This is a genomic window from Streptomyces albicerus (genome assembly GCF_008905045.1).
GTDB classification, from domain to species: Bacteria; Actinomycetota; Actinomycetes; order Streptomycetales; family Streptomycetaceae; genus Streptomyces; species Streptomyces albicerus.
This window is the reverse complement of the sequence record NZ_VWMY01000072.1, coordinates 1-48,898: the sequence shown is the minus strand read 5'-3', so window position 1 is coordinate 48,898 and position 48,898 is coordinate 1. Positions and strand designations below refer to the sequence as shown.

The following is a 48,898-nucleotide window of genomic DNA, read 5'->3' as shown; positions in this document are numbered from 1 at the left end:
CCCCGCGCCCCTTCTAGGGGCGCGGGGAACTGCGCGATCAGCCCCCACCGGCCCGCAGCCGACAAGGCATGCGAAAGGGCCCCCTCCCATAAGAGGGGGCCCTTCGTGAGGCGTGAGGCTCAGCGCCAGCTGTGCGGGGCGCGGAAGCCCGGCTCGCGCTCGAGGCGGCGCCAGCCGGCCTTCGCGCGGCCTCGGTGGGTCGGGGTGGCCGCCGGTGCGGAGGCGGCGCGAGCCAGGAGGATTGCCGTGATGGCGGCTACTTCCTCGGGCTCGGCGTGGCCCTTCTCGACGCGAATATCAGGAATGTCCATAGGTGTCAGTCTCCGTGAGAGAGAGGTCCGCGGGGTTGCCGCGATGGGTCCGCCGAGTTACTACTGGGGCGGGTTTCCGTGCTTGCGGGAAGGCAGGTCCGCGTGCTTCGTGCGCAGCATCGCGAGCGAGCGGATGAGGACCTCGCGGGTCTCCGCGGGGTCGATCACGTCGTCCACCAGGCCGCGTTCGGCCGCGTAGTAGGGGTGCATCAACTCGGCCTTGTACTCCTTGACCATGCGCACCCGCATCGCCTCGGGGTCCTCGGCCTCGGCGATCTGCCGGCGGAAGATGACGTTCGCCGCGCCCTCCGCGCCCATCACCGCGATCTCGTTCGTCGGCCACGCGTACGTGAGGTCCGCGCCGATCGACTGGGAGTCCATGACGATGTAGGCACCTCCGTACGCCTTGCGCAGGATCAGGGAGATCCGCGGCACGGTCGCGTTGCAGTACGCGTACAGCAGCTTCGCCCCGTGGCGGATGATTCCACCGTGCTCCTGGTCGACGCCCGGCAGGAATCCGGGTACGTCCAGAAGAGTGATGATCGGGATGTTGAAAGCATCGCACATCTGGACAAAGCGCGCAGCTTTCTCCGATGCCTCGATGTCCAGGACCCCGGCCAGGCTCTGCGGTTGGTTGGCGACGATGCCGACCACCTGGCCGTCGAGCCGGGCCAGCGCGCAGATGATGTTGCGGGCCCAGCGCTCGTGGACCTCCAGGTAGTCGCCGTCGTCGACGAGTTCCTCGATGACCTTGGCCATGTCGTACGGCCGGTTGCCGTCCGCCGGGACCAGGTCCAGCAGGACGTCCGAGCGGCGGTCCGCCGCGTCCTCGGAGTGGACGACCGGAGGGTTCTCGCGGTTGTTCTGCGGCAGCATCGACAGGAGGTAGCGGACCTCCGCGATGCAGGTCTCCTCGTCGTCGTACGCGAAGTGCGCCACGCCGCTGGTCTCGGCGTGCACGTCGGCGCCGCCCAGGCCGTTCTGGGTGATCTCCTCGCCGGTCACCGCCTTGACCACGTCCGGTCCGGTGATGAACATCTGCGATGTCTCACGGACCATGAACACGAAGTCCGTCAGCGCCGGGCTGTAGGCCGCGCCGCCCGCGCACGGGCCGAGCATCACGCTGATCTGCGGGATGACCCCGGAGGCGCGGGTGTTGCGCTGGAAGATGCCGCCGTACCCGGCCAGCGCGGACACGCCCTCCTGGATCCGGGCGCCCGCCCCGTCGTTGAGTGACACCAGCGGCGCCCCGGCCGCGATGGCCATGTCCATGATCTTGTGGATCTTCGTGGCGTGGGCCTCGCCCAGCGCGCCGCCGAAGATCCGGAAGTCGTGCGCGTACACGAAGACCGTGCGGCCCTCCACCGTGCCCCAGCCGGTGATCACGCCATCGGTGTACGGCTTCTTCGCCTCCAGGCCGAAGCCGGTCGCCCGGTGCCGCCGCAGCTGCTCGACCTCGTTGAACGAACCGGCGTCCACCAGGAGCTCGATCCGCTCCCGCGAGGTCAGCTTGCCCTTGGCGTGCTGCGCCGCGGTCGCCTTGTCGCTGGGTCCGCGAAGAGCCTCCGCACGGATCGAGTGCAGTTCGGCCACACGCCCGCGGGCGTCGGCGGGTTCGCCGGCCGAGGATCCGGTCTCGTCCAAAACGGTCATGTAGCGACCTTACGAAGTCCACCAAGGAAAGCGGGCCGTCGACTCCGTACAGTCTCCGGCCCGTTTTACTGGTACCCCTGAACAGAACCCCGACGGCATGCAGGCGATCTGACTGCTCAGAGGGCGTGTGGCTTGTAGAGGTCAGACAAAGCCGTCAGCTGAGAGCCACCTCACATTCGCGCGTGGCGCATGCCGTCCCCGGAGTGACGCGCAGTCTCAGCCGGCGTCCGGTGGCGAGCACCTCGACGGCCGGATCGGCCCGCACGACCCGGCGTACGGGGTGGTCCCAGACGATCTCCAGGGGCTCCCCGGTACGCGGGGGTTCGCTCACGCAGAGGGTAGCGGTGCGGCCGCGGCGGCGTACGAGCACGCTCGCGGGGGCCGAGGCGGTGAGCGGGCCCGCCGTTCCCGCCTGCCAGAAGTTGGCGGCGGTCAGGCCGAGGGGCGGCACGGACACGGCCTGGCAGGCGGGGTCGTTGGCGAGGACCGACAGCCGGCGGCGGTCGGCGGCGCGGGCGGCGACCGTGCCGCGCGAGGCGCCGGGCAGGACGACGTACGCGTACGAGGCGTCCGCCGGGTCCGTGCCGTGGTCGAGCCAGAGCGTCTGCCAGCGGCGGGTCCGGCGTTCGGTGGTGCTGGTGGTGTTGATGTCGGACCAGGCACCGGTGCGGTCCTCGCGGAGGGTGTGCAGGTCGTGTCGGTCCAGGAGGACCCAGCCGCCGTGGCCTTCGAGGTGGGCCCACCCGGGACCTCGTACGAAGGTCTGGGTGCCGCCCTCCCCCAGGTTGCGGTTGTCCACGATCGTCTCGACGGGGACGCCGTCCGTGGCCGTGATCCCCGCGCCGAGGCAGACGATCGCGTCCGCGAGGCAGAACCACGACTTGCGGACCTCCAGGGTCGACCCGAGCCCCTTCAGGTGCTGCCCGATCGCCGCGAACTCCCCGTCCGTCGTGCCGCCGACCCACCGCACGGCGGGCTTGGGCTCGCCCCATTCGCCGCCTGCTTTGTCGGCAAGTCGCTTGGTGGACACGGTCGTTCCGGGCAGCCGGTACCAGTCGACGGTCGGCCAGAACCAGTCTGTGTACTGGTCGGACCGGTCGGACCGGTCGGACCGCTCAGCCCGCGCGGCCCACCAGTAGAGCATTCCGGCACCCGTGTGCCAGCCGCGCGGGTTCTCGCCGTTGCCGCACTCGTAGTATGCGATCCGGTCGCTTGCCATCGCGATGTTGGCGGTGAAGCCGGGACGGCGGTGGACGGCCCGGTCCATGGCGGCGAAGAGACGGTGGCCGACCGGCTCGGGCGCGGGCGCGACCGGCGAGTCGGCGACCGCGTGCAGCCGGGCCAGATCGGCGACGCCGAACTGACGGCCCGTCAAGATCGGTGTGACCGTGTCCCGTTCGATCCAGCCCTTGATCCGCCCGTACCAGCGTTCGCGCTCCGCCGCGCTCGCGCCCTGGGCGAGGAGGGCGATCGCGGCGATGATCGCCTGGCCGTGGAAGTGGTCGCTGCGCATGACCTGCCGGTCGTCGCTCTTGAGGTAACCCCGGCTGATGGCACGCCCGTTGACGCTGTCCATCATCAGCCCGTCGTGGATCAGGGGCGCGTAGGCACCTTCCACGCTGTCCAGGATGATCCGCTTGTTCGGGTCGGTCACCTCCCAGTCCGACCCGGCCAGCAGCGCGAAGAGGCGGCCGAGTCCGTCGAGCAGGACCTGCCCGTACGTCCCCGAGTACGGGACCCAGGTGTGCTGGACGAACGACCCGTCGGCGTAGAGCCCGTCCCCCTTCGTGACGTACGGGAAGACCGGCGAGAGCGCGTCCCGGGCGAGCGTGAGCTTCTCCGGGGCGCGGCCGAGGATGCCGCGCAGGGCGACGGAGCGGCACAGGTCGACACGGTTGGCGCCGGTCGACGTCCCCGAGTAGTCGCGGAGCATGGCGTCGGGGATGAAGTGGTCGACGGCGGCGCACGCGGCGGCGACCTGGGCGTCCGTGAGCTCGTCGTGGAGGGTGGCCACGATGTCCATGAGGAGCCGGGGGCTGCCGATCTGCCATTCCCACCAGTTGCCGTAGCGGGTGGTGGAGGGGTTGTAGACGGTGGCCGAGAGGTGGTCGAGGCCGCGGAGGATGTCCGCGCGGAGGGTCGCGTCGCCGGTGGAGCCGGTGCCCTCTTGTACGTACGCCTGCGTCATCGTCCACAGCCGGCTGTAGCTCTGGGTGATGCCGGACGGGGGGTCGTACGGGTGGCCCGGCCAGAGCGAGGTGCTGGTCGGGGTCATGGTCTGCCGGAAGCCGCGGGCCAGTTCTCCGGTCTCGGCGAGGCGGGCGGCGTACGGCTCGGCGGCCGGGTCGTAGCCGGTGCCGAGGGCGATGTCGAGCCAGCGACGTCGGAGGAGGTCGTACGCGTCGTCCACGTACCTCTCGACGCCCTCTCTCTCGACGCCTCCCCTCTCTACACCTTCTCTCTCCACGTCTCCCCTTTCCCTCTCCACGTCTTCGTCGGCGGCGGCGTACGCGGAGGAGGTGGGCGTGAGCAGCGGGCTCGCCGTGAGCGCCGCTGCCAGCAGGACCGTACGGCGGGTGGGAGTCATGGCAGGCGATGGTGCCCGAGGAGCCGCGTGCTCACCAGAGGGGCAACGGGTGATCTTAGGTGTAGACCAATGACAACTGGGCGTAACCGACCCAACACGGCACGCCCTTTGTTGAAATCCGTACGGAATAGGTCTACGGTCAATGCCGTTGAAGGTTCAACAGCTTCGGCGCAAGGCCGGGGCTCGTCCCCCAAGGAGCTAGTCATGAGTCTCTTCGGCCGCAAGGACACGACCGACACCACCACCGCGGCGCCCGCCGCCGTGAACCCCGAGCTGGCCGCCCTCACCGGCGAGTACACGATCGACCCGTCCCACTCGACGATCGGCTTCGTCGCCCGGCACGCCATGGTGACGAACGTCAAGGGCGCTTTCCTGGACTTCACCGGCAGCCTGCACCTCGACGGCTCCGACCCGTCTCAGTCGACCGCGTCCATCGACGTCAAGATGGACAGCATCAGCACCGGTTCCGCCGACCGTGACGGTCACCTGAAGAGCGCGGACTTCTTCAAGACGGACGAGTTCCCGACGATGACGTTCCGTTCCACCAAGGCGGAGGCCCTGGGCGGCGACGACTACCGGATCACCGGCGACCTTTCCATCCTCGGCGTCACCAAGCCGCTCTCCATCGAGCTGGAGTTCAACGGCTCCGCGAAGGACCCGTTCGGCAACGAGCGCGTCGGCTTCGAGGGCAAGGCGGAGATCCTGCGCTCCGAGTGGGGTCTGACGTGGAACGCGGCGCTGGAGACGGGCGGGGTGCTCGTCTCCGACAAGATCAAGCTGAACTTCGACATTTCGGCGATCAAGAACGCTGCCTGAGCCCGCGGCTTCCGCAGGCATCCTGAGCGCGCCCGTCGTCCGGCTCCTTGTGAGCGGGGGGCGGGCGCTCGGGTGTACGGGGTCTCCAGCACGTCACCGAGGCCGTCCCACGAGCGGATTACCTCACCCGCGGTCCGCCCCCGACTCCAGCCCGCCGATCGCCTTCTCCAGCCGGGCGGCCCGGACCTCAGGGGTCCTGGCCTTCAGCAGGCCCAGGATGACGAGGTACCGGTCCGTCCGGCCGAGCCCCTCGAAGACGGCCTTCGCGCGGGGGCTGCGGTCCAGTGCGGCGGTCAGGTCGTCCGGGACCGTGGCGTTGCGCTGCGACTCGTACGCGGCGTCCCACCGGCCGTCCGCCTTGGCGGCCTCGACCTCGGCGAGCCCCCGGGGCCGCATCCGGCCGGCTGCGGTGAGGGCCTCGACCTTGCGCACGTTGACCATCGACCAGAGACTGCCCGGCCTGCGCGGGGTGTACTTCTGCAGGTAGTACGACTCGTCGAGGCCCCGACGCTGACCGTCGATCCAGCCGTGGCAGAGGGCCACGTCGAGCGCCTCCGCCACGGTGACGGACGCCTGGCCGGACCCCTTCTTGGCGATCTTCAGCCAGACACCGCTCCGGAGCCCGGAGTGGGCGGACAGCCAGGCCTCCAGCTGCGTCGCGTCTTCGAAGGCCTTGATTCCCACACCATCAAGCGTGTTGTCCATGGGGACACCGTAGAAGGCATATAGGACAGATTTTGACCTACTGAACGGAACGGGCCGGGCTGAAGGCGGATGCGCTGCGGTTCCGGTTCCGGTCAGGCCTGAGTGGTGGCTGATCGTACGACGGTGAGGCCGCACCGGTACGGCTCGTCGAGTTCGCCGTCGGGGAAGAGCCGCGCCAGTGCGGTGTGGTTCGCGTCGAGGAGTTCGGCCCGCTCGACGGGGTCCATGATCACGAAGTGCGAGTGGGTGCCGAGGTTGCGGGTGTGCTCCTCGACGGTGATCCGGCGCGACCACGTGATCTCGCGGGTGGACACCCGAACCGGAAACGGGGCGAACAGCTCGGCCACAGTCGTCGGGAAGCCGCGGGTGAAGGGGGCGAGCCGGTCCTCCTCGGCCGCGACCCACGCGACGCGGACGTCGGCCTGGTTCCACCACAGGGCCAGCACGCCGTGCGGACGCAGCACGCGCAGCGCCTCGGGGACGGAGCGGGCCGGGTCGGTCCAGTGCCAGGCCTGGGCGTAGGTGATCACGTCGAAGCTGCCGGCGGCGAAGGGCAGGCGGTTCCCCTCGCCTCGCACCAGCGGGACCTCCGGCTCGGCCCGGCGCAGCTCTGCGGCCATCCCGGCGCCCGGCTCCAGGGCCACGACGCGGGCGCCGCGCTCGCGCAGCAGCCGGGTGGCGATACCGGTGCCGGCCCCGCAGTCCAGCACGTCGGCGTCGGCCAGCGCTCGGCCGGCGAGCTCCTCCACGGCGTCGAAGAGGGCCGGAGGATAGCCCGGGCGGGCGGCAGCGTACTGCGTGGCAACAGTGTCGAAGGACAGGGCGCGGGGCTGGTTCGCGTGGGATGCCATGCCGGCGATCTTTCCGGGCAGAGGCGGGAGTTGCCAGCGGTGCACGGCGGAATCGGCGTCCAACGCGTGCGATTGCGATTGATCGGGCCCTGGTGTCGACGACGGCGCGCAGTGACTCGCCATGCCAGTGGCGATGACGATGACGATGCCAAGTCGAGGTCGATGAAGCGTCCATCCACGCGCGAAGGGCCTCACGCGGTGGCATGGCTGCCAGGAGATCGGGTCGGCGTCGCCGGCCTGGGGGCGGTTCTGAGAGACCATCAGGCAGCCCTTCCCATCACTCGACTGGCATGCGGTCAGCCGTAGTGGTCGAAGAGCTCCATGAGGTAGTCCTCCAAACGGTGGGTGAGGACGGCGGAGGTCGGGTCGTGCCGTCCGAGTTCCCGCCAGGGCACGGCGACCTTCTCTGCGTCCGGTGCGAAGGCCAGCGCATCCAACAAGCGCCAGTACAGGTGAGTTGTCGGGTCCTGGCTCAGGACGCCCCCGGCTGCGAGATAGTCATCTGCCAGCCGCATCCCGGCGTGAGCACCGTGGAGCAGGGCGAGCGCGGTGGCGCAGTGGGCCACGTCCAGGTCGGGTGGGCCCCAGGAGGTTTCCACCCAGTCCACGACGCCGGTGATCACCAGGTCGGCGCCACGGCCTGTGAAAAGCACATTGCCGGGGTGGAAGTCGCGGTGCAGGAAACAAGGCCGGTACGGCGGGGGCGGGCGGCGGATGACGTCCACGGCGCGTCGCCACAACTCAGGCCGCTGTGTTGTCTCGGGTAACTGGACCCGTTCGGGCGCGGTCCAGGCCTGGTACGTCCGCGGGCGGGCCTGCGCCGGCACGAGCAGCCCGTGAATGCCGACCAGTTGCCGAGCGAGCAACTCGGTCCTCTGCTCGACGTCCTCCTCGCCCAGCCGCACGCTGCCGGGCAACAACGACATCAGCAGTGAGGGGTGGTCGCAGTGCTCCGCCCGCTCATCCACACCATGAAGGCCGGCTGCAGGCACACACGTGTTCGCGAGCAGGCGCAGCACGTCGGCTTCCCGGGTGAGCAACCCCTGCGCGTGCTTCACGAAGAAGGGCTTGACGAAAGACCGCAGGACGAGCGAGTACGGCTCGCCGTTCCCCTCGATATCGAGGCGCCGCATCTGCGATGTCCACCCGCCTCGCAGCGGGACAACGGCACGTATGCGATCTCCCTCGCGCAACCCCTTCTCCACCCACGCGCGGGTGTTGGACCACCTCTGATCGTCGAGGCCGGCACCAGCGACGTCCGCGCTCCCACCCTCAGCCATGGGGGAAGCCTACTGATCACTTGGATTCCGCAGGCGCGACCTTCAAGAACACCCGCTCAACGGCATCTTCCAGGGACTCACCACGCCCGCGCTGCGCGGCATCGTCCCGAATCCGGCGGCGGAACACGGCTTCCTGCAGGCCGGCTCCCGCCTCGGCAACGGCCCCGATGCATGGTCGGCCTTGTTGGCCCGGCAGACGGCGACCACATCGGCTTTCGCGGGACTACGTTCCACAGCTCGGTGACCGGCAAGGAAGAGCATCGCCACTACTTCGGGCCTGCCCGACTGCCACGATGGCGCTGCCCGCCGCTCCATCGAATTCACCGGTCGCGAGATGCACGTGCCGTGAGTGGCGTGAGCCGACGGAGGCAGAGTCGGAGACGGGCCGGCTCGGTGGCTCCGGCATCATGGATCGTATGAGCGGCTACAGCGCGTACGAATGGGTCGTCGTCGCCTCGTACGAGAACGTGTCCGGGCGCCCCAACCCCCTTGCCGCCGTGCGCGGTTGACTGCGCGAACGCGGCATCGACTGGATGCCGTTCGACGTGCCCGGCGAGGTGCGGTGGGATCACTTGTGCGGGCGAGGGGACGACGGGCGCCCGCGCGGATGGATCACGGTGTACGTGGCAGCGGGCGCCCTGCGTCGGCTCGGGCTGCATCCCGGTCAGGCGACCGCCCAGGTCGACGGGGTCTCGCCGCCCGGCTGGTGGCATGCCGCCGGTGAGCGATATGCCTGTGGGAGAGGGGCGGGAGAGGTGCCTTCTCCGACTCCGGGAAGTAGCAGGTACGGCTTCGGGAAGTAGCGGATACCGCTCCGGGAAGGAGCAGGTACGGCTCCCAGGAAGGCGGATATACGGCTCCGGGGGACGCGTCGCGAATAATCCCATGCGGGGCGGCCGACAGGCCGTTAGCCTCCGGCCATGACTTGGCTGCCCGCTGACTTCGTACATCCGCTGCGCGTCGACGTGCCCGGTGGGCATCATCTGCGTCCGATCACCGGGGCGGACGCGCCCATCGACTACCCGGCCGTCATGGGGTCGCGGGAGCGGTTGTGGTCCATTTTCGGGGAGGCCTGGGGATGGCCCGCCGACACGATCACGTACGAGGCGAACCGGGAGGATCTGGAGCGGCACGAGGCTGAGATCGCGGCTCACGAGTCCTTCAACTACGTGTTGTTCGATGAGGCGGAGACGGCCGAGTACGGGTGTGTCTATATCGATCCGCCGGAGAAGGCAGGCGCCGATGCCGAGATCTCCTGGTGGGTGGTGGACGGGAAGGTGGGGAGCACGTTGGAGCGGGACCTTGACGCGCTCGTGCCGCGGTGGATCGGGGAGGCATGGCCCTTCGAGCGGCCGCGGTTCATCGGGCGGGATCTGTCGTGGAAGGAGTGGCTTGCTCTGCCGGATCTGGCGGACTGAACTCCGGTGCCGACCATGCCAGTTACGCGTCACGCACCCTGAGGGCTGTCCGATCCGGAGGTCGCCAGGCGCCTCCATGTGGCCTGACCCGGAGCCGACCGGTCCCGACAGGACCGGCCGGGACCCACCGTGACCCACCGGGACCCGACCGAACCTGACCGGATAGGTGCGGCCGGTTTTCGCCCCTTGTGGCGGCGCTCATGGCGTTCTCATAATCCCTCAACAGAAATTGACCAGCTCATGCCAGCTATCACGCGATCTTTTGCCGCATGATTTGGCATGTTCCTGCCATTTCTGTCGTTCGGTTCGGTTCCACCAGCTCGTATGTCAACCCCCCACGGAAGGCATCACGTTGAAGAACCTCCTCAAGGCGCTCAAGAGATGCGCGGTCGCCGGCGCCGCCGCCCTCGCGGTCATCAGCCTTCAGCCCGTCTCCGCCGCGACGGCCGCCCCCGCGCCCGTCGTCGGCGGAACCCGCGCCGCGCAGGGCGAGTTCCCGTTCATGGTCCGGCTCTCCATGGGCTGTGGCGGCGCGCTCTACACCCAGCAGATCGTGCTCACCGCCGCGCACTGTGTGAGCGGCTCCGGCAACAACACGAGCATCACCGCCACCGCCGGTGTCGTGGACCTGCAGTCCACCAGCGGCCGGGTCCAGGTGCGCTCCACCAAGGTCCTGCAGGCTCCCGGCTACAACGGCACCGGCAAGGACTGGGCGCTCATCAAGCTCGCCCAGCCCATCAACCTGCCGACGCTGAAGATCGCCACCACCTCGCAGTACAACACCGGTGACTTCACGGTCGCCGGCTGGGGTGCGGCCCGCGAGGGCGGTGCTCAGCAGCGCTACATGCTGAAGGCCACCGTGCCGTTCGTCAGCGACGCCGTCTGCCGGTCCTACGACCAGTACGAGGGTCTCGTCTCCAGCGAGGAGATCTGCGCCGGCTTCGAGGAAGGCGGCGTCGACACCTGCCAGGGCGACTCCGGCGGCCCGATGTTCCGCAAGGACAACGCCGGCGCCTGGGTCCAGGTCGGCATCGTCAGCTGGGGCATAGGCTGCGCCCGCCCCGACGCCCCCGGCGTCTACACCGAGGTCTCGACGTTCGCCTCGGCCATCGCCTCGGCCGCGTCGACTCTCTGACGCCTGCCTCGTCTCTCGTACGACGTCCACGGGCCCGGCGCTGCCCAGCGCCGGGCCCGTGCCCGCGTCCGTATCCCCGTCGCAGCCGAACTACCAGTCCCAGTGCGGGACTTCGCGCAACGGATGCAGCTCCTCGTCCGTCTCCGCCAGGGAGTTCCGCTGCGCGACCCCCGCCCCGAACTCGACGTGCGAGCGCACGGCCGCGCGGAACGGCTCGTCGTCCGGCAGTCCCGCCGCGTCGAGGGATTCGAGATAGACCAGTACGAAGCGGTCGCGCTGTTCGTCGGTGATACGGAGCCCGCGGTGCACGTCGATGATGTGCGCGAAGCCGAGTTCGCGGGTGAAGCGGTCCGGGCCGCCGAAGGACTCGGCCGTGAACCAGGTCAGACGGTCGACGTGGTGGGGTTCACGGCGTGGGAAGACCTCGCGCAGTACAGGGTCCGCGAGCGCCTTCGTGTAGAAGATCTCCTCCAGGCGGTGCAGGGCCTCTTCCCCACCCGCGTGTTCGTAGAGACTCGTCACGCCTCACATCCTCGGCCGGTGGCTCCCGTTCCGCCAAGGCCCGGAAGCCGCCTCCCTCAGAAGCCGCCGCCGAAGTCCCCGCCGCCTCCGAAGTCGCCGCCACCGAAGCCGCCGCCGAAGTCACCGGAGTCGAAGTCGGCGCCGGACACGTCGCCGCCCTCGTAGCCTCCGCCGCCGAAGTTCCCGTACCCGGAGCCGTAGTCGGCCGCGTACGACGGGCTGGCCATCATGGAGCCGAGCATCGTGCCGATGAGGAGGCCGGGCAGGATGCCGCCGCCGAAGTAGCCGCCGGCCCAGGGGCCGTAGGCCGGGCCGGCCTCCCAGTAGGGGCGGCGGCCGGTTTCCGTGTCGACCTCGCGGACGGCGGGGTCGTGGCCCTCGGCCAGCCTGACCTGGTCGGCGGCGCAGACCGGCACGTCGCGGGGTGCCCCGCCCCCGGGCGTCCAGGTGGCGTCGGCGACCGAAGGACCGTGGCGCGGATCGAAGAAGCAGGGGGCCCGGCGCTCGGGAACGGGCCGGCCCTCGCGGCGCGCGGCGAGCACGGCGAGCGAGAAGCGCCCGTCCTCCAGGGACTGGGTGACGGCGCGCACCTCCTCGGGGCGTGTGGCCGCCGCCATGAAGGACTTCGCCTTGTCGTACGCGTCGAGGGCACGCTCGTAGTCGGCGCGCATCGCGTCGTCCGCGCCCGCCTCCGCGGGGTGGAAGTCGAGCCGGTCGAGCTCCTCGCCGAAGGCGGTGATGTCCTCGTCCACGACGACGCGGAGCTTCTCCAGCGCCTCCCGCTGCTCCTCCTCGTGCTTGCGGCGGTTGCGGCGGACCAGGGTGTACGCGCCCGCGCCGCCTGCCACGACCGCCGCGCCGACGCCGATCAGCGCACCGGTCGGGACGCTGTCGTCGCCCTCGCTCCAGCCGCTGGGCGCGGAGCCGCCGACGTTGGCGAGAGCCCGGTCGGTGAAGTTGCTGAGCTGGGTCTTCGTGTCCTCGCCCCGGACGCTGGTGACGAGGTTCTTGACGCCGTCCTCCGGCAGGACCGTGGAGTCGGCCTTCGCGTCGAACTCGTCACCGAGCCGGATCGCGTAGAGACCCGTGATGCCGGTCGCGGTGCGGAGGTTCTGGAAGAGGTCCTGCTTCGGGAAGTCCGCCGGCAGCACGGCGACGAAGACGGGCTTGTCCGCCTTCTCGATCTTCTCGGCGAGGGCGTCGGCGTCGGCTTCCGGCAGTTGCCCGGACACGGACGGGTCGACGTACACGGGGCTCTTCTTCAGGGCGTCCGCGACCGTCGAGACGTCCGTGGCCGCGTGCGCGCCGGTGGCCCCGACGGTCAGCACCGCCAGGGCCGCGAACGCGATCAGGAGTACGGAGAGTCCTCGGGTCAGTACGGCCTTCATACCTTCGAAGCTACTCCTGGGCGCCCGAAAACGTACCTCGTGACTGGTGGGCAGCCGTGCCTGGTGCGCGGTCAGGCGGCCCGGTAGGCCGCCGTCAGCTTCGCCACCGCCGCCCCGTACCGTCCGGTGAGCAGCAGATGGTCGGCGTCGGCGAAGGGCTTCGCGACCGCCGCCGTGATCTTCTGCCCCGCCTTCTGCTGGACGATCAGCCGCGCCTTGGTGACGATCACGCGCCCGGCCTCCTCGGATCCGGTCTTCTCGGCCACGGCGGCCGCGGCGGCGAGGGCCTTGAGTGTTGCCTGACCGCCCTCCGGGACCTTGGTCAGCGTCGTCAGCCCCCATCCGTACGGGAACTGCGGATCGTACGAGGAGTCGCCGACGTTGATCGGCAACTGTGCCTCCGACCTCGGCCAGGTGACAGGGAGCTGCCCGCTGAAGGGCCGCTTCCCGTACAGCACGTCCGCGACGCCGTCGCCTTCCGTGCCCGGCAGCCAGGAGGCGACAAGCGCGTCGATGTCGCCGAGCCGGTCGCCGATGAGCTGCGGCCGTCCGGAAACGATCAGCACCGCGCACTTCATGGCACCGCACACCTTGTCCACGGCGGCCTGGTCGGCTGCGGAGAGCACCATGTCGTGGCCGTTGCCGACATCGCCGACGCCCTCGGCGTACGGGGTCTCGCCGACGACCACGACACCCACGTCATGGCCGTCCGTCGGCGCCGACGCGTCCTTGGAGTAGGTGACATCGCCCCCGGCCCCGCGCATCCCCTCCAGGATCGTCGTCCCGTCCGTGATCTCCCCGGACGAGCCCTGCCAGGTGATGGTCCAGCCGCCGGTCTGGTTGCCGATGTCGTCGGCGTTGGACCCGGCGACGTACACCTTCTGCGACTTCCTCAGCGGCAGCACACCGCCCGCGTTCTTCAGCAGCACCTGGGACTCGGCGGCCGCTTCACGGGCCACGGCCCGGTGCCCGGCCGAGCCGATCGCCGACGCACCGCCCCTGTCGGCGTACGGCTTCTCGAAGAGCCCGAGCCTGAATTTCTGGGTGAGGATGCGGGACACGGCGTCGTCGATCCGCGCCTCGCTGACGCGTCCCGCCTCGGCCTCGGCGATCAGGGTCGAGCGGAAGTCGGCGTACGCGTACGGAACCATGATCATGTCGAGGCCCGCGTTGACCGACGTACGGACGTCGCTCGCGTAGTCGCCGGGAATCTGGTCGATGGCCTGCCAGTCGCTGATCACGAAGCCGTCGAAGCCCATGCGGTCCTTGAGGACGCCGTTGATCATGTCGGCGCGGGCGTGCATCTTCACCGCGCCCCGGCCGTCGCCGATGACGTCGAGGGACGAGAAGGACGGCATGACCGAGCCGACGCCCCGGTCGACGGCCTCCTCGTACGGGGAGAGATGGACCGCATCAAGTTCCTTGCGGGTCACGGTCGTCACGCCCTGGTCGATGGTGTACGTGCCGGTGGTCGACGAGCCGTACGCCGTGCCGCCGTCGCCGACGAAGTGCTTGGCGGTGGCGAGTACCTTGTCGCCCCGCTTCAGGTCCTTGCCGCTTCGGGCACCTTGGAGACCCTGGATGATCGTCTCCATCGACCTCACCAGCGCCGGGTCCTCGCCGAACGACTCGTACGCCCTTCCCCAGCGGTCGTCGCGCGTCACGCACACACAGGGGGCGAAGTCCCAGGGGACGCCGGTGGCCCGGGTCTCGGCGGCGGTCACCGCGCCTGTCTTGTGCGCGAGCCCCGGATCTCTCGACGCGCCGAGGCCGATGTTGTGCGGCATGATCGTGGCGCCGACGAGGTTGTTGTGGCCGTGCACCGCATCCACTCCGTAGATGAGCGGGATCTGCAACCTCGTCGACAGAGCGGCCTGTTGGTACCCGTCGATCATGTCGGCCCACGCCTCGGGAGTGTTCGGCGTGGGCGTGGAGCCGCCGCCGGAGAGGACGGAGCCGAGGGCGTACGCCGTGATGTCGCCCTCGGAGGCGAGGGCGCCGCGTTCGGCCTGCGTCATCTGGCCGGCCTTCTCCTCCAGGGTCATACGGGAGAGGAGGTCCGTGACACGCTTCTCGATCGGTAACTTCGGGTCGAGATAAGGCAGTCCGTGGGCGTTCACGACTATCCGGGGATCCGCGGCGGGTGCCTCGGCTCCCTTGACGGTGAGTTTCAGAGGGACCGTCTCCGCTGTCTCCGCGGAGTCGTCCCGGAGTGTCGGCACGGTGACGGTTCGGGTCGCACCGGACGCCGTGCCCGTGGGGAAGGTGATCTCGCCCTTCACCGGGCCGACGTCGTCGCCGGTGGCCGTGTACGCGACCGTCACGGGCTCGGTGAGTGGGGCGCCGCCCGTGCCTGTGGTGACGGACAGGGACACGCGTGCCGGCGTGCCCTCCGCCACGGGGTGCACGGCGCCGGTCGTGAGCCGTACCTTCGCCTCGCCGGCGGCGGCAGGGGGCGAGGCGAGGGCCGGCAGGCCTGACAAGAGCGACACGGAGACGAGCAGGGCGGTTCTGCGCGGGGCCTTCCGCATGACTATCCCTTCGGCCGGACTGAGGACGCTGGGCTGTCAACTCTCGTACTGCTCCGGACATTTGAGTCAGAACGCGAGTCAACTGGCGTCCCAGGGGCCCGTCAAGGGGTCATGTGGGAGGTTTCGCCCCTGCCGAGGGCTGCGCCCCTTTAGGGGCGCGGGGAACTGCGCGACCAGCCACACCCAACCCGCACCCGGCGTCCCACACGCTTGAGCGGGGGTTCGGGGGCCGGCCCCCGACGGGGTCTGGGGCGGAGCCCCAGAAGGATGGGACGGGTAGGGGCGGCGGGGGCGAAAAAGGCCGGCCCAACCGCCCCGGCCGCAGGCGGCTACTGCGCCGGCTCCACCCCGGCCCGCAGCAGCCCGTACGCGTACGCGTCCTCCAGGGCCTGCCAGGAAGCGGCGATCACGTTGTCGGCGACGCCGACCGTGGACCACTCGCCCGTCCCGTCAGAGGTGGAGATCAGGACGCGGGTCGTGGACTGGGTACCGTGCTTGCCCTCCAGGATGCGGACCTTGTAGTCCACCAGCTCCAGCTTGGCGAGCTGGGGGTAGATCTTCTCCAGGGCCACGCGCAGGGCGCGGTCGAGGGCGTTGACCGGGCCGTTGCCCTCGCCCGTGGCGACGATGCGCTCGCCCTTGGCGAAGAGCTTGACCGTGGCCTCGTTGGCGTGGCTGCCGTCGGGGCGGTCCTCGACGATGGCCCGCCAGGACTCCACGTCGAAGTACTTGCGGGCCCTGCCCTCGACCTCTTCGCGCAGCAGGAGTTCGAAGGAGGCGTCGGCGGCCTCGTACGTGTAGCCCTCGAGTTCGCGCTCCTTGACCCGCTCGACGACCCGGCCGACCAGCTCGCGGTCGCCGCCCAGGTCGACGCCGAGCTCCTTGCCCTTGAGCTCGATGGAGGCGCGGCCCGCCATGTCGGAGACCAGCATCCGCATGGTGTTGCCGACCAGCTCCGGGTCGATGTGCTGGTACAGGTCCGGGTCGACCTTGATCGCCGAGGCGTGCAGGCCCGCCTTGTGCGCGAACGCCGAGACACCCACGTACGGCTGGTGCGTGGACGGGGTCAGGTTCACCACCTCGGCGATCGCGTGCGAGATGCGGGTCATCTCGGACAGCGCGCCCTCGGGCAGGACCTTCTTGCCGTACTTGAGCTCCAGGGCGGCGACGACCGGGAACAGGTTGGAGTTGCCGACGCGCTCGCCGTAGCCGTTCGCCGTGCACTGCACGTGGGTCGCGCCCGCGTCCACCGCGGCGAGGGTGTTCGCGACCGCGCAGCCCGTGTCGTCCTGGGCGTGGATGCCCAGGCGCGCGCCGGTGTCGGCGAGGACGGTCGCGACCACGGCCTGGACCTGGGCGGGCAGCATGCCGCCGTTCGTGTCGCACAGGACCACCACGTCGGCGCCGGCCTCCGAGGCGGCCCGGACGACGGCCTTCGCGTACTCGGGGTTCGCGCGGTAGCCGTCGAAGAAGTGCTCGCAGTCGACGAAGACCCGGCGGCCCTGCGCGACCAGGTGGGAGACGGTGTCGCGGACCATCTCCAGGTTCTCGTCGAGGGTCGTGCGCAGCGCCAGCTCCACGTGCCGGTCGTGGGACTTGGCGACCAGCGTGACGACGGGAGCGCCGGAGTCGACGAGCGCCTTGACCTGCGGGTCCTCGCTCGCCTTGCCGCCGGCCCGGCGCGTGGCGCCGAAGGCGACGAGCTGGGCGTGCTTGAAGTCGATCTCCTGCTGCGCGCGGGCGAAGAACTCCGTGTCCCGCGGGTTGGCGCCGGGCCAGCCGCCCTCGATGAAGCCCACGCCGAAGTCGTCCAGGTGCCGCGCGATGGCCAGCTTGTCCGCGACGGTGAGGTTGATCCCCTCACGCTGCGCACCGTCGCGCAGCGTCGTGTCGAAGACGTGGAAATCGTCGTCGACGCGGGAAGGGCCGCGACGGGAGGGGTCGCGATTCTCGTCGGTTGCGTCCGTCATCTCTAGTGGCTCCTGTATCGGATTCGGTCTACCGGAATGACCGGCTCCACCGTCCATGATCCCTCGCGCTCCGGTTCCGGCTGAAGGTGGGCCAGGAAACAGAAAAACCTCTCGCGGGTGCGAGAGGTCTGCGCGCGGGTCGAGGACGACGGTGTCCGCCCGTACGTGGTCGTACGGTGCGGTCACTGCGGACCGGCGCGCCTGCTGCCAATAATCATGGCGAACGAGAGCACGGGGGCAGTCTGGCACAGCACCGCCCCCGTGCTCACGGGTGTCTCAGTATGTGAACGTCGTGTCACTCAGCGCAGGCGACGGACGAAGCCGTCGTAGTGACCGTTGGTGTCGTCCGGGACGAGCTGGGCGGAGTAGCTGCCGAGGCCGATGCGCCGGGCTCCCGCACTCACCGAGTAGACCGCCACGTCGGCGTCCGTGGCGGGCTCGCCCGCGACGGTCTCGCTGACCAGACGGGTGCCGCCGGTGCGCAGGTCGCGGAGGTAGACGTTGGCCGGCCCGAACCGCCCGTCCGCCAGACGCGGTTCCGCCCGATAGGCCACGTACCGGCCGTCCGGGCTGAGCCGAGGTTCACTCACCCGGTTCTCACCGGCGGGACCGGCGTTGACGCGCCGGGTGACGTCCTTGCGCAGATCGCGGACATAGACGGTGGAGGCGGTGCCGGGGGTTTCACCCGGGACCAGCTCCTCGTCACCCCAGTACTCGAAGGCGATGGTCCGGCCGTCCGCGGAGAACGAGGCGGGCATCGCGTACCGCTCCGCCGGGGTGCCGTCCGCCTTGACGTTGACCTGTTCCTCAGTGCCGGTTCGGCGGTCGTGCACCCACGTGCGACCGTTTGAGCTGCGCGGCACCAGTTGCGTGTACGCCACATAGCGGCCGTCGTCGCTCAGGCCCTGCAGGAGCGACGGGTTGTCCGGGCGGTCCCGGTTGCTGATCCGCTCCACGGTGCCGGTGCGGCGATCGAACAGGTACACGATCCCGAAGAGGTCACCCGGGTCGTTCTCCATCCGGTCGGCCTTGGCGTTGAAGGCGATGTAGCGGGCGTTCGGCGACATCGTGGCGTGGGCCGTGAAGGCGGAACCCCCGTCGATGGCGACACTGATCCGCTCCGTGGTGCCGGTGCGGCGGTCGTGCAGGTAGATGTCCTCGGCCGCGCCGTTCGTGGGCGGGTTGTCCCAGTGGACCAGGTTCCTGGCGTTGGAGCTGAACAGGACGTACCGTCCGTCCGCGCTGATGGCCTGCGCGGAGGACTCGCCGCCGTCGGCCTGAGCGCCGTCCGAACTGACGCTGACCCGCTCGACCGTCCCCTTGCGCAGGTCGCGCACGAAGACGTCCGAGTTCCCATTGGTGTCGCCGGCCACCAGATTGGTCGCGCGCGCCGTGAAGACCGCGTAGCGGCCGTCGGCGCTGAACTGCGGTCCGTACGAGTTCCCGTCGCCCTGCTCCCCCGTCGCCGACAGTGTGATCCGCTCGGTCTCCGGCTCGGGCGCCGCGGCCGCCGACGTCGTCACTCCCGCCGCTAACATCGCCCCCGCGATCACCGCGACGGACGCCCCCCGCATGGTCCTGCGCATGCTTCCCCCTGTTTCCCCGTGAGCGCTTGATCCCCGGCCCTTCGCCGAGGGCTCACCCGATGCAAACGCACCACCTGGCACAGGTCAATCGGTCGGATTGCGTACAACCTGGACGGGGTCTCAGACGTCCGAGGGAGTGAGTGACTCGTCGAGGAACTCCCGTACGTGGGACAGGACCTGGTCCCGTGCCGTGCCGCGCAGGCCGATCGCCACGTGGATGGAGAAGCCGTCGAGGAGGGCGCGCAGGCGGGCCGCGAAACGGTCCGGGTCGACCGGGCGGAACTCGCCGTGCGAGATGCCCTCCGCGAGCAGGGCGACGAGGTCGCGGTGCCACGCGCCCTCGATGGCGGCCTGGCGTTCGCGGGCGTCCTCGTCGGCGTTCTGCGAGCGGTTCCAGACCTCCAGCCAGAGCGTCCAGTGCGGGTCGCGGTGGCCGTCGGGAACGTACAGGTCGACGTACGCGTCGAGGCGCTCGCGCGCCGGAGCCGCCCGCATGAGCAGCCTTCCACGCTCGACGCCGAGCCGCCCCTCGCTCCACTCCAGGGTGCGCAGCAGCAGCTCGTCCTTGGAGCGGAAGTAATAGAGGAGGTGGCCGCTGCTCATTCCGACCTCGCGGCCGAGCGCCGCCATGGTGAGTTTCTCCAGACCGCGTTCGGCGATCATGTCCATGGCCGCGGCCAGGACGTCCTCACGGGGCGGGGCGGTGTTGCGCCGACGGGTCGTCACGCGGCTGCCTCCACGCGAACGGCCTCCGGGACGAGCCGGGTCTCGTAGCCGCCCGAGCAGTCACTGGCCTCGATGGCGACTTCGGCGCCGCAGGAGCAGACGCGGTTGACTCCGTTGTAGGGACTCGCGCCGCAGCAGCCGCCCCAGCGGGACGTGTCGGGGTGAAAGTCGAGGTCCACGACGTCGAGCGGGTGCAGGACGTACGTGCCGCGCGGCCCGGTGGAGACGAGTGAGCCCCGCTCGTCGGACATCCACATCCCGCCGGGCACGATCCCGTCGTACGCGTCCTCGTCACCGTCATACGGCTCGAACGGCGCCCCGAAGGGCAGCGGATCGACCACGTACGTGCCGCGCGGGACGCTCGCCGGACCGTGCCGCCGCCCCTCCGCGTCGGGTCTGCCGTCCCAGCCCGGGTACTCGGGCATCTCGTCGAGCTGCCGGACGGGCTCGGTCAGCCGCCGCCCGCAGGCGGCGCAGAGCAGTACGTTCACCCGTACGTTCTACCTGACCTGCGCCGCTCTCAGGCCTTCGGCTGCTGTTGTGTGACGCAGTGGATGCCGCCCCCGCCCGCGAAGATCGCCCTCGCGTCCACCAGCGTCACCGTCCGCTCGGGGAACAGCCGCCGGAAGATCCCGGCCGCGATCTCGTCACGCGGGTCGTCGAATCCGCAGAGCACGACTCCGCCGTTGCAGAGGTAGTGGTTGATGTAGGAGTAGTCGGCCCAGTGGCCGTCGGCTTCCAGGACCGTCGGGGCGGGGATCTCGACGACCTCGAGACGGCGGCCGCGCGCGTCGGTCTGACGCGTGAGCAGCCCGATGACCTCCTCGCTGATCTCGTGGTCGGGGTGGGCCGGGTCCGGCTGGGAGTGGGCGACGACGACTCCGGGGCGGGCGAAGGCGGCGACGATGTCGACATGGCCGAGCGTTCCGAAGCCGTGCGGAGGGTAGTCGCCGGTCAGCCCGCGCGGCAGCCAGATCGCCCTGCGGGTGCCGAGCAGGCCGTGGATCTCGGCCTCGACCTCCTCGCGGGTCCAGTCGGGGTTGCGCTCCGGGCCGAGTTGCACGGTCTCCGTCAGCAGGACGGTGCCCTCGCCGTCGACGTGGATCGCGCCGCCCTCGTTGACGAGTCGCGAGGCGTACGTACGTGCCCCGGCCAGGTCCGACACGTATGCCGCGATCTTGGCGTCGTGCTCCCAGCGGGCCCAGTCCTGGGCACCCCAGCCGTTGAACGTCCAGTCCACGGCGGCCAGTTCACCCTTGCCGTCGGTGAGGAAGGTGGGGCCGATGTCCCGCATCCAGGCGTCGTCGAGCTCGCGTTCGACGGTGTCGATGCCCGAGCCCAGCAGGGTCCGCGCCTGGGCCGACTGACCGGGCCCGCACACGACCGTGACCGGTTCGAAGCGGCGTACGGCACGGGCCACCGACGCCCAGGCCGCACGCGATTCGGCGAGGTCGTCCGGGTCGTCGAAGGTGGCGTTCGGTCCTGGCCACGCCATCCAGGTGCGCTCGTGCGGGGTCCACTCGGCGGGCATGCGGAAGCCGTCGGCGGCAGCAGACATGGGAGATCCTTAGAGGAAGTACAGGCGATTGAGGGTGACGGACTCGGCCGGCTCGGAGCGCAACGGGTCGCCGTCGAGGGTGACAAGCCCAGTGCGCTGATCCACGTCGACCGTCCCCGTACGGGAGTTGAGGCGCAGATCGGCAGGACCGATCCCGCGGGTGCCGCGAACTGCCACGCGACGGCGGCGCGTTGGCATGGTGTCGTTGCCCTGGTCGAGTGCGGCCCGCGCCACGAAGGCGACGGAGAGGTCCGCCGGGGTCGCGCCGTGTGCCCCGAACTGCGGTCCCAGGACGAGGGGTTCGCAGGTGTCGGTCGCCGCGTTCGGGTCGCCCACGACTCCGTACGCCGGGAAGCCGGACTTCAGCACGAGCTGCGGCTTCGCGCCGAAGAACTCGGGACGCCACAGCACGATGTCGGCGAGCTTGCCCACCTCGATGGAGCCGACCTCGTGGGCGAGGCCGTGCGCGATGGCGGGGTTGACGGTCAGCTTCGCCATGTAGCGCAGGACGCGTGTGTTGTCGTCGCCGGATTCGCCGGAGTGGTCCCCTTCCAGCGGCCCCAGCTCGGCCTTCATCTTCCCGGCCGTCGCGAAGGTCCGGCGTACGGTCTCACCCGCGCGGCCCATGCCCTGCGCGTCCGACGAGGTGATGCCGATCGCGCCCAGGTCGTGCAGCAGGTCCTCGGCGCCCATGGTCCCGGCCCGTATCCGGTCGCGGGCCATCGCCGCGTCGCCCGGCAGGTCGGTCTTCAGGTCGTGGACGGAGACGATCATCCCGTAGTGCTCGGCGACCGCGTCCCGGCCGAACGGCAGGGTCGGGTTGGTGGAGGAGCCGATGACGTTCTCGACTCCCGCCATCTTCAGGACGTTCGGCACATGGCCGCCGCCGCAGCCCTCGATGTGGAAGGCGTGGATGGTACGGCCTTCGAGCACGCGCAGGGTGTCCTCGACGGACAGGCACTCGTTCAACCCGTCGCTGTGCAGGGCGACTTGGACGTCGTACTCCTCGGCGACGCGCAGCGCGGTGTCCAGCGCGCGGGTGTGGGCGCCCATGTCCTCGTGGACCTTGAAGCCGGACGCACCGCCCTCCGCGAGCGCCTCGACCAGCGGCGCCTCGTGCGAGGACGAACCCCGGCCCAGGAAGCCGATGTTGACCGGCCAGGCGTCGAACGAGTTGAAAGCGTGCCGCAGCGCCCAGGGCGAGTTGACTCCGACGCCCCACACCGGCCCGAACTCCTGGCCGACGATCGTCGTCACACCGGAGGCGAGCGAGGCCTCCATGACGCGCGGCGACAGCAGATGGACGTGCGTGTCGACGGCTCCCGCGGTGGCGATCAGCCCTTCACCGGACACGATGGACGTGCCCGTGCCGACGACGACGTCGACGCCGTCGAGGGTGTCGGGGTTCCCGGCCCGTCCGATCGCCGCGATCCGCCCTTCACGGATCCCGATCGACACCTTCCGGATGCCCTGCACCGCGTCGATCACGACGACGTTGCTGATCACGACGTCACAGGTGTCACGGACAGCGGCGGCCTTGAGATGCAGACCGTCGCGGGCGGTCTTGCCGAATCCGGCGAGGAACTCGTCCCCGTAGTGCTGGGCGTCCGACTCGACGCGGATGGTCAGCCCCGAGTCGCCGAGGCGGACACGGTCGCCGGCGCGGGGACCGTGAGTGGCGGCGTACGCGTACGGGTCGATGCTCATCGATCGGCTCCTTCGGCGCTCTCGGGTGTGTGAGTGCCGGCTCCCAGATATCCGCAGGCGGCCGCCCGGCGCAGGGCCTCTTCCTTGGCTCCGGGCGTGTCCAACGGGCCGTCCACCAGCCCCGCGAACCCGATCGCGACCCGATCGCCCCCGACGGGCACGAGCCCGACGTCGACACGCTCCCCCGGCCCGAACCGCACCGACGATCCCGCCGGGACGGCGAGCCGCATCCCATAGGCCGCCGCCCGGTCGAAGTCGAGCCGCGGGTTGGCCTCGAAGAAGTGGAAGTGCGAGGTGACGGAGACGGGCACGGTGGCGGTGTTGGTGACCGCGAGCCGTACGACCGCCCCGGGCTCGGCGTGTGCGGGCCCGGGCAGCAGTGCGCCGGGCGCGCCGGCCCCCAACCCGCCGCCTCCGATGGGATCGGCCACGACCGCGAGCCGTGAACCGTCGTCGAACACGGCCTCGACATGCACCTCGGTCACGACATCGGCGACACCCGGCAGCACGTCGTCCGGCCCGAGCACGGCCCTGGCCTCCTCGATGGCCTCGGCGAGCCTTCGCCCGTCACGGGCGGCCTCACAGACGGTGTCCGCGATGAGCGCGGTCGCCTCCGGCACGTTCAGCCTGAGACCGCGGGCCCGGCGGGCGCGGGCCAGCTCGGCGGCGCCGAAGAGCAACAGCCGGTCACGTTCCGTGGGGGTCAGTCTCACGCCGGGCACCTCCTTGCATGGCAATTCTTAGAGCATCACTCTAACTGCAAGTTTCGTTGAAGCGAAGCATTGACGGGTAGGGAGAAGATAGCTCAGATTGAACGCTGCTCTAACAATCAGGCGGCCGATCGAAGGGGACCAGCCATGCCGACAGCGATGGAACAGCGCGGAGTCGACACCATCCCGGAGGAGGAGCGGACGAGCGGTCCGCGCGATCTGGTCTCGATCCTGCTCGGCTCGAACCTCTGCCTCGGGGTGATCGTCTTCGGCTGGCTGCCGCCGTCGTTCGGCCTGGACTGGTGGGAGTCGGTCACCTCGGTCGTCGCCGGCACGCTCGTCGGCACGGCCCTCACGGCCCCGCTCGCGCTGGTGTCCCTGCGCACGGCGACCAACCTCTCGACGTCGTCGGGCGCCCAGTTCGGCGTACGGGGCAGGCTGGTCGGCTCGGTCGTCGGGCTCCTGCTGGCCCTCGGCTACACGGCACTGACCGTGTGGATCGGCGGCGACGTGATGGTGGGCGTGCTGCACCGCCTCTTCGGACTGCCCGCCTCCGACCTCTCGTACGCACTGGTCTACGCCCTGCTCTCGGCGGCGACCGTGGCGGGTGCGGTGTACGGCTACCGGGTGCTGCTGGGGCTGTCCCGGATCCTGGCCGTGGGCATGACGGGTCTGCTGGTCCTCGGCGTGATCGCGTACGCCCCGCACTTCACCACGTCCGCCCTGCCGGAGACCGGCGGCTATCTGCTGGGCGGCTTCTGGCAGACGTGGCTGCTGGCGGCGGTGGCCGCCGGCCTGTCCGGCCCGATCGCGTTCATCACGCTCCTCGGCGACTACACCCGCTACATCTCGCCGTCCCGCCACTCCTCCCGGACGGTCCTGCACGCGACCTGGCTGGGACTGACCGCCGGCCTGCTGATCCCTCAGCTCTTCGGCACCTTCACGGCGTACGCGGCTCGCGCGGCCCTCGACTACGCGGGCCCGCTCGTCTCCGCCGCTCCCACCTGGTATCTGCTCCCGCTCCTGCTCGCCGCCTCCGCCGGATCGGTCGGCAACGCGGGCCTGATGCTCTACTCGATGGGCCTCGACCTGGACGCGATCCTGCCCCGCGCCTCCCGCGCCCGCGCCACGTACGCGGCCGCGGTCGTCGCCACGGCCTGCGTCTTCGTCGGCCACTACACGTCCAGCGCGCAGCACGCGATGACGTCCTTCGTCCTGCTGCTGACCGCGATCGGCACGCCCTGGGCGGTCATCACACTCATCGGCTTCGCCCGCTGTCGGGGGGTGTACGACCCGGACGCACTCCAGGTCTTCAACCGCCGTTCCCGCGGCGGGATCTACTGGTACCGGTCCGGGTGGAACCTCCCGGCGACCGTGTCCTGGGCCCTGGGCGCGGTAGTGGGTGTACTGGCTGTGTCCCTGCCGTCGTACGAGGGGCCGTTGCTGTCGGTGACGGGCGGGGTGGACTGCAGCTTTCTGCTGTCGGGGCTCGTGGGCGGCGCCGCCCACCTGGCGCTGACGGCGCGGAAGGCTCCGGCTCAGGTGCCGGCATCCTCCACGACCGAGCACCAGCGGGCCAACGTGGGGTCGTAGCGGAGGGTGCCGTGTCCGAGCTGCGCGAGGTCGAGTACACGCAACTGCCGGTAGGCCTCGTCGTCCACTTCAGGACCGAGGACGATCCGGATGCCGGTACCGGTGTCTGATCCGGACCCACGGACGGGGCCCGCGCAGCAGAGAAAGGACCGGGGTCCGCGCGGACCCCGGTCTTCCCCGACACGCGTCAGCCGAGCTGGTGCATCCAGCCGTGCTTGTCCTCCGCCGTGCCCCGCTGGATGTTGAGCAGCGCCTCGCGCAGCTTCACGGTGACCTCGCCGGGCTCACCGCCGGAGTGCTGCCACTCGGTGCCGGTGCACTTGACCGTGCCGACGGGGGTGATGACCGCCGCCGTGCCGCAGGCGAAGACCTCGGTCAGGGTGCCGTTCTCGGTGTCGCGCTGCCACTGGTCGATGGAGACGCGGCCCTCCTCGGACTCGTAACCGAGGTCACGGGCGACCGAGAGGAGCGAGTCGCGGGTGACGCCCTCCAGGATGGAGCCGGTGAGTGTGGGGGTGATGATCACGGGCTTTGAATTGGACGCGGCTCCGTACACGAAGTACAGGTTCATGCCGCCCAGTTCCTCGACCCACTTGTGCTCGACGGCGTCGAGGTAGCAGACCTGGTCGCAGCCCTTCGCGGCGGCCTCGGCCTGGGCCAGCAGGGACGCGGCGTAGTTGCCGCCGGTCTTGGCGTCGCCCATGCCGCCGGGGACGGCGCGCACGCGGTCCTCGGAGAGCCAGATCGAGACGGGCTTCACGCCGCCCGGGAAGTAGGCGCCCGCGGGCGACGCGATGACGAGGAAGAGGTACTCGTTCGCGGGCTTCACGCCCAGGCCGACCTCGGTCGCGATCATGAACGGGCGCAGGTAGAGCGACTCCTCGCCACCGTGCGCCGGCACCCACGCCTTGTCCTGCTGGACCAGCGCGTCGCACGCCTCGATGAACGTCTCGACGGGCAGCTCCGGCATGGCGAGGCGGCGGGCGGAGTCCTGGAAGCGCTTGGCGTTCTTGTCCGGGCGGAAGGTGGCGACGGACCCGTCGGGCTGCCGGTAGGCCTTCAGGCCCTCGAAGATCTCCTGCGCGTAGTGCAGGACGTTGGTCGCCGGGTCGAGGGAGAGCGGGCCGTACGGCGTGAGCTGGCCGTCGTGCCAGCCGCGGCCCTCGGTCCACTTGATCGTCACCATGTGGTCGGTGAAGTGGCGGCCGAACCCGGGGTTGGCCAGGATCGCCTCGCGCTCCGCCGCGGAGAGCGGGGACGAGGAGGGCTTGAGCTCGATCGTGGGCGTCGTCATGAGTGGTTGTCCTTCACCGGTTGTGTGTGACGAGCCGCGCTCACGCCTGTACTGCCAGTGGCCAGTGTTAGGACGTCCGAGCATTTCCTCATTCCGCGGCTCCGCGTTCGATTATCGCGTGAGGTGAGCCGAATGGGGTACCACCCGTGCCATCGAGGCCATGGGGGCAGAAACGGTGTGAATGCGGCCCAGGGGTTGATGGTGGCACCCGGCAAGGCATACGAAAAGCCGCCGGGTGCGGAAGCGACCCGGCGGCTTGAGCAGTACCGGCGGGTCAGCCGGATACTCGGGCGGCGAGCGCGTCGCCGATTTCGTCGGTCGTACGGGTCGTGGTGCCGCGCTCCGCGAGGTCGACGGAGACGGCGTCCTCGATGCGGGCGGCCTCGGTCTCGTAGCCGAGGTGACGCAGCAGGAGGGCGACGGACAGAACGGTGGCGGAGGGGTCGGCCTTGCCCTGGCCCGCGATGTCCGGGGCCGAGCCGTGCACCGGCTCGAACATGGACGGGAACTCGCCGGAGGGGTTGATGTTCCCGCTCGCGGCGACGCCGATACCGCCGGAGACGGCCGCGGCGAGGTCGGTGATGATGTCGCCGAAGAGGTTGTCGGTGACGATCACGTCGAAGCGCTCGGGCTGCGTGACGAGGTAGATCGTCGCCGCGTCCACGTGCATGTACTCGGTGGTGACCTCGGGGAACTCCTCGGCCACCTTGTTGAAGACGTTCGTCCACAGGTGACCCGCGAAGGCCAGCACGTTGTTCTTGTGGATCAGCGCGAGCTTCTTGCGCGGGCGGGCCTGTGCGCGGGCGAAGGCGTCGCGGACGACGCGCTCGACACCGAAGGCCGTGTTCACGGAGACCTCGGTGGCGACCTCGTGCGGGGTGCCCTTGCGGATGGTGCCGCCGTTGCCGGTGTACGGGCCCTCGGTGCCCTCGCGGACCACGACGAAGTCGATCTGGGGCTGGCCCGCGAGCGGGGTGGCGACACCCGGAAGGAGCTTCGACGGACGCAGGTTGACGTGGTGGTCGAAGAGGAAGCGGAGCTTCAGCAGGAAGCCGCGCTCCAGGACGCCGGACGGCACGCTCGGGTCACCGATGGCGCCGAGCAGGATCGCGTCGTGCTTCTTGAGCGCGTCGACGTCCGCGTCGGTGAGGGTCTCTCCGGTGGCGTGGTAACGCTTGGCGCCGAAGTCGTACTCCTTGGTCTCCAGCTTCACATCCTGCGGGAGGACGGCCGAGAGGACCTTCAGGCCTTGGGCCACGACTTCCTGACCGATGCCGTCACCGGGGATCACTGCGAGATTGATGCTGCGAGACATGTCGGCACCCTACTCCTCGTCCCACGGGATGACACCGGCTGTCCGCGATACGGACACGATACGGACGCCATCGAGTGGCCGCGCATCAACCTGTCGACTTCCGTTCACCCGTACGTCTGGCGGTTGTTGGCGCGCGCTGGGAAGTTCACCGGCATGGACACTCCCGACGTCGGCATCCCGCCGCAGCTCGCACGCCGGATGAGCATGGCGGAGCAGTACGAGTACCTGCGGACGAAGCTCACCCGCCGCCGGGCGCTGGTGACCGCGGGCGCCGTGGCCGGCGGACTGCTGACCGGCTGCTCCGGCTCGGGCTCCGGTACGGACACGGCGACCGCGAGCCGGTCGGCCACCGCGACCGCGACCGAGCGGGTGCACGGGTCGGTCGTCGCGCCCTTCGGCCGTCATCTCGCCTTCGGCGCGGACCCGAAGACCCAGATGCGGATCTCCTGGCAGGTGCCGCTCGCGGTGCGCAAGCCGTACGTGCGCGTGGGGCTGAAGCCGTGGGAGCTGAGCCGGAAGATCGAGGCCGAGGTCCGCGACCTGCACACACCGGAGCTGGCGGGGCAGCGGCTCGCGGTGGACCAGTACTACCTGCACGCGGCGCTCGACGGCCTGCGCCCCGGCACGACGTACTACTACGGCGTCGGCCACGAGGGTTTCGACCCGGCGTCCAAGGAACGGCACTCCACGGTCGGCTCGTTCCGCACCGCGCCCGCCCGCCCGGAGACGTTCGTGTTCACCGCGTTCGGCGACCAGGGCGTCACCCCCGACGCGCTCGCCACCGACCGCGTGCTCATCGGCCAACGCCCGTCCTTCCACCTGCACGCGGGGGACATCTGCTACGCCGACGACACGGGACACGGCAAGAAGTCGGACTACTACGCCCCCACCGCCTGGGACCTGTTCCTCAAGCAGACCGAGCCGGTGGCCAAGTCCGTTCCGTGGATGGTGACGACCGGCAACCACGACATGGAGGCCTGGTACTCGCCGAACGGGTACGGGGGCCAGTCGGCACGCTGGACGCTCCCGGACAACGGCTTCGACGCGAAGAACGCCCCGGGCGTCTACTCCTTCACATACGGCAACGTCGGGATCGTGGCGCTGGACGCGAACGACGTGTCGTACGAGATTCCCGCCAACAAGGGCTACTCGAACGGCAGGCAGACGGCCTGGCTCGACAAGCGGCTCCGCGAACTGCGCGAGGAGGTCGACTTCATCGTGGTCTTCTTCCACCACTGCGCGTACTCGACGTCGACCCACGCCTCGGACGGCGGCGTACGCGACGCCTGGGTGCCGCTGTTCGCCAAGCACCGGGTGGACCTGGTGATCAACGGCCACAACCACGTGTACGAACGGACCGACGCCATCAAGGGCGGCAAGGTGGGCAGGCCGGTGCCGATCGGCGCGTCGACCGATCCGACGCGGGACGGAATCGTGTACGTCACGGCGGGTGGGGCGGGCAAGAGCCTTTACCACTTCCCCGACGGGGTGAAGGACAGCTACGAGGGGAACGTCGCCGACCGCGAGTCCGTGCGGACCTACCACTGGACGAAGTCGCGGGACGAGAACCCCGACACCGTGGAGTGGTCGAGGGTGCGGTACACCGGCTACTCCTTCCTCTCTGTGGAGGCGGAGACGGGCGCGGCCGCGAAGCTCAAGGTGTCGGCGCTCGCGCAGAACGGCGAGCGCATCGACTACTTCGAGGTGCGGCGAGGGGCGTGAGGCCCCGCGCCGCACCCCGTGCGGGTGCGGCTCCCGGCTTCTGTGGCGCTCAGCTCTCTGTGGCGCTCAACTCTCGGCGGGGCTCAGTGGCCCGTCTCGCCGCCGTTGTCCCTGCGGTCGAGGGCGCGCTGGAGCGCGGCGGCGGCGTTCTTCCGGTCGGACTCGCTCGTACGGGAGGTGTGACGGACTCGGCGGCGGACGGTCGTCTCGGCCATGATGAATCGACTCCTTGCCTCCGGCAGTGACCGCCGGAAGTGCGGTGAGGGACTACGAGACGCCGGATGGGGCGGGGAGCGGTGCCGCAGGGGTTGCCTGCCAAGGGCTCCGGCTCACGACCGCCATTCGCTTGGTCGAGCGAGACGTTCGGCTTCTACAAAGCTAGGCGAGGACCGGGCATCTGTCTCCACAATTAGTCGGACTTCCTACTATCTGAGACGGTGGATTGGGTCACACGGCCCTGACCTGCGGTGATGCCTTCTGCGGCGGCAGCAGTTCCAGCGCGGGCATCGGCCCGACGGCTAGAGAACGTCGCCGTCGCGCCAGTCGAAGACGAGGTCGTGTGCCGGGTCGAGGGGGCCGTCGGCCCCGTACCGGACGAGGACCTCTTCGTCCGGGAGCGGCGCGGGGCCGGCCGGGCCGAGCGTGCTGAGGCGGCCGGGCCAGAGTTGCCAGCCGCGGGAGGTGTACAGACCCTCGCCCTCGTGGGTGGGGGAGAGTGCGCCGAGTGCGTAGGCACGGTCGATCACCCGCTCCAGCGCGGCCATCACCTGCCCGCCGAGGCCCCTGCGTTGGAGGTCCGGGCGGACCGCGACGGCCTCGACGTAACCGGTGCGCAGGGACCGGCCGTGGTGCAGAACGCGGCGCTGGACCACGGAGCCGTGGGCGGCGAGTCCGGTCTCGTCGTGCACGAGGACGTGGATGCCGCCGAGTCCGTGATCCCAGTCCTCGTCGTCGAAGTCCCCTTCGAAGGCGTCGTCCAGGAGGGTGCGGGCGGCGCGGAGTTCGGCGGGGGTGAGGTCCGCTGTGTGGGCGGTACGCAGTCGGTTGGCCATCGCCCCAGTATTTCGTCCTGGTTCCGCTAAGCGGTCTCGGGGAAGTGGGGTGCGTTCCCGCGTCGTCCGGTGCGGTGCATCGGCGTGCTGCCGCATCGCCCTCGTACTGGACGTACTTGGGTGATGCGGCAGTGCGGCGAGGTGCCGTGCCGGGCGGCGTGGGGGCGTGCCTCACTTCCCCGAGACCGCTTAGATGCGCAAGCCCGGTCGCGGGAGCACGATGGAGAGTTGAGCGGTCCGTGAAACCGGCTTCGGGAGGGAGACCCGATGACCACCGCACTTCCACGTACGCGCGTGATCACCCAGCACCGTTTCGGCGGTCCCGAGGTCCTGGAGATCGAGGAGCGGGAGCGGCCCGTGCCCGGACCCGGGGAGATTCTGGTCAGGGTGCGGGCGGCGGGCGTCAACGCCGTTGACCGGCTGGTGCGTTCGGGTGTCGCGCCGCTCTTCGGGGCTCCGCCGTTCACACTCGGCGCCGATGTCTCCGGCGTGGTCGAGGAGGTCGGAGCGGGCGTCAGCCGGTTCCGGCCGGGTGACGAGGTCTTCGGCAAGATCCTGGCGGGCGGTTACGCGGAGCACGTCACGGCCCCCGCCGACGAGTTCGCGGCCAAGCCGTCGTCCCTGGACCACGTCCACGCGGCCGCCGCGCCCACCGCGACCCTCACCGCCTGGCAGGCCCTGATCGACATCGCCCGAGTGGCCCCGGGCACAAGGGTGTTGATCCACGCGGCGGCAGGCGGCGTCGGGCACGCGGCGGTGCAGATCGCCAAGGCGGAGGGCGCCTACGTCGTCGGCACGGCCCGCGCCGACAAGCACGATCTCCTCCGCGAGCTGGGCATCGACGAGCCGGTCGACTACACGGTCACGGACTTCGCCACGGCCGTACGGGACATGGACGTCGCCCTCGATCTGGTCGGCGGCGACTACGGACCGCGCACGCTCAGCACCCTGCGTCCGGGCGGCCTGTTGGTGTCCGCCCTCCCCGGCGACCTGGGCCTGTCCCCCGAGGATGTCGAGGCGCGCGGGATGCGTTTCGCGGTCGTGCAGGTCGAACGGTCCGGCACGCGCCTGGGGAAGATCGCCTCCCTGCTGGCGGGCGGCCGCGTACGCATCCATGTGGACGCGGTCCTGCCGTTCACGGAGGCGGCGAAGGCCCATGAGCTCGGGGAGTCGGGGCACACCAAAGGCAAGATCGTCCTCACGCTCCCGGAGTGATCCTCCTGGGTGGGTACCCGCATCCCTCCCTTACTGAACCGCTCATCAGCAATCCGATGTCTGATGCTGTCGTATTCCTTGACAGCCCACAATAGCCCCTCCACTCTCACATTCATCCACCAGTCATCGGATGACTGCGACAGGAGGGGTTCTACATGGCGGTCCAACCCCGGGCCCGCACCATCGTGTTGACGCTCTGTTACGCACTTCTCGCCACAGCCACGGCGGCGCTTCCGGCCCGTGCCGAAGCCCCCGCGGCCTCCGCGGCTCCCCCGGCTCCCGCGTCCTGGGAGGTGCGCGGCCCCCACGGCTCCCCCACGGCCGTGCTCTCCCTCGACCCGGCCGACGGCCGCCCCACCCTGGCGGTGAGACGCGCCGGCCGTACGGTCATCGAACCGTCCCCCGTCGGCCTCGTCACCGAACAGGCCGACCTCTCCAAGGACTTGACCTTCACCGGCCGCTCCGACCGCACGATCGCGGAGCACTACACCGTCCGGGCGGGCAAGTCGCACAAGCGTGTCGTCCGCATGACCGAGTCCCGCTTCCGCTTCCGCACGGCGGACGGCGCCCGCCTCGACCTGCTGACCCGGGTCGCCCCGGACGGCGTCGCCTACCGCTACGTCCTGCCCGACAACCACGGAAACGTCCTACGAGAGACCTCCGCCTTCACCCTCCCCGCCACGGCGGAAGCCGTGCTCGGCGGCTACCGCGCGGACAACGAACTCCGCTTCTCCCGCTACCCGTCGGCGGCCGCGGCCCCGGCGGGCGCGTACATGATGCAGGCCCTCTTCAAGACGGACGGCGGCTACGCCCTGATCGCCGAGTCGGACCTCTCCGGCAGCTACGCGGGCGCCCACCTCACCCACACCGCCGACTCGTCGACGTACGGCGTGAGTCTGTGGAACGACGAGCCGGTCCAGGTGTCCGGCAGGCTCACCACCCCCTGGCGCGCGGTGATCACCGGTGATCTGGCCACGGTCACCGAGTCGACGTTCACCGACGACCTCGCCCCCAAGTCCCGTGTCCGCGACACTGGTTGGATCAAACCGGGACCCGCTCTCTGGACCTGGCTCGCGGGCGGCAAGGAGGCCGGGCAGAGCCTGGAGGCGCAGAAGAAGTACGTCGACTACGCGGCCGAGCGGAAGTGGCCGTACGAGGTCGTGGACGCGGGCTGGTACTACAAGCCCGGCGAGTGGGATGTCATCGACCCCGACTGGCAGACGAACAGCTGGATGCCCGAGCTGGTGCGCTACGGCAAGGAACGCGGCGTGGACATCCAGGTCTGGCTCCACTACACCCTCCTCATCGACCCCGTCGAAAGGGAGAAGTGGCTGTCCACGCTGGAGCGTTGGGGCGTCAAGGGTGTGAAGATCGACTTCATGGACTCGGAGTCCCAGGAGCGGATGCGCTGGTACGACGAGGCTCTGGAGGACACCGCGAAGCACCATCTGATGGTCAACTTCCATGGCTCGACGATCCCCAAGGGCATCCAGCGCACCTGGCCGCACGTGATGACGCTGGAGGGCGTCGGCGGCGAGGAGAAGCGCAACAACACGCCCGAGCAACTGGCGGCGCTCCCCTTCACCCGTAACGTCATCGGCTCCATGGACTTCACACCGGGCGCCTTCCACCGCCCGTACCGGCCCAACGTCGGCTCCGACGCGGGCGAGTTGGGCCTGACCGTCCTCTACGAGTCCGGCATCCAGAACCTCGCCGGCACCCCGGAGTCGTACGACGGCCGTCCGGAGGCCCGCCGCTACCTGGAGCAACTGCCGAGCGGGTGGGAGGAGACCCGGCTGCTCACCGGCGACCCGGGCCGCTCGGCGGTACTGGCCCGTCGGTCGGCCGACGGCCGCTGGTTCATCGGCGGTACGTTCGCGGGCGCGGCCCAGAGTGTGGACGTACCCATGCGTCTCGGCGCGGGCAAGTGGCTCGTGGAGACCGTGACCGACGGCCCGTCGGGCCTGGTCCGGGAGCCGCACGTCGTCCGCGGCGGCGACACCCTCACCGTCCCGGTCGTGACGGACGGCGGCTTCGCGGCGCTGGCCTGCCGCTGGCACGAGGGCCGTACGAGCTGCGACCGCTGACGCCTGCGCGTACTGTGATCGGCTCCCCCGGGGCCGATCACAGTACCGATGTGACCGCCTCCCGGAAGCCCTTCGGGTCCTCGACCCAGGGCAGGTGCCCGGCCTCCGCGAGGATCGTGCGCCGCACGCGTGGCAGGGCCCGTTCCAGCGAGTCCACCGCCGAGCGCGGCCGGATGTCCCGCGCCCCGTCGACGACGACCACGGGCAGGTCGAGTGTCTGGCAGGCCGCGTACAGCTCCGGAGTGCCCCAGGTGCTCTTCCGCTCGGCGTTGAGGACCTTGTTGCAGTCATCGTTGATCTCGAACCAGGGGTCGGCCATGCGCCCGGCGTGCTCCAGATCCCGCTCGCGGTCCACGAACTCGACCGACCACCGCAGCACGGCCGTCTCCCGTTGCTCGGCCTCGGTCGGGCCCTGACGGCTTGTCAACTCATGGAAGTGGGCCAGCCGTTCGGGCCGCTCGCCGAGCCGCGCGGTGAAGTTGCGCTTGTACGCGTCGTACCACTCGGAGTCCGGCCCGATCCCGATACCGCTCACATAGACCAGGGCGCTGACCTGCTCCGGGTGGGCCAGCGCGTAGCTCAGCGCCAGTTGCGCACCCCAGGAGTGGCCGAGCAGCGCCATCCGCTCCAGCCCGAAGTGCCGGCGCACCGCGTCCAGGTCGGCCACGAACCGCTCGCTCGTCCACGGCCCGTCGCACCGCTCCGACCGTCCGCAGCCGCGCTGGTCCCAGCGGACCACTGTGGCCGTGTCGGTGAACAGCCCCGCCACGTCCTCGAACATGTCCCACAGGCCGGGCCCGCCGTGGCACAGCACCAGCGGCTCGCCCCGGCCGCCGCGTCCGCTCCGGGCCGCCCACAGCCGTAAGCCGTCGTCGGTCGTGACCGTCTCGGTCGCGCTCTTCGTCCACGTCATGATGGAGAGTCTGCCCGGACGGACACGCACGCGGGCCAGGTCACCGCCCTTTGCCGGCGGGTGCCTGGCCCGTGAGTGTGCCCGCAAGTGCGCCTGGGACGTCAGCCCATGTGCGGGTACGGGTAGTCGGTCGGCGGGACCAGGGTCTCCTTGATGGCGCGGGTCAGTGTCCAGCGCATCAGGTTCTGCGGGGCGCCCGCCTTGTCGTTCGTACCCGAGGCGCGGCCGCCGCCGAAGGGCTGCTGGCCGACCACGGCACCGGTGGACTTGTCGTTGACGTAGAAGTTGCCGGCCGCGTAGCGGAGCTTCTCCATCGTGTACGCCGCCGCCGCGCGGTCGTTCGCGATGACCGCGCCGGTGAGCGCGTAGTCCGACACCGACTCCATCTGGGTCAGCATCTCCTCGTACCGGTCGTCCTCGTAGACGTGCACCGCGAGGAACGGGCCGAAGTACTCCGTGGTGAAGACCTCGTTCGCCGGGTCCGAGCACTCGACGACGGTCGGACGGACGAAGTAGCCGACCGAGTCGTCGTACGAGCCGCCCGCGACGACCGTGCAGGACGGGTCGGACTTCGCGCGGTCGATCGCCGCCTTGTTCTTGGCGAAGGAACGCTCGTCGATGACGGCGCCGATGAAGTTCGACAGGTCGGTGACGTCGCCCATCGCGATGCCGTCGACCTCGGCCGCGAACTCCTCCTTGAAGCCGGAGTTCCAGATGGACGCGGGGACGTACGCGCGGGAGGTGGCCGAGCACTTCTGGCCCTGGTACTCGAAGGAACCGCGGGTGAGGGCCGTCTTCAGGACCGCGCGGTCGGCGCTCGGGTGGGCGACGACGAAGTCCTTGCCGCCGGTCTCGCCGACCATCCGCGGGTACGTGCGGTACTTCTCGATGTTGTTGCCGACCGTCTTCCACAGGTACTGGAAGGTCTTGGTCGAGCCGGTGAAGTGGATGCCCGCGAGGTCCCGGTGTTCAAGGGCGACCTTGGAAACCTCGATGCCGTCACCGGTGACGAGGTTGATGACGCCCTTGGGGAGACCGGCCTCCTCCAGCAGCTGCATGAGCAGCACGGCGGCGTGGGTCTGCGTCGGCGACGGCTTCCACACGACGACGTTGCCCATCAGCGCGGGCGCGGTCGGCAGGTTGCCCGCGATCGCCGAGAAGTTGAACGGCGTGATCGCGTAGACGAAGCCTTCGAGCGGGCGGTGGTCGAGGCGGTTCCAGACGCCCGTCGAGTTGGCCGGCGGCTGCTCGGCGAGCAGGTCACGGGCGTACTTGACGTTGAAGCGCCAGAAGTCGATCAGCTCGCAGGGACAGTCGATCTCGGCCTGCTGGGCGGTCTTGGACTGGCCGAGCATGGTGGAGGCGGCCAGCGTCTCGCGCCACGTCGTGGACAGCAGCTCGGCGGCGCGCAGGATGATCGCGGCGCGGTCGTCGAAAGCCATCGCGCGCCAGGCGGGCGCGGCGGCGAGGGCCGCGTCGATCGCGTCCTGGGCGTCCTGCTGCGTGGCGTTCGCGTACGTGCCGAGGCGGGCCTTGTGGTTGTGCGGCTGCACGACGTCGAAGCGGTCGCCGCCGCCCATCCGCTTCTCGCCGCCGATGGTCATCGGCAGGTCGACGGGGTTCTCGGCGAGCTCCTTGAGCTTGGCCTCCAGGCGGGCGCGCTCGGGCGAGCCGGGGGCATAGCCGTGCACCGGCTCGTTGACGGGGGTGGGGACCTGGGTCACAGCGTCCATGGTTTCCGTACTCCTTAGTGAGCGGTGTTTTCGGGGCTCAGGCCCTTGTTCTCAACTCTTGGTCTCAGCTCTTGGGTCTCAGCTCTTGGTCAGCTCTTGATCTCAACTCTTGGTGAGGATCGAGCGGGCGAAGAAGAGGAGGTTCGCCGGCTTCTCCGCGAGGCGGCGCATGAAATAGCCGTACCAGTCGGTGCCGTACGCGGTGTAGACCCGCATGCGGTGGCCTTCGGCGGCGAGCCGCAGGTGCTCGTCGCTCCTGATCCCGTACAGCATCTGGAACTCGTACTCGTCGAGCTTGCGTCCGGCGCGCCGGGCCAGCTCCTGGGCGATGGAGATGAGGCGCGGGTCGTGGGACCCGATCATCGGGTACCCGGCGCCCTCCATCAGGATGCGCAGGATGCGGACGTACGCCTTGTCGGTCTCGGCCTTCTGCTGGTACGCGACCTCGGCGGGCTCCTTGTACGCGCCCTTCACGAGCCGTACGCGGCTGCCGCTCGCGGCGAGACGGCGGGCGTCGGCCTCGGTGCGGAAGAGGTAGGCCTGGATCACGCAGCCGGTCTGCGGGAAGTCCTTCCGCAGCTCCTCGTGGATGGCGAACATCGAGTCGAGGGTGGTGTGGTCCTCGGCGTCCAGCGTGACCGTGGTCCCGATGGCGGCGGCGGCCTCGACGACGGGCCGGACGTTGGCGAGGGCGAGCTCGTGGCCGCCGGGTAGCGCCTGCCCGAACATGGACAGTTTCACCGACATCTCGGCGCGCGCGCCGAGGTCCAGCTCTTTGAGGCGGTCGATGAGCTCCAGGTACGCGTCACGGGCGGCCATGGCCTGTTCGGGGGTGGTGATGTCCTCGCCGACGACGTCCATGGTGACCTCAAGGCCCTTGGCCGTGAGGTCCTGGATGATCGGCACTACGTCGTCGACGGACTCGCCGGGGATGAACCGGTCGACGACCTGCTTGGTCACCGGGGCCGCCGAGACCAGACGACGGATCCGGTCGCTGCGCGACGCGGCGAGAATCACGGGACCCAGCACGGGGCACCTCCACAAGGGCCAGCAGGAGGCCGAATCCCGACCAGTCGGGGACGGCACGGAGAACCACCGTGAAACTTAAGGATCCCTCCGATCGTCGGCCATCGACAGCTGTCACGCATCCGTGCCCTGGATCTCAGACAGATGTATGAAGGCCGCGCGTAAATGGGGCAGAATGCCCGGGTGACGTCGGACGCTGCGCCCTATAAAAACGTGGGTGACTACCAGGAGCTGGTGGACGAGATCTCGGAGCTCCTCGGGGCGCCCGCGACGCTGGAGAACCGCGATTTCGAGCTGATCGCCTTCGGCGCGTACGACAGCGAGGGCGAGCTGGACCCCTCCTCCTTGGACCCCGTACGCGCCCGGTCGATCCTCACGCGCCGCTCCACGGCCGCGGTCCGCACGTGGTTCGAGGGCTTCGGCATCGCCCGGGCCACGGGCCCGGTCCGCATCCCGCCCACCCCGGAGGCGGGCGTCTACCGGGGCCGGGTCTGCCTCCCGGTACGCCATCGGGGGGTCGTCCTCGGCTACGTATGGCTCCTGGCCGACGACCCGGGCCCCACCGACCGGCAACTCTCCGCGGCCATGGAGGTGACCCCCCGCATCGGCGCCCTCCTGGCGGACGAGGCCCAGGCGGGCGCGGACCTGACCCGGGAACTGCGCGCCGTCCTGACCGCCGACAGCGGCTGGCAACGCGACATGGCGGTGGCCGACCTCCGCACGGCGCTCGGCGCCCGCGCGGACGCCCTCCACACGATCATCTGCGTGGCCCCGTGGCCCTCGTCCAACCCCGACGACGCCCCGTCGGTCCGCACCATCCCGGCCGCCACCGCCCTCTGCACCCTCCCCTGGGGCCCCACCGACCAGGGCCTGGCCCTACTCGTCCGCCTCCGCTCACCGGAGGTCCTGACCCCGGCGACGACAGCGGCCGCGCGCCTGCTGGAGAGGGCCGAGGGAGTACGGGGAGCACAGGGAGTACGGGGAGCCGAGCTCGGGCAACCGGCCACCGGCGCCGCGGCATCCACGCGCCGCGAGGGGGCGGACAGCCCCCGGGGCCCGGGGCACGCGCAGCCGCCACACGAGTCCGGCGGTCCGGGAGGAGCCACGCAGACGGCAGACCAACCTCGGGCCGCCGGGCCCAGGCACGCGGCGGAGCCGCGCGGCCCTCGCTCCGGACCGCCCGCGGCCGGAATCGCCGTCCCCCGTACCGGTCTCGCCGACCTCGGCGCCGCCTGGCAGGAGGCGTCGGCCGCGGCGCGCGCCGCGCTGGCGGAACCCCGGCTGGGTCCCGTCGCCCGCTGGGCGTCCATCGGCGCGTTCCGCCTGCTGACGATGCTCCCCGCGGACGCCGCCCACGACCCGGCCGTACGCCCCCTCCTGGCCCCGGCCCACCACGAACTCGCCCGCACCACCGAGGTGTTCCTCGACTGCGCCGGCCAGGCCGGCCGCACGGCCGCCGAACTGGGCATCCACCGCCAGACCCTCTACTACCGCCTGTCCCGCGTCGAACAGCTCACCGGCCTGGACCTGGACGACGGCGAGGACCGACTACTCCTGCACATGGCGCTGAAGGCACGGCGTCTGTGATGCGTCCTGGATCCACGGTTTCGTGAGCAATTCCGCCTGATCATGAGCACCGTTCGAGCGTTTCCGGGTGATCATGAGCACCGTTCGAGCGTTTCCGGGTGATCATGAGCATCGGTGACGTTCAGTAGGGCGGGCGGTCTGGCGGCGCCGAGTTCGCCGCGTCAACGGCTGCGAGATCGCCCGCGCCGCGCATCGCCGCCGGCGTTTCCGGGGCGTCGGAACCGTGCGCGCGTTCCCGAGCCCGCGCCGCCCCTACCTCATCCGGCTTGCCGCGGTGTTCCGCGAACTCGCAGGCCGTTACGCACGGCAGTATCGGCCGCCTGCTCACTCATCGATCCCGGATACGGCCGTGTCTCGTGAGCCGACTCGACCAAAGGCGCGCGGCTCAATCCTCCTGTTGGCGCCCCTCCCGGCCTTTCGCCTCACTCGGATCGAGGCGGGTGCTGATACCGAGCGCTGCCTGGGTGCCGGTCATACGCACGCGGGCAGCCGAGGCCGGCGAGATGCTGCCGATCACCAGCAGTGCCAGACCGCCGAGAAGCCACCACGTCCCCCAGGACTTCCAGACGATCACCGCGCCCACGGCCAGGCAGGCGAGGGAATTCATGCAGGTCCCCCATCCCACGGCGGCGACCACGGACAGCGCCGCCACCAGAATCCACGGGCCCTCCAACAGGAAGGTGATGACCGCGCCGGCAGCGGCGAGGGACGGAACACAGCCCACGGTGTGGACCCGGGTCAAGGCCGTGCGTTCGTCCCTCCCCGGGATCCCGGGCTCCTCAGCCCCGTTCACCGGGAGAGACTCCAGCCACTCCCCGAGATCGGCGGCCTCCGCCTGCCGGCCGATGCCCCTGAGTACGCTGACGGCCTGTTCCGCGGCCTGCCGCGCGGCGGTGTACCGGCGTGCCTCGGCCAGCCGAAGGGCCAGGGTCTTCAATTCCCGGGCCTCGGCTTCCCGGTCGGCAAGCCCGCGCCAGATGTCGACGGCTTCCTGGTGGGCCTGGATCGCGCCTGCCAGATGCCCTTCCCCGGCGAGGACCTGGCCGAGGTGCGAGCGGGCCCGGCCCTCGCCCGACCGGTTGCCGGCAGCGCGGCAGACCTCGATGGCTCGCTGCTGCGCGGCGACTGCGGCCTGGGACCAGCCTGCTCTGATGTGGATGGCAGCGAGGTTGGACAGCGCGCTGCTCTCGCCGTCCACGTCGCCCAGCGACTGGAAAGTCGCGAGGGCCTCGCCATGGGCGGCGAGAGCCTCCTTGATCCGGCCGCACCATGCAGTGGTCACTGACAGGTTGTCCAACGCGGTTGCCAGGGCCTTCGGGAGACCGGCGGCCCGGCTGACGTCGACGGCTCGCTGATAAGCGACGATCGCCTCCTGAAGCCGTCCCTCCTCTACCAGGGCGAGACCGCGGTTGTTCAGCCCCGCGGCCTCAGCCCACGCGTCGCCGGCTGCCCCTGAAGTCATGTCGCGAGAGTAGGGCTACCAGGCCGGGACCGGTCCCCCGCGTCGAGCAGCACGTGGTCCGACGACGCCGAAGGTCGAAACATGCACTCAACCAGCCTCCCGGCCCGGCGGGCACGCGGAACGCCTCGGATTGAGGCATGTGGATTTCGGTGAATTTTGACTCTGGCTCAACTTGTGGGTGCACCAGACGTGACGGTGTAGTGGACCTCGCGTGGGTGGGTGCAGGTCGGATTCGTCGGCGATCTACGGCTCCAGCGCCTTGGTGTCCCACACCAGCCGGAATCGGGGGCACGCCTCGGTGCCACCGTCCCAGTCCGCGGCTACCACGACGGTGTCCAGGTCGCCGTCCGAGGAATAGTCGGTGGGAACAACGTATGCCTCCTGCCCCTGGAAGGTACCGGCGCCGGCCTCCCGCCCGTTGACGGTGATCCGCCACCGGATCGCACGGTCCACGCAGCCCGCCGGGACGTACGCGGTCAGCGCGCCCGACACGTCGTCGACGCGGCGGAGGTGGGGCACGGACAACCACCGCCGGACGCTCAGGGTGCTTTCGAGGCTGTCGCGCACCCGCCAGGTGAAGGTGTAGCGCTCGTTGTCGGTGAGACCGGCGCCCACGTGGCGGGAGCTGAACTCGGTGTCCGGGGCAGGGCCTCCTGTGTGGACGAGTTTGACGTTCGTCGTGGCCAGGACCTGGAAGATCGCTCCGGCACACACCACCAGGGCGACCAGCACGCCGCACAGGAGAACGACACACCCCCAGGCCGGCAGAAGCTCCGACTCCTCCGACTCCCCCGGCTTCGTCGGCTCCTTGTCGGCCCTCTCGTCCTCATCCATGTCACAAGCTTTGCCCGGACGCGCCGGGAACCCTCCCGTACCGCCGCCAGGACTCACAGGACGCAGCGGTGTTGGGCCTCGGGGCGGCCGCCCCTGGACCGACGAGACCTGTCGCCCACGCACATCACCGAGGACGCCGCTTCCGCCGTCCAGTACGTCCTCGCGTCCCGGGATGACGGAATCCGGACAGCATTACTGAAAACGATTGTCATCGTGCTACGGTGCGCCCACGCCTCCATGACCTTCCCTTTACCCGGAGTGTTCCGTGCGCCTCACCGCCCGCTTTCTCCCCTTCTCCGCGGTCACCGCAGCCTCCACCCTGCTGCTCACCGGCTGCTTTTCGGAATCCGCCTCGGACGACTCCGCGGGCGGGGACGGCAAGCGCGTGCGGATCGCGATGATGAACCCGCCGCGCTCCGGACTCTCGCCGCTGTCCGACGACGCGTTCAAGCTGTCGCGCTGGTCGACCGCCGAGACGCTGGTGACGCTCGACGCGGACGGCGACGCCGAACCGGCCCTGGCCACCAAGTGGCAGCAGGACGGCCTGACTTGGACCTTCGAGATACGGGACGGCGTCACCTTCCACGACGGTACGAAGCTCACCGCCGAGTCCGTCGTACGGTCGCTCACGACGGCCGCGACCGCCTCCCCCAAGCCACGCATCCTCGACGGCGTCGACCTGACCGTGAAGGCGGACGGCGAGACCGTCGCCGTCACCACCACGACCGAGGACCCGCTGGTCCCGCAGCGGCTGAGCTCGCCGCAGCTGTCGATCCTGGCGGCGAAGGCGTACAAGGGGAAGACCGTCAGCCCGGTCGGCGCCGGCACCGGACCCTTCGAGCTGACGAAGGTGAACGGCACGTCGTCCGCCTCCCTCGACCGCTACGACGACTACTGGGGCGGCAGGGCCAAGTCCCCCGGTATCGATGTGAAGTTCGTGCCGGACGGCACCGCCCGCGCGGCCACCCTGCGCAGCGGCGAGGCCGACGTCGTCGAGGCGGTGCCGGTGTCGCAGGCCGCGCTGCTCGACAAGGAGCTGGTCACCGAGGTGCCGATGCCGCGCACCAACACCCTCTACCTGAACACCGAGAGCGGTCCCTTCAAGGACGCCTCACTCCGGGCCGCGGCCCGCGAGGCCATCGACGCCGAGTCGATCGTCAAGGGTGTGTACGAGGGCCGCGCGGACGTCGCGGAAGGGCTGCTGGGCCCGGCCCTCCCCTGGGCCGCCGACCTGCGGACACCGGTCAAGCGCGGCAACGCCGGTGACCCGGCCGGGAAGACCATCACCATCGGTACGTTCACCGACCGCGCCGAGCTGCCCGAGGTGGCCCAGACGCTGCAACAGCAGCTCCAGAAGGCCGGGTTCAAGGTGAAGCTGGACGTCCGCGAGTACGCCAACATCGAATCCGACGCGCTGGCGGGCGAGTTCGACGCGTTCATCCTGTCCCGGGCGACCATCCTCGACTCCGGCGACCCGGCCGCGTACCTCTACAGCGACTTCGGCTCCAACGGCTCCTTCAACATCTCCCAGCTGACCGACAAGACCGTCGACGCCGCCCTGGAGAAGGCCGCCGAGACGAAGGCAGGCGACGCGCGCCGCAAGGCCGTCATCGAGGCGGAGGCCGCCGTGCTGGCCACCGACGCCGCGATCCCGATGCTGCACGAGCGCGTGATCCAGGGCGACGCGGCCGGTGTCGTGGACGTCGAGCACGACCCGCGCGAGCGCGCGCTGATCACTGCGGACACCTACGTCAAGTGACGCTCGTGGCACGCCTGTTGGCTCCTCTGTCGACCCCGGGCGGCCGGGCCGCTCTCACCCGGCTCGGCTGCCTCGTCGCGGTCCTCGCGACCGTCGGACTGCTCCCCTGGCTCTCCGGCCGCGACCCCGCGCTCACCGTCCTGCGCGCCCGCTCGGCCGAACAGGAGGGCACACCGGAGGCGCTGGCCGCGATCCGCGCCGACCTCGGCCTGGACGCGGGGCCCCTTTCCCTGCTGGGGAGTTGGGCCTCCGGTCTGCCGCGCGGCGACTTCGGCACGTCCTGGGTCTCGGGCACCGACGTCCTGCCGTCGGTCGTCTCCGGACTCCAGGTGTCGCTCGCCCTGATGGGCGCGGCGCTCGCGGTCGCCCTGCTCATCACGTGTCTGATCGTCGCTCCCGTTCTCGTACGGGGCCGCGGTTCGGCCGGCTCGTTCGCCGCGATGCTCGCCGCGCTCCCCGAATTCCTGCTGGCCACCGTCGTGTTGCTGGTGGGCGGGGTGTGGCTGGGCTGGCTGCCGACCTCCGGCTGGCTGGGTCCGCAGTACATGATCCTGCCCGCCGTCGCGCTCGGCGTACCCGCGGGCGGACTGCTCGGCCGCCTGGTCGCGGACGCGCTGCCCGCCGTACTCGAGGAGCGGTGGGTGGAGCTGTGGCGGGGCGCCGGGGTCAACAAAGCGCGCATCTCGGCCGCCGCCCTGCGTCGCGTACTGCCGCCGCTGGTACCGCAGTTCGGGATGGTCGCCGTCGGCCTCACCGGCGGCGCGGTCGCCGTGGAGGCGGTGTTCGCGATCCCGGGCATCGGGCGTACGGCTCTGGGGGCGGCCAAGTCGCAGGACCTGCCGCTGCTTCAGGGTGCCGTGCTGGCGCTGCTCGCGCTTGGCCTCGTCACGGGTGCGGCGGCGGCCGTCGTACGGCGCCGGCTGCTGGGCCCCGCCCTGCGCGACGCGGGGCTTTCCCTGCCGGCGTCCCGCCCGGTCCGCGCGCATCCGGCCGTTCCTGCGGTGCTCGGGCTCGTGCTCCTGACCTGCATCGGCTGGGGGCTGCTGCGCGACCCGTACACGGTGGACACGACCGCCCGCCTCCAAGCCCCCTCCTGGGCGTATCCCCTCGGCACGGACGGGCTCGGCCGTGACGTGCTGGCCCGGCTCGGGCACGGAGCCGCCTCGACGGTGGGCACGGCGGCCGCGGTGTGCCTGGCCAGTCTGCTGCTCGCGCTGGCCATCGGCTTCCTGCCGAGCCTGACCACCGGCGCCTCGGACATCGCGAACGCGCTGCCGCCGGTGATCGTCGGCATCCTGGTCGCGGCGGCCGCGGGGCCCGGCACGGGCGGTGCCGCACTGGCCGTGGCCCTGATCTCATGGCCTCCGCTGGCGGCGCACGCGGCGGCGCTGGTGCAGGAGGTCCGCGCGTCGACGTTCCTGCTGACCCAACGGGCCATCGGAGCAAGCCCGTTGTGGATCCTCACCCGCCATGTGCTCCCCTCGGTGGCAGCCCCGGTCACCCGCCACGCACTCCTCCGCCTCCCCGGCATCGCCCTGGCCCTCGCCTCCCTCGGCTTCCTCGGCCTCGGCGCGCAGCCGCCCGCACCGGAGTGGGGGCTGCTCCTGGACGAGTCGCGCGCATACGTGGAACGCGCCCCGTGGGCGGCCCTGGCCCCGGCGGTCGCGCTGGCGCTCCTTGCGGGGCTCGCGGTGTCGTCGGCGGCGTTCGCGGAGGGCGGCGCCAGGACCGGCCCGTCCCGCACCCGTCTCGCCCTCACCGCTCTCCGTCCACGCAAGGAGCCGGCCCGTTGAACCCCGAAGTCCTCCTCTCCGTCCAGGACTTGCATGTCTCCTTCGGCGCGGTCGAAGCCGTACGGGGCCTCTCCTTCGACGTACGCGAGGGTGAAGTCCTCGCCGTGGTGGGCGAGTCGGGCGCGGGCAAGTCCCTGACGGCCCGCGCACTGCTCGGCATGCCACCTCGCGAGGCGACGGTGACGGGCAGCGTACGGATGGGGTCGTACGAACTGGTGGGCGCCCGGCATTCCGTACGCGCCGCCCTCTGGGGCCGCCGTCTCGCCCTCGTCCCCCAGGACGCGCTCTCGGCGCTCTCCCCCGTGCATCCGGTCGCCGACCAGCTCGCCGCCGCCGTACGGTCCGTGGACCGCGTCTCCCGCAAGGCGGCGCGGGCCCGGGCGGTGGCCGCGCTGGAGGAGGTCGGCATCGCGGCGGACCAGGCGCGCGCCTACCCGCACGAGTTCTCCGGCGGCATGCGCCAACGGGCCGTCATCGCCATGGCGATGCTCCACTCCCCCGCCCTCGTGGTCGCCGACGAACCGACCACGGCCCAGGACCCGGAGACCCAGCGCCAGATCCTGGACCTCCTCGCTCACCGCAGCGAGGCCACGGGCACGACGCTCGTCCTGGTCACCCACGACCTCCCCACCGTCCGCGAACACGCCGACCGGGTGCTGGTCATGTACGCGGGCCGACTGGTGGAGGAGGGCCCGGTGGAGGAGGTGTTCGCGCGACCTCGGGCGCCGTACACGGCGGGCTTGCTGGCGTCGGCGCCCCGTAAGGGGCGCGGGGCTGTGACGTCCAGCGGCTCCGCCGCGGGGCGCGACCAGCCACAACGTACCCGCAGACAACGACTCCCCTCCATCCCCGGCACCCCACCCAACCCCAGCGACCTCCCACTGGGCTGCGCCTTCGCCCCCCGCTGCCCCCTCGCGGACGCGACCCGCTGCCGTACGGAGCGGCCCGAGCCGGAGACCCACGACGGCCGTACCGTCGCCTGTCACCGGTGGCGTGAACTCCCCGACCACCCCGCCGAGTTGTTCCTGGAGTCCGTGTGACCCCTCTTCTGGACGTCCGCGACCTCGTCGTCCGCCACGGCTCCCGCACCACCGTGGACCAGGTCTCCTTCGAGATCGCCCCCGGCGAGACCCTCGGCCTCATCGGCCCCTCGGGCTGCGGCAAGTCGTCCACAGCCATGGCCGTGCTGCAGTTGCGCCGCCCCGACAGCGGTGAAGTGTGGTTCGACGGGCGGGAGTTGACCTCCCTGGACGAGCGCCGGCTGCGGCCGCTCAGGCCGGCGATGCAGCCCGTGTTCCAGGACCCGTACGGATCACTCAGCCCCCGCCACCGCATCCGTGACGCGATCGCGGAACCCCTGCGCGTACAAGGAAGTTGGGACTCCGCAAGCGGTCCCGAACGCGTGGCGGAGCTGCTGGAGCAGGTCGGACTCGACCCGTCCCACGGCGACCGGCGTCCTCATGAGCTCTCCGGCGGACAGTGCCAACGCGCCGGAATCGCCCGCGCGTTGGCCTGCGGGCCGAAGCTCCTGGTGCTCGACGAACCGGTCTCCGCGCTCGACCCGTCCCTGCGCGCGGGGATCCTCAACCTCCTGGCCGAGCTCCAGGAGCGTCTCGGCCTGGGCTATCTGTTCATCTGCCACGACATGGCGCTCGTACGCCACTTCTGCGACCGCGTCGCGGAGATGCGCGACGGCAGGCTCGTCAGGACGGCTCCTCTGCCGTAGACCCCGCAGCCGCACCTGCAGCCGCGTCTGCCGTCGTCCCCGCTCCCGCCCCTGCCGCGATCACCCGCCGCAGACCTTCGGTGAGTTCGTCGGCACTGGTCGCGGTCTCGGGGTCGAAGGTCCACTGCGCGATGAGCCCGTTCATCAGGGTCAGATAGAACCTGCCCAGCGTGTCGACGTCCTCCTCCGGGACGTCCTCCTCCCGGCCGCCCATCAGCATCGGGATGATGCCGCGCGCCGCTTCGCGCTGCGCCGTGGCCAGGTGGTCGCGCACCCCCGGCAGCTTGTCGCCCATGACCGTGATCTCCATGCTGAGGTGCCACGGCGAGCCGGGCTTCCGCATGGTGCCGATGATGTTCGACCAGACCGCGTGGAACCGCTCCAGGGAGCCCGGCTCGGTGTCGCCCGTGGCCCGCTCGCCCGAGTCGAAATCGTCGGAGAGCCCTTCGACGATGGAGATGTACGCCTCCGCGAGCAGCGCGTCCTTCGACCCGTAGTGGTAGCCGATCGACGCCAGGTTCGTCCCCGACTCCTTGACGATGTCGCGCGCCGTCGTGCGCATGAAGCCCTTATCCAACAGGCAGCGCTTGGCGCCTTCGAGCAGATCCTCACGGTGTCCCATGCGGGTCAGCGTACCTCCGGGACAGACAAGCGTCCTAGACAAACGTGCCATACGAGCGTCCTACACATCTGTCCTACACATGCGTGCTAGACAAGCGTTTAAGACACCCGTACATTCCTCGGCATGACGAATCCGACGGGCACGACCACCGACCCCGCGCCCCGCGCCGGCCGCCGGGAATGGACCGCGCAGGGTGTCCTGATGCTCCCGCTGCTGCTGGTCTCGATGGACGTCTCGGTCCTCTACTTCGCGATCCCCCAGATCAGCGCGGACCTGGAGCCGAGCGGCACCCAGCAGCTGTGGATCTTCGACATGTACGCCTTCGTGCTCGCGGGGCTGCTGATGACGATGGGCTCGCTCGGCGACCACATCGGCCGCCGCAGGCTGCTCCTGATCGGCGCGGCCGCCTTCGGCGCGGCCTCGCTGGTCGCCGCGTACGCCAACAGCGCGGAGACGCTGATCGCGGCCCGCGCGGTGCTCGGCATCGGCGGCGCGACCCTGATGCCGTCCACGCTGGCGATCATCCGCACGATGTTCACGGACCCGGTCCAGCGCGCCAAGGCCATCGGTGTGTGGTCGGGCGTGACGACGGCCGGCGTCGCCCTCGGCTCGGTGATGAGCGGCGTCCTCGTCGAGCACTTCTGGTGGGGCTCGGTCTTCCTGGTGAACCTGCCCGCGATGGTGCTCCTGCTGATCGTCGGCCCGATCCTGCTGCCGGAGTCCAAGAACCCGGCCCCGGGCCGCTTCGACCTGCTGAGCGTGCCGCTGTCCCTGGCCGCCGTACTGCCGGTGATCTACGGCCTCAAGGAGATCCCGTCCGAGGGGTGGAACGTCCGCTACGTCGTCTCGGTGACCGTCGGTCTGCTCTTCGCCACGCTCTTCGTCCACCGCCAGCGCACGATCGAGTCTCCGATGATCCCGCCCTCGCTCTTCCGCGGCCGCGGCTTCGCGCCCGCCGTCTCGCTGAACCTGCTGTCCATGTTCGCGATGATGGGCTCGGCGTTCTTCACCACGCAGTACCTCCAGTCGGTGCTCGGCAAGAGCCCCATGGAGGCCGCGCTGTGGGGGCTGCTCCCCTCCGCCATGGTCGGCGTCGCCGCTCCGGTCGCCGCCCAGTTGGTGCAGCGGGGAGTGAACCGGGCGTACGTCGTCTCCGGGGGCTTCGTGATCGCCGCTTGCGGCTACGGAATGCTGACCGTCTCCGGTACGGACTCGATGTGGCTGGTGCTCGGCGCGGCCGGGGTCATCGCCTCCGGAATCGTCACCGTGATGTCCCAGATGATGGACCTGGCGCTGGGCACCGTCCCGGTCGAGAAGGCGGGCACCGCGTCCTCGGTCCTGGAGACCGGCGCGGAGTTCGGCGGCGCGCTGGGCATGGCGCTCCTCGGCTCCATCGGCGCCGCGGTGTACCGCCACGAGATGCCCGACGCCGCCCCGGACGCGGCCCACGAGACTCTCGGCGCGGCCCTTGCCCTGGCCCGGCAACTGCCGGGCCGGGCGGGCGAAGCCCTGGTGACCGCCGCCCGCGAGGCCTTCACCAGCGGAATGCAGGCGGCGGCGATCGCCGGGACGGTGCTGCTGCTGGGGGCGGCGGTCCTGGCGGCGGTGAGCCTGCGTGAGGTGCGGGTGCGTGAGGTGGAGGCCGAGGAGCCGGAGAAAGTCTGCGTCTGACGACACACAGAAGTGCCGGGCGGGCTGGAGACTCCAGCCC

The 48,898-nt window shown here is 70.4% G+C and carries 39 protein-coding genes; 13 read left to right on the top strand and 26 right to left on the bottom strand.

Annotated elements, in window-relative coordinates; all coding sequences use genetic code 11:
* Window positions 1–119: 119 nt before the first annotated feature.
* The 3 genes from GAS53_RS44260 to GAS53_RS44250 form a co-directional block, all read right to left on the bottom strand.
* Window positions 120–311 (bottom strand): acyl-CoA carboxylase subunit epsilon, encoded by a 192-nt coding sequence (locus GAS53_RS44260; RefSeq protein WP_151483442.1) that lies wholly within the window; start codon window positions 309–311, stop codon window positions 120–122.
* Window positions 312–371: 60 nt separating this feature from the next.
* Window positions 372–1,964 carry an acyl-CoA carboxylase subunit beta gene (locus tag GAS53_RS44255; RefSeq protein WP_151483441.1) on the bottom strand — a complete coding sequence of 531 codons (1,593 nt, stop codon included), beginning with the start codon at window positions 1,962–1,964 and terminating at the stop codon, window positions 372–374.
* Window positions 1,965–2,118: 154 nt separating this feature from the next.
* Entirely contained in the window at window positions 2,119–4,551 is a 2,433-nt protein-coding gene (locus GAS53_RS44250) for a polysaccharide lyase 8 family protein (protein ID WP_225859471.1), read from the bottom strand.
* Window positions 4,552–4,755: 204 nt separating this feature from the next.
* On the opposite strand from GAS53_RS44250, the gene GAS53_RS44245 reads away from it, so the two are divergent.
* Window positions 4,756–5,367, top strand: a complete 612-nt coding sequence (locus GAS53_RS44245) for a YceI family protein (protein ID WP_151483440.1) — start codon at window positions 4,756–4,758, stop codon at window positions 5,365–5,367.
* A gap of 123 nt (window positions 5,368–5,490) precedes the next feature.
* Here the strand turns inward: GAS53_RS44245 and GAS53_RS44240 are convergent, their stop codons facing one another.
* The 3 genes from GAS53_RS44240 to GAS53_RS44230 form a co-directional block, all read right to left on the bottom strand.
* On the bottom strand, window positions 5,491–6,072 hold the full coding sequence (locus GAS53_RS44240) for a YdeI/OmpD-associated family protein (protein ID WP_151483439.1): 582 nt from the start codon (window positions 6,070–6,072) through the stop codon (window positions 5,491–5,493).
* Between the two features lie 92 nt (window positions 6,073–6,164).
* The gene (locus tag GAS53_RS44235; protein WP_151483438.1) at window positions 6,165–6,923 is read right to left on the bottom strand and encodes a class I SAM-dependent methyltransferase; all 759 of its coding nucleotides are present in this window, start codon (window positions 6,921–6,923) and stop codon (window positions 6,165–6,167) included.
* Window positions 6,924–7,219: 296 nt separating this feature from the next.
* The gene (locus GAS53_RS44230; RefSeq protein ID WP_151483437.1) at window positions 7,220–8,203 is read right to left on the bottom strand and encodes a phosphotransferase family protein; all 984 of its coding nucleotides are present in this window, start codon (window positions 8,201–8,203) and stop codon (window positions 7,220–7,222) included.
* Window positions 8,204–9,123: 920 nt separating this feature from the next.
* Here GAS53_RS44230 and GAS53_RS44220 point away from each other — a divergent pair.
* Both GAS53_RS44220 and GAS53_RS44215 read left to right on the top strand, forming a co-directional pair.
* Window positions 9,124–9,621, top strand: a complete 498-nt coding sequence (locus GAS53_RS44220; protein WP_151483435.1) for an N-acetyltransferase — start codon at window positions 9,124–9,126, stop codon at window positions 9,619–9,621.
* Window positions 9,622–9,973: 352 nt separating this feature from the next.
* Window positions 9,974–10,756: a serine protease gene (locus GAS53_RS44215; protein ID WP_151483434.1), complete on the top strand. Its 783-nt coding sequence runs from the start codon at window positions 9,974–9,976 to the stop codon at window positions 10,754–10,756.
* A 90-nt stretch (window positions 10,757–10,846) separates the two neighbouring features.
* Here GAS53_RS44215 and GAS53_RS44210 read toward each other — a convergent pair whose 3' ends face one another.
* From GAS53_RS44210 to ureA, 10 genes are all read right to left on the bottom strand, one after another.
* On the bottom strand, window positions 10,847–11,278 hold the full coding sequence (locus tag GAS53_RS44210; RefSeq protein ID WP_151483433.1) for a group II truncated hemoglobin: 432 nt from the start codon (window positions 11,276–11,278) through the stop codon (window positions 10,847–10,849).
* 56 nt (window positions 11,279–11,334) lie between these two features.
* Window positions 11,335–12,666 (bottom strand): hypothetical protein, encoded by a 1,332-nt coding sequence (locus GAS53_RS44205; RefSeq protein WP_151483432.1) that lies wholly within the window; start codon window positions 12,664–12,666, stop codon window positions 11,335–11,337.
* 71 nt (window positions 12,667–12,737) lie between these two features.
* A complete protein-coding gene (locus GAS53_RS44200) occupies window positions 12,738–15,197 on the bottom strand; it encodes a glycoside hydrolase family 3 protein (RefSeq protein WP_151483431.1) in 2,460 nt (819 codons plus the stop codon).
* A 329-nt stretch (window positions 15,198–15,526) separates the two neighbouring features.
* Window positions 15,527–17,167: a citramalate synthase gene (cimA, locus tag GAS53_RS44195; RefSeq protein ID WP_151483430.1), complete on the bottom strand. Its 1,641-nt coding sequence runs from the start codon at window positions 17,165–17,167 to the stop codon at window positions 15,527–15,529.
* Window positions 17,168–17,466: 299 nt separating this feature from the next.
* Window positions 17,467–18,753, bottom strand: coding sequence for a TolB-like translocation protein (locus tag GAS53_RS44190; RefSeq protein ID WP_151483429.1), 1,287 nt, complete (start codon window positions 18,751–18,753; stop codon window positions 17,467–17,469).
* A 120-nt stretch (window positions 18,754–18,873) separates the two neighbouring features.
* A complete protein-coding gene (locus GAS53_RS44185) occupies window positions 18,874–19,422 on the bottom strand; it encodes a TetR/AcrR family transcriptional regulator (RefSeq protein ID WP_225859473.1) in 549 nt (182 codons plus the stop codon).
* A 53-nt stretch (window positions 19,423–19,475) separates the two neighbouring features.
* Window positions 19,476–19,970, bottom strand: a complete 495-nt coding sequence (locus GAS53_RS44180) for a hypothetical protein (protein WP_151483427.1) — start codon at window positions 19,968–19,970, stop codon at window positions 19,476–19,478.
* Between the two features lie 29 nt (window positions 19,971–19,999).
* The gene (locus GAS53_RS44175) at window positions 20,000–21,037 is read right to left on the bottom strand and encodes an agmatine deiminase family protein (protein WP_151483426.1); all 1,038 of its coding nucleotides are present in this window, start codon (window positions 21,035–21,037) and stop codon (window positions 20,000–20,002) included.
* 9 nt (window positions 21,038–21,046) lie between these two features.
* Entirely contained in the window at window positions 21,047–22,744 is a 1,698-nt protein-coding gene (locus GAS53_RS44170) for an urease subunit alpha (RefSeq protein WP_151483425.1), read from the bottom strand.
* Window positions 22,741–23,457, bottom strand: a complete 717-nt coding sequence (gene ureA, locus GAS53_RS44165) for an urease subunit gamma (protein ID WP_151483424.1) — start codon at window positions 23,455–23,457, stop codon at window positions 22,741–22,743. Before ureA ends, GAS53_RS44170 begins: the two co-directional genes overlap by 4 nt.
* Before the next feature lie 144 nt (window positions 23,458–23,601).
* On the opposite strand from ureA, the gene GAS53_RS44160 reads away from it, so the two are divergent.
* On the top strand, window positions 23,602–25,047 hold the full coding sequence (locus GAS53_RS44160; RefSeq protein ID WP_151483423.1) for a cytosine permease: 1,446 nt from the start codon (window positions 23,602–23,604) through the stop codon (window positions 25,045–25,047).
* Between the two features lie 187 nt (window positions 25,048–25,234).
* On the opposite strand, the gene GAS53_RS44155 is transcribed toward GAS53_RS44160, so the two are convergent.
* Both GAS53_RS44155 and GAS53_RS44150 read right to left on the bottom strand, forming a co-directional pair.
* Window positions 25,235–26,341, bottom strand: a complete 1,107-nt coding sequence (locus GAS53_RS44155) for a branched-chain amino acid aminotransferase (protein ID WP_151483422.1) — start codon at window positions 26,339–26,341, stop codon at window positions 25,235–25,237.
* Between the two features lie 274 nt (window positions 26,342–26,615).
* On the bottom strand, window positions 26,616–27,656 hold the full coding sequence (locus tag GAS53_RS44150) for a 3-isopropylmalate dehydrogenase (protein ID WP_151483421.1): 1,041 nt from the start codon (window positions 27,654–27,656) through the stop codon (window positions 26,616–26,618).
* A 153-nt stretch (window positions 27,657–27,809) separates the two neighbouring features.
* Between GAS53_RS44150 and GAS53_RS44145 the strand changes: the two genes are divergently transcribed.
* On the top strand, window positions 27,810–29,378 hold the full coding sequence (locus GAS53_RS44145; protein WP_151483420.1) for a purple acid phosphatase family protein: 1,569 nt from the start codon (window positions 27,810–27,812) through the stop codon (window positions 29,376–29,378).
* 83 nt (window positions 29,379–29,461) lie between these two features.
* Here the strand turns inward: GAS53_RS44145 and GAS53_RS57840 are convergent, their stop codons facing one another.
* The gene (locus GAS53_RS57840; RefSeq protein ID WP_107085114.1) at window positions 29,462–29,593 is read right to left on the bottom strand and encodes a hypothetical protein; all 132 of its coding nucleotides are present in this window, start codon (window positions 29,591–29,593) and stop codon (window positions 29,462–29,464) included.
* A gap of 303 nt (window positions 29,594–29,896) precedes the next feature.
* Window positions 29,897–30,430, bottom strand: coding sequence for a GNAT family N-acetyltransferase (locus GAS53_RS44135; RefSeq protein ID WP_151483419.1), 534 nt, complete (start codon window positions 30,428–30,430; stop codon window positions 29,897–29,899).
* A 267-nt stretch (window positions 30,431–30,697) separates the two neighbouring features.
* On the opposite strand from GAS53_RS44135, the gene GAS53_RS44130 reads away from it, so the two are divergent.
* Together GAS53_RS44130 and GAS53_RS44125 are read left to right on the top strand one after the other, a co-directional pair.
* Entirely contained in the window at window positions 30,698–31,645 is a 948-nt protein-coding gene (locus GAS53_RS44130) for an NADP-dependent oxidoreductase (RefSeq protein ID WP_151483418.1), read from the top strand.
* 155 nt (window positions 31,646–31,800) lie between these two features.
* Window positions 31,801–33,732, top strand: coding sequence for a glycoside hydrolase family 97 protein (locus tag GAS53_RS44125; protein WP_151483417.1), 1,932 nt, complete (start codon window positions 31,801–31,803; stop codon window positions 33,730–33,732).
* 37 nt (window positions 33,733–33,769) lie between these two features.
* Here the strand turns inward: GAS53_RS44125 and GAS53_RS44120 are convergent, their stop codons facing one another.
* From GAS53_RS44120 to GAS53_RS44110, 3 genes are all read right to left on the bottom strand, one after another.
* Window positions 33,770–34,645 (bottom strand): alpha/beta fold hydrolase, encoded by an 876-nt coding sequence (locus GAS53_RS44120; protein WP_151483416.1) that lies wholly within the window; start codon window positions 34,643–34,645, stop codon window positions 33,770–33,772.
* 101 nt (window positions 34,646–34,746) lie between these two features.
* Window positions 34,747–36,378: an L-glutamate gamma-semialdehyde dehydrogenase gene (gene pruA / locus GAS53_RS44115; protein WP_151483415.1), complete on the bottom strand. Its 1,632-nt coding sequence runs from the start codon at window positions 36,376–36,378 to the stop codon at window positions 34,747–34,749.
* Between the two features lie 102 nt (window positions 36,379–36,480).
* On the bottom strand, window positions 36,481–37,407 hold the full coding sequence (locus GAS53_RS44110; protein ID WP_151483414.1) for a proline dehydrogenase family protein: 927 nt from the start codon (window positions 37,405–37,407) through the stop codon (window positions 36,481–36,483).
* A gap of 162 nt (window positions 37,408–37,569) precedes the next feature.
* On the opposite strand from GAS53_RS44110, the gene GAS53_RS44105 reads away from it, so the two are divergent.
* A complete protein-coding gene (locus GAS53_RS44105; protein WP_151483413.1) occupies window positions 37,570–38,991 on the top strand; it encodes a PucR family transcriptional regulator in 1,422 nt (473 codons plus the stop codon).
* 385 nt (window positions 38,992–39,376) lie between these two features.
* On the opposite strand, the gene GAS53_RS44100 is transcribed toward GAS53_RS44105, so the two are convergent.
* Complete coding sequence (locus GAS53_RS44100) at window positions 39,377–40,453, bottom strand: tetratricopeptide repeat protein (RefSeq protein WP_151483412.1); 1,077 nt, start codon at window positions 40,451–40,453, stop codon at window positions 39,377–39,379.
* Window positions 40,454–40,696: 243 nt separating this feature from the next.
* Window positions 40,697–41,287: a hypothetical protein gene (locus GAS53_RS44095; RefSeq protein ID WP_151483411.1), complete on the bottom strand. Its 591-nt coding sequence runs from the start codon at window positions 41,285–41,287 to the stop codon at window positions 40,697–40,699.
* Window positions 41,288–41,552: 265 nt separating this feature from the next.
* Between GAS53_RS44095 and GAS53_RS44090 the strand changes: the two genes are divergently transcribed.
* From GAS53_RS44090 to GAS53_RS44075, 4 genes are read left to right on the top strand one after another with little or no spacing between them, the layout of a single operon-like run.
* Complete coding sequence (locus GAS53_RS44090; protein ID WP_151483410.1) at window positions 41,553–43,046, top strand: ABC transporter substrate-binding protein; 1,494 nt, start codon at window positions 41,553–41,555, stop codon at window positions 43,044–43,046.
* A 14-nt stretch (window positions 43,047–43,060) separates the two neighbouring features.
* The gene (locus GAS53_RS44085) at window positions 43,061–44,839 is read left to right on the top strand and encodes an ABC transporter permease subunit (RefSeq protein ID WP_225859472.1); all 1,779 of its coding nucleotides are present in this window, start codon (window positions 43,061–43,063) and stop codon (window positions 44,837–44,839) included.
* On the top strand, window positions 44,836–45,879 hold the full coding sequence (locus tag GAS53_RS44080) for an ABC transporter ATP-binding protein (RefSeq protein ID WP_151483409.1): 1,044 nt from the start codon (window positions 44,836–44,838) through the stop codon (window positions 45,877–45,879). The genes GAS53_RS44085 and GAS53_RS44080 overlap by 4 nt, the downstream gene beginning before the upstream one ends.
* Window positions 45,876–46,565 carry an ATP-binding cassette domain-containing protein gene (locus GAS53_RS44075; RefSeq protein ID WP_151483408.1) on the top strand — a complete coding sequence of 230 codons (690 nt, stop codon included), beginning with the start codon at window positions 45,876–45,878 and terminating at the stop codon, window positions 46,563–46,565. The genes GAS53_RS44080 and GAS53_RS44075 overlap by 4 nt, the downstream gene beginning before the upstream one ends.
* Here the strand turns inward: GAS53_RS44075 and GAS53_RS44070 are convergent.
* Window positions 46,543–47,187 (bottom strand): TetR/AcrR family transcriptional regulator, encoded by a 645-nt coding sequence (locus GAS53_RS44070; protein ID WP_151483407.1) that lies wholly within the window; start codon window positions 47,185–47,187, stop codon window positions 46,543–46,545. The genes GAS53_RS44075 and GAS53_RS44070 overlap by 23 nt on opposite strands.
* Before the next feature lie 123 nt (window positions 47,188–47,310).
* Between GAS53_RS44070 and GAS53_RS44065 the strand changes: the two genes are divergently transcribed.
* Window positions 47,311–48,858, top strand: a complete 1,548-nt coding sequence (locus GAS53_RS44065) for an MFS transporter (protein WP_151483406.1) — start codon at window positions 47,311–47,313, stop codon at window positions 48,856–48,858.
* Window positions 48,859–48,898 lie beyond the last annotated feature (40 nt).

Bases quoted from the DNA above. Each gene is read 5' to 3' on its own strand.
- GAS53_RS44235 (WP_151483438.1), bottom strand. From the start codon at position 6,923: ATGGCATCCCACGCGAACCAGCCCCGCGCCCTGTCCTTCGACACTGTT.
- GAS53_RS44120 (WP_151483416.1), bottom strand. From the start codon at position 34,645: ATGACGTGGACGAAGAGCGCGACCGAGACGGTCACGACCGACGACGGC.
- GAS53_RS44105 (WP_151483413.1), top strand. From the start codon at position 37,570: ATGGGGCAGAATGCCCGGGTGACGTCGGACGCTGCGCCCTATAAAAAC.
- GAS53_RS44250 (WP_225859471.1), bottom strand. From the start codon at position 4,551: ATGACTCCCACCCGCCGTACGGTCCTGCTGGCAGCGGCGCTCACGGCG.
- GAS53_RS44095 (WP_151483411.1), bottom strand. From the start codon at position 41,287: ATGGATGAGGACGAGAGGGCCGACAAGGAGCCGACGAAGCCGGGGGAG.
- GAS53_RS44240 (WP_151483439.1), bottom strand. From the start codon at position 6,072: ATGGACAACACGCTTGATGGTGTGGGAATCAAGGCCTTCGAAGACGCG.
- GAS53_RS44185 (WP_225859473.1), bottom strand. From the start codon at position 19,422: ATGGACATGATCGCCGAACGCGGTCTGGAGAAACTCACCATGGCGGCG.
- GAS53_RS44150 (WP_151483421.1), bottom strand. From the start codon at position 27,656: ATGTCTCGCAGCATCAATCTCGCAGTGATCCCCGGTGACGGCATCGGT.
- GAS53_RS44255 (WP_151483441.1), bottom strand. From the start codon at position 1,964: ATGACCGTTTTGGACGAGACCGGATCCTCGGCCGGCGAACCCGCCGAC.
- cimA (WP_151483430.1), bottom strand. From the start codon at position 17,167: ATGACGGACGCAACCGACGAGAATCGCGACCCCTCCCGTCGCGGCCCT.
- pruA (WP_151483415.1), bottom strand. From the start codon at position 36,378: ATGGACGCTGTGACCCAGGTCCCCACCCCCGTCAACGAGCCGGTGCAC.
- GAS53_RS44205 (WP_151483432.1), bottom strand. From the start codon at position 12,666: ATGAAGGCCGTACTGACCCGAGGACTCTCCGTACTCCTGATCGCGTTC.
- GAS53_RS44220 (WP_151483435.1), top strand. From the start codon at position 9,124: ATGACTTGGCTGCCCGCTGACTTCGTACATCCGCTGCGCGTCGACGTG.
- GAS53_RS44070 (WP_151483407.1), bottom strand. From the start codon at position 47,187: ATGGGACACCGTGAGGATCTGCTCGAAGGCGCCAAGCGCTGCCTGTTG.
- GAS53_RS44230 (WP_151483437.1), bottom strand. From the start codon at position 8,203: ATGGCTGAGGGTGGGAGCGCGGACGTCGCTGGTGCCGGCCTCGACGAT.
- GAS53_RS44260 (WP_151483442.1), bottom strand. From the start codon at position 311: ATGGACATTCCTGATATTCGCGTCGAGAAGGGCCACGCCGAGCCCGAG.
- GAS53_RS44145 (WP_151483420.1), top strand. From the start codon at position 27,810: ATGGACACTCCCGACGTCGGCATCCCGCCGCAGCTCGCACGCCGGATG.
- GAS53_RS44135 (WP_151483419.1), bottom strand. From the start codon at position 30,430: ATGGCCAACCGACTGCGTACCGCCCACACAGCGGACCTCACCCCCGCC.
- GAS53_RS57840 (WP_107085114.1), bottom strand. From the start codon at position 29,593: ATGGCCGAGACGACCGTCCGCCGCCGAGTCCGTCACACCTCCCGTACG.
- GAS53_RS44190 (WP_151483429.1), bottom strand. From the start codon at position 18,753: ATGCGCAGGACCATGCGGGGGGCGTCCGTCGCGGTGATCGCGGGGGCG.
- GAS53_RS44100 (WP_151483412.1), bottom strand. From the start codon at position 40,453: ATGACTTCAGGGGCAGCCGGCGACGCGTGGGCTGAGGCCGCGGGGCTG.
- GAS53_RS44245 (WP_151483440.1), top strand. From the start codon at position 4,756: ATGAGTCTCTTCGGCCGCAAGGACACGACCGACACCACCACCGCGGCG.
- GAS53_RS44170 (WP_151483425.1), bottom strand. From the start codon at position 22,744: ATGAGCATCGACCCGTACGCGTACGCCGCCACTCACGGTCCCCGCGCC.
- GAS53_RS44130 (WP_151483418.1), top strand. From the start codon at position 30,698: ATGACCACCGCACTTCCACGTACGCGCGTGATCACCCAGCACCGTTTC.
- GAS53_RS44200 (WP_151483431.1), bottom strand. From the start codon at position 15,197: ATGCGGAAGGCCCCGCGCAGAACCGCCCTGCTCGTCTCCGTGTCGCTC.
- GAS53_RS44125 (WP_151483417.1), top strand. From the start codon at position 31,801: ATGGCGGTCCAACCCCGGGCCCGCACCATCGTGTTGACGCTCTGTTAC.
- GAS53_RS44065 (WP_151483406.1), top strand. From the start codon at position 47,311: ATGACGAATCCGACGGGCACGACCACCGACCCCGCGCCCCGCGCCGGC.
- GAS53_RS44155 (WP_151483422.1), bottom strand. From the start codon at position 26,341: ATGACGACGCCCACGATCGAGCTCAAGCCCTCCTCGTCCCCGCTCTCC.
- GAS53_RS44160 (WP_151483423.1), top strand. From the start codon at position 23,602: ATGCCGACAGCGATGGAACAGCGCGGAGTCGACACCATCCCGGAGGAG.
- GAS53_RS44175 (WP_151483426.1), bottom strand. From the start codon at position 21,037: ATGTCTGCTGCCGCCGACGGCTTCCGCATGCCCGCCGAGTGGACCCCG.